At 56.8% G+C, this 57,671-nt stretch carries 49 protein-coding genes and 1 pseudogene (2 of these 50 cut by a window edge); 26 read left to right on the top strand and 24 right to left on the bottom strand.

What is annotated here, in order from left to right; all coding sequences use genetic code 11:
* Together ACUTSW_RS18345 and ACUTSW_RS18340 are read right to left on the bottom strand one after the other, a co-directional pair.
* Positions 1 to 4,026, bottom strand: partial view of an SDR family NAD(P)-dependent oxidoreductase gene (locus ACUTSW_RS18345; RefSeq protein WP_445585033.1) — the 5' portion only. 2,721 nt of this gene lie to the left of the window's left edge; only the first 4,026 of its 6,747 coding nucleotides appear in the window; it begins with the start codon at positions 4,024 to 4,026; its stop codon lies off the left edge, out of view.
* 136 nt (positions 4,027 to 4,162) lie between these two features.
* Positions 4,163 to 5,158 (bottom strand): DUF6347 domain-containing protein, encoded by a 996-nt coding sequence (locus ACUTSW_RS18340; RefSeq protein WP_063200404.1) that lies wholly within the window; start codon positions 5,156 to 5,158, stop codon positions 4,163 to 4,165.
* 648 nt (positions 5,159 to 5,806) lie between these two features.
* Between ACUTSW_RS18340 and ACUTSW_RS18335 the strand changes: the two genes are divergently transcribed.
* The 4 genes from ACUTSW_RS18335 to ACUTSW_RS18320 all read left to right on the top strand — a co-directional run bounded on the left by ACUTSW_RS18335 (position 5,807) and on the right by ACUTSW_RS18320 (position 9,378).
* Complete coding sequence (locus ACUTSW_RS18335) at positions 5,807 to 6,934, top strand: ABC transporter permease (protein WP_006328034.1); 1,128 nt, start codon at positions 5,807 to 5,809, stop codon at positions 6,932 to 6,934.
* Positions 6,935 to 6,942: 8 nt separating this feature from the next.
* A complete protein-coding gene (locus ACUTSW_RS18330) occupies positions 6,943 to 7,662 on the top strand; it encodes an ABC transporter ATP-binding protein (RefSeq protein ID WP_062868676.1) in 720 nt (239 codons plus the stop codon).
* Positions 7,659 to 8,579: an efflux RND transporter periplasmic adaptor subunit gene (locus ACUTSW_RS18325; RefSeq protein ID WP_062868677.1), complete on the top strand. Its 921-nt coding sequence runs from the start codon at positions 7,659 to 7,661 to the stop codon at positions 8,577 to 8,579. The genes ACUTSW_RS18330 and ACUTSW_RS18325 overlap by 4 nt, the downstream gene beginning before the upstream one ends.
* A 70-nt stretch (positions 8,580 to 8,649) precedes the next feature.
* The gene (locus ACUTSW_RS18320; RefSeq protein WP_445585032.1) at positions 8,650 to 9,378 is read left to right on the top strand and encodes a 4'-phosphopantetheinyl transferase family protein; all 729 of its coding nucleotides are present in this window, start codon (positions 8,650 to 8,652) and stop codon (positions 9,376 to 9,378) included.
* 69 nt (positions 9,379 to 9,447) lie between these two features.
* On the opposite strand, the gene ACUTSW_RS18315 is transcribed toward ACUTSW_RS18320, so the two are convergent.
* The 10 genes from ACUTSW_RS18315 to hypA form a co-directional block, all read right to left on the bottom strand.
* Complete coding sequence (locus tag ACUTSW_RS18315; protein WP_445585031.1) at positions 9,448 to 10,101, bottom strand: hypothetical protein; 654 nt, start codon at positions 10,099 to 10,101, stop codon at positions 9,448 to 9,450.
* A 45-nt stretch (positions 10,102 to 10,146) separates the two neighbouring features.
* Positions 10,147 to 11,520, bottom strand: a complete 1,374-nt coding sequence (locus tag ACUTSW_RS18310) for a pyridoxal phosphate-dependent decarboxylase family protein (RefSeq protein ID WP_445585030.1) — start codon at positions 11,518 to 11,520, stop codon at positions 10,147 to 10,149.
* 17 nt (positions 11,521 to 11,537) lie between these two features.
* Positions 11,538 to 12,050 (bottom strand): hypothetical protein, encoded by a 513-nt coding sequence (locus ACUTSW_RS18305; protein WP_445585029.1) that lies wholly within the window; start codon positions 12,048 to 12,050, stop codon positions 11,538 to 11,540.
* The gene (locus ACUTSW_RS18300; RefSeq protein WP_445585028.1) at positions 12,047 to 12,472 is read right to left on the bottom strand and encodes a hypothetical protein; all 426 of its coding nucleotides are present in this window, start codon (positions 12,470 to 12,472) and stop codon (positions 12,047 to 12,049) included. Before ACUTSW_RS18300 ends, ACUTSW_RS18305 begins: the two co-directional genes overlap by 4 nt.
* 213 nt (positions 12,473 to 12,685) lie before the next feature.
* On the bottom strand, positions 12,686 to 14,740 hold the full coding sequence (gene flhA / locus ACUTSW_RS18295) for a formate hydrogenlyase transcriptional activator FlhA (protein ID WP_445585027.1): 2,055 nt from the start codon (positions 14,738 to 14,740) through the stop codon (positions 12,686 to 12,688).
* A gap of 114 nt (positions 14,741 to 14,854) precedes the next feature.
* On the bottom strand, positions 14,855 to 15,871 hold the full coding sequence (hypE, locus tag ACUTSW_RS18290; RefSeq protein WP_445585026.1) for a hydrogenase expression/formation protein HypE: 1,017 nt from the start codon (positions 15,869 to 15,871) through the stop codon (positions 14,855 to 14,857).
* Positions 15,868 to 16,995 carry a hydrogenase formation protein HypD gene (gene hypD / locus ACUTSW_RS18285; protein ID WP_445585062.1) on the bottom strand — a complete coding sequence of 376 codons (1,128 nt, stop codon included), beginning with the start codon at positions 16,993 to 16,995 and terminating at the stop codon, positions 15,868 to 15,870. The genes hypE and hypD overlap by 4 nt, the downstream gene beginning before the upstream one ends.
* Positions 16,982 to 17,275 carry a HypC/HybG/HupF family hydrogenase formation chaperone gene (locus ACUTSW_RS18280; protein WP_062868686.1) on the bottom strand — a complete coding sequence of 98 codons (294 nt, stop codon included), beginning with the start codon at positions 17,273 to 17,275 and terminating at the stop codon, positions 16,982 to 16,984. Before ACUTSW_RS18280 ends, hypD begins: the two co-directional genes overlap by 14 nt.
* Positions 17,266 to 18,069, bottom strand: coding sequence for a hydrogenase nickel incorporation protein HypB (hypB, locus tag ACUTSW_RS18275; protein ID WP_445585025.1), 804 nt, complete (start codon positions 18,067 to 18,069; stop codon positions 17,266 to 17,268). The genes ACUTSW_RS18280 and hypB overlap by 10 nt, the downstream gene beginning before the upstream one ends.
* An 18-nt stretch (positions 18,070 to 18,087) precedes the next feature.
* The gene (gene hypA / locus ACUTSW_RS18270) at positions 18,088 to 18,432 is read right to left on the bottom strand and encodes a hydrogenase maturation nickel metallochaperone HypA (RefSeq protein WP_013814554.1); all 345 of its coding nucleotides are present in this window, start codon (positions 18,430 to 18,432) and stop codon (positions 18,088 to 18,090) included.
* 252 nt (positions 18,433 to 18,684) lie between these two features.
* Between hypA and hycA the strand changes: the two genes are divergently transcribed.
* The 21 genes from hycA to ACUTSW_RS18165 all read left to right on the top strand — a co-directional run bounded on the left by hycA (position 18,685) and on the right by ACUTSW_RS18165 (position 41,677).
* Positions 18,685 to 19,152 carry a formate hydrogenlyase regulator HycA gene (gene hycA / locus ACUTSW_RS18265; protein ID WP_062868689.1) on the top strand — a complete coding sequence of 156 codons (468 nt, stop codon included), beginning with the start codon at positions 18,685 to 18,687 and terminating at the stop codon, positions 19,150 to 19,152.
* Between the two features lie 89 nt (positions 19,153 to 19,241).
* On the top strand, positions 19,242 to 19,859 hold the full coding sequence (locus tag ACUTSW_RS18260; RefSeq protein ID WP_166728840.1) for a 4Fe-4S dicluster domain-containing protein: 618 nt from the start codon (positions 19,242 to 19,244) through the stop codon (positions 19,857 to 19,859).
* Positions 19,856 to 21,730, top strand: a complete 1,875-nt coding sequence (locus ACUTSW_RS18255; RefSeq protein ID WP_445585024.1) for a proton-conducting transporter transmembrane domain-containing protein — start codon at positions 19,856 to 19,858, stop codon at positions 21,728 to 21,730. The genes ACUTSW_RS18260 and ACUTSW_RS18255 overlap by 4 nt, the downstream gene beginning before the upstream one ends.
* Positions 21,731 to 21,740: 10 nt before the next feature.
* Positions 21,741 to 22,676, top strand: coding sequence for a respiratory chain complex I subunit 1 family protein (locus ACUTSW_RS18250; protein ID WP_445585023.1), 936 nt, complete (start codon positions 21,741 to 21,743; stop codon positions 22,674 to 22,676).
* A gap of 18 nt (positions 22,677 to 22,694) precedes the next feature.
* The gene (locus tag ACUTSW_RS18245) at positions 22,695 to 24,398 is read left to right on the top strand and encodes a hydrogenase large subunit (protein ID WP_445585022.1); all 1,704 of its coding nucleotides are present in this window, start codon (positions 22,695 to 22,697) and stop codon (positions 24,396 to 24,398) included.
* Between the two features lie 12 nt (positions 24,399 to 24,410).
* A complete protein-coding gene (locus ACUTSW_RS18240) occupies positions 24,411 to 24,944 on the top strand; it encodes a formate hydrogenlyase complex iron-sulfur subunit (RefSeq protein ID WP_062868693.1) in 534 nt (177 codons plus the stop codon).
* The gene (locus ACUTSW_RS18235; protein WP_445585021.1) at positions 24,941 to 25,738 is read left to right on the top strand and encodes an NADH-quinone oxidoreductase subunit B family protein; all 798 of its coding nucleotides are present in this window, start codon (positions 24,941 to 24,943) and stop codon (positions 25,736 to 25,738) included. The genes ACUTSW_RS18240 and ACUTSW_RS18235 overlap by 4 nt, the downstream gene beginning before the upstream one ends.
* Complete coding sequence (locus ACUTSW_RS18230; protein ID WP_445585020.1) at positions 25,735 to 26,148, top strand: formate hydrogenlyase maturation HycH family protein; 414 nt, start codon at positions 25,735 to 25,737, stop codon at positions 26,146 to 26,148. Before ACUTSW_RS18235 ends, ACUTSW_RS18230 begins: the two co-directional genes overlap by 4 nt.
* Positions 26,141 to 26,611, top strand: a complete 471-nt coding sequence (gene hycI, locus ACUTSW_RS18225) for a hydrogenase maturation peptidase HycI (protein ID WP_445585019.1) — start codon at positions 26,141 to 26,143, stop codon at positions 26,609 to 26,611. Before ACUTSW_RS18230 ends, hycI begins: the two co-directional genes overlap by 8 nt.
* 140 nt (positions 26,612 to 26,751) lie before the next feature.
* Entirely contained in the window at positions 26,752 to 27,294 is a 543-nt protein-coding gene (gene hydN, locus ACUTSW_RS18220) for an electron transport protein HydN (protein WP_020439812.1), read from the top strand.
* An 11-nt stretch (positions 27,295 to 27,305) separates the two neighbouring features.
* Positions 27,306 to 29,462, top strand: coding sequence for a formate dehydrogenase subunit alpha (fdhF, locus tag ACUTSW_RS18215; protein WP_445585018.1), 2,157 nt, complete (start codon positions 27,306 to 27,308; stop codon positions 29,460 to 29,462).
* A 54-nt stretch (positions 29,463 to 29,516) separates the two neighbouring features.
* Positions 29,517 to 31,835 carry a carbamoyltransferase HypF gene (hypF, locus tag ACUTSW_RS18210; RefSeq protein WP_445585017.1) on the top strand — a complete coding sequence of 773 codons (2,319 nt, stop codon included), beginning with the start codon at positions 29,517 to 29,519 and terminating at the stop codon, positions 31,833 to 31,835.
* Positions 31,822 to 32,844, top strand: coding sequence for a HoxN/HupN/NixA family nickel/cobalt transporter (locus ACUTSW_RS18205; protein ID WP_445585016.1), 1,023 nt, complete (start codon positions 31,822 to 31,824; stop codon positions 32,842 to 32,844). Before hypF ends, ACUTSW_RS18205 begins: the two co-directional genes overlap by 14 nt.
* A gap of 846 nt (positions 32,845 to 33,690) precedes the next feature.
* The gene (locus ACUTSW_RS18200) at positions 33,691 to 34,101 is read left to right on the top strand and encodes a GNAT family N-acetyltransferase (protein ID WP_445585015.1); all 411 of its coding nucleotides are present in this window, start codon (positions 33,691 to 33,693) and stop codon (positions 34,099 to 34,101) included.
* Between the two features lie 25 nt (positions 34,102 to 34,126).
* Positions 34,127 to 34,816: a helix-turn-helix transcriptional regulator gene (locus ACUTSW_RS18195; RefSeq protein WP_004948170.1), complete on the top strand. Its 690-nt coding sequence runs from the start codon at positions 34,127 to 34,129 to the stop codon at positions 34,814 to 34,816.
* Between the two features lie 20 nt (positions 34,817 to 34,836).
* Positions 34,837 to 36,138, top strand: a complete 1,302-nt coding sequence (locus ACUTSW_RS18190) for a cytosine permease (RefSeq protein ID WP_445585014.1) — start codon at positions 34,837 to 34,839, stop codon at positions 36,136 to 36,138.
* Positions 36,139 to 36,197: 59 nt separating this feature from the next.
* Positions 36,198 to 36,512 carry an NIPSNAP family protein gene (locus tag ACUTSW_RS18185; RefSeq protein ID WP_004948175.1) on the top strand — a complete coding sequence of 105 codons (315 nt, stop codon included), beginning with the start codon at positions 36,198 to 36,200 and terminating at the stop codon, positions 36,510 to 36,512.
* Between the two features lie 572 nt (positions 36,513 to 37,084).
* Positions 37,085 to 37,687, top strand: coding sequence for a helix-turn-helix domain-containing protein (locus ACUTSW_RS18180; RefSeq protein ID WP_062868706.1), 603 nt, complete (start codon positions 37,085 to 37,087; stop codon positions 37,685 to 37,687).
* The gene (locus ACUTSW_RS18175; RefSeq protein WP_063200346.1) at positions 37,688 to 38,584 is read left to right on the top strand and encodes a queuosine precursor transporter; all 897 of its coding nucleotides are present in this window, start codon (positions 37,688 to 37,690) and stop codon (positions 38,582 to 38,584) included.
* Positions 38,562 to 39,404, top strand: coding sequence for an NADPH-dependent 7-cyano-7-deazaguanine reductase QueF (queF, locus tag ACUTSW_RS18170; protein ID WP_063200343.1), 843 nt, complete (start codon positions 38,562 to 38,564; stop codon positions 39,402 to 39,404). The genes ACUTSW_RS18175 and queF overlap by 23 nt, the downstream gene beginning before the upstream one ends.
* Positions 39,405 to 39,529: 125 nt before the next feature.
* Positions 39,530 to 41,677 carry a phosphocholine-specific phospholipase C gene (locus ACUTSW_RS18165; RefSeq protein WP_445585013.1) on the top strand — a complete coding sequence of 716 codons (2,148 nt, stop codon included), beginning with the start codon at positions 39,530 to 39,532 and terminating at the stop codon, positions 41,675 to 41,677.
* 84 nt (positions 41,678 to 41,761) lie between these two features.
* Here ACUTSW_RS18165 and ACUTSW_RS18160 read toward each other — a convergent pair whose 3' ends face one another.
* The 5 genes from ACUTSW_RS18160 to ACUTSW_RS18140 form a co-directional block, all read right to left on the bottom strand.
* Positions 41,762 to 42,337: an Ail/Lom family outer membrane beta-barrel protein gene (locus tag ACUTSW_RS18160; RefSeq protein ID WP_062868714.1), complete on the bottom strand. Its 576-nt coding sequence runs from the start codon at positions 42,335 to 42,337 to the stop codon at positions 41,762 to 41,764.
* Positions 42,338 to 42,520: 183 nt separating this feature from the next.
* A complete protein-coding gene (locus ACUTSW_RS18155) occupies positions 42,521 to 42,964 on the bottom strand; it encodes a hypothetical protein (RefSeq protein ID WP_434461488.1) in 444 nt (147 codons plus the stop codon).
* Positions 42,965 to 43,200: 236 nt separating this feature from the next.
* A complete protein-coding gene (locus ACUTSW_RS18150) occupies positions 43,201 to 43,452 on the bottom strand; it encodes a hypothetical protein (protein WP_445585012.1) in 252 nt (83 codons plus the stop codon).
* Between the two features lie 133 nt (positions 43,453 to 43,585).
* Positions 43,586 to 44,245, bottom strand: coding sequence for a VENN motif pre-toxin domain-containing protein (locus ACUTSW_RS18145; RefSeq protein ID WP_445585011.1), 660 nt, complete (start codon positions 44,243 to 44,245; stop codon positions 43,586 to 43,588).
* Entirely contained in the window at positions 44,215 to 44,406 is a 192-nt protein-coding gene (locus tag ACUTSW_RS18140; protein ID WP_445585064.1) for a hypothetical protein, read from the bottom strand. Before ACUTSW_RS18140 ends, ACUTSW_RS18145 begins: the two co-directional genes overlap by 31 nt.
* An 85-nt stretch (positions 44,407 to 44,491) precedes the next feature.
* Between ACUTSW_RS18140 and ACUTSW_RS18135 the strand changes: the two are divergent.
* Positions 44,492 to 44,913: pseudogene (locus ACUTSW_RS18135) on the top strand (hypothetical protein).
* A 35-nt stretch (positions 44,914 to 44,948) separates the two neighbouring features.
* Here ACUTSW_RS18135 and ACUTSW_RS18130 read toward each other — a convergent pair.
* The 7 genes from ACUTSW_RS18130 to ACUTSW_RS18100 form a co-directional block, all read right to left on the bottom strand.
* Positions 44,949 to 45,281 (bottom strand): hypothetical protein, encoded by a 333-nt coding sequence (locus ACUTSW_RS18130; protein WP_445585010.1) that lies wholly within the window; start codon positions 45,279 to 45,281, stop codon positions 44,949 to 44,951.
* Positions 45,278 to 45,484 (bottom strand): DNA/RNA non-specific endonuclease, encoded by a 207-nt coding sequence (locus ACUTSW_RS18125; protein ID WP_445585009.1) that lies wholly within the window; start codon positions 45,482 to 45,484, stop codon positions 45,278 to 45,280. Before ACUTSW_RS18125 ends, ACUTSW_RS18130 begins: the two co-directional genes overlap by 4 nt.
* Positions 45,485 to 45,650: 166 nt before the next feature.
* The gene (locus tag ACUTSW_RS18120) at positions 45,651 to 46,097 is read right to left on the bottom strand and encodes a hypothetical protein (RefSeq protein ID WP_445585008.1); all 447 of its coding nucleotides are present in this window, start codon (positions 46,095 to 46,097) and stop codon (positions 45,651 to 45,653) included.
* Positions 46,098 to 46,750: 653 nt separating this feature from the next.
* The gene (locus ACUTSW_RS18115; RefSeq protein ID WP_434461495.1) at positions 46,751 to 47,095 is read right to left on the bottom strand and encodes a hypothetical protein; all 345 of its coding nucleotides are present in this window, start codon (positions 47,093 to 47,095) and stop codon (positions 46,751 to 46,753) included.
* A 5-nt stretch (positions 47,096 to 47,100) separates the two neighbouring features.
* A complete protein-coding gene (locus tag ACUTSW_RS18110) occupies positions 47,101 to 57,057 on the bottom strand; it encodes a hemagglutinin repeat-containing protein (RefSeq protein WP_445585007.1) in 9,957 nt (3,318 codons plus the stop codon).
* A gap of 10 nt (positions 57,058 to 57,067) precedes the next feature.
* Entirely contained in the window at positions 57,068 to 57,598 is a 531-nt protein-coding gene (locus tag ACUTSW_RS18105; protein WP_445585006.1) for a toxin-activating lysine-acyltransferase, read from the bottom strand.
* A 10-nt stretch (positions 57,599 to 57,608) separates the two neighbouring features.
* On the bottom strand, positions 57,609 to 57,671 hold the 3' portion of the coding sequence (locus ACUTSW_RS18100; RefSeq protein ID WP_445585005.1) for a ShlB/FhaC/HecB family hemolysin secretion/activation protein. Its footprint extends 1,653 nt past the window's final position; only the last 63 of its 1,716 coding nucleotides appear in the window; the start codon falls outside the window, past its right edge; it ends in the stop codon at positions 57,609 to 57,611.

Below are 57,671 nucleotides of genomic sequence, written 5' to 3'. Positions count from 1 at the left end.
TTTAGAGGACGCGGTATCCGGCGTTTCCCCCCCTTCATCCAGGCCCTGCTTGCGACGGATATCGGCAATGATTTCATCAATCATCTCTTTGAAGAACAACGACATTTTGTGAACATTGCTCAGTGCCTCGATGTCGAACGTCTCCAGGTCCTTATTTTTCGACGCGTCGTGGTAGATGCCGGCATCGGCGGAGAAGGCGTCAAACATGGCACCGAAAATTTCCAGGCGCTTGATGGAGTCAATGCCAAGATCGGCCTCCAGATCCATGTTCGCGTCTATCATGTCCTGCGGATAGCCGGTGCGATCGCTGACAATGGTGACCAGCCGCGCCGTGATTTCGGCCTCCGTAATGCTGGCAAAGCGGGAAAGCTGCGCTTCAACGTCCGGCGACATTGGGCTGGCGGTCGGTTTCGCCGCCTGCGGTGCAGGCGCTGACGGAGCTGGGGTTGGCGGTGCCTTGGCTACGGCAGGCATTTCAGGGACGGAAGGACGCGGTGCCGAGAGGCTGACCGGCGCCGCAACAGGATGAACAGGCGCTGCGACAGGCGACACGGACACTACGGCGGCCTGAGGGTAAGCCTGCACCGGCATGTTCAGCGCGCGAGGCGCAACAGGCATCGGCGCCTGGCCCGGCTGGAACAGACTTTGTTGAGTCGAGAAATAGCGCTCATGGTTGCTGTGATACAACTCCAGATTTTTATCCAGCAGTTGCACGCTTTGACCAAGGCTGGCAAGGATCGTCGGTAAGTTTTGGTGATCGCGGAAGTTTTCCAGCAGCGCGTACTGCTTATTCAGCAGCGAGTCCAGTAGCTGAATATACTCTTTTTGATTGGTCTGGAACTGCTGATGCAGTTGGCTCATCACCTGCTGAGCCTGCAGAACCCCATTCAACGGGGTGTTATCGTTACTTTCAACTCGCTGATTAATCTGTTCCATAGCTTGATCTCGCTTGTGAAGGGCTTCCGACGTGTTGGATTTGGTGGATTGAAACAGGGGTGACACCACCGCGGCAGGCAGGGGCGCTACGGCAGGCTGCGCTTTCGCCGCTGCAGTCACGGGGGCTGCGGGCAGCGCTGCACCCTGTCGCGCACGGATGAAGCTCTCGACCACTTCGGTATCACCTTCACGCAGCGCATGCTGCCGCCGACGCTGGTTTTTTTCTGACAGGTAAAAGCCGCCGTTCAGACGGCAACTCAAACGTCCGGTAAGATCATCCTGCTCTGGAGCCGGGCGCACGTAGCGATCCAGGGCGTTCAGCTTGACCCCCTCGGCCAATAACCGAGCCTGGGCACGGGCCAACTGAAGGCGATCGTCTCCCGAATCGCCGGTATTCAGTGAGATCAGCGTGTGTTCACGCCCTTTCAGGATGTCTGCCACCAGTTTTCCCAGCACCCCTTTCGGCCCGATTTCAACAAACAGCCGTCCGCCGCGCTGATAAAGGGCTTCAATGGTTTCCCGGAAACGAACCGGCATGATCATCTGCTGGGCCAGGGTTTCCGCGTATGTTGCGGTGTCGGCAGGCCAGGGTGCCGCAGATGCGCTTGAGAAAGCGGTGCAGTGCGCCGTGTCGAAGCGGATGGATGACAGACTTTCCAGGAATGGCGCGCAGGCAGCCTGCAGGAAGGGCGTATGGAACGCGGCGGAAACCGGTAAAATACGACACTGAACATCGCCGGCTTTCAGTTCGTCGTACAGCGCGTGGATGCGCGCCGTGGCGCCGCCCAAGACCACCTGGGCCGGTGAGTTGTCGTTAGCCAGCACGATATCGGGGTAGCGCACCAGCAGCTTTTCACATGCCTCAACCGTCAGGGCGGCAGCCAACATGGCACCGCCGTCGCCCTCGTTTTGCGCGACGGCCGAAGCTGCCGCCATACCGCGAGCCAGCGAGGCGCGATAAAAATCCGCATCGCAAAGCGCGCCCGCCGCCCATAGCGCGGTCACTTCGCCGTAGCTATGGCCCGCGACGAAATCGGGCGTAAAGCCGTTGGATTTCAAAATAGCGTAATAACCCGCGCTAACCGCACCAATGGCAGGTTGCGCGTTGGCGGTATCCGTTAAACGCTCCCGCTGCGCGTCGCGTTCGGCATCCGAAAATGCGGGGGCCGGATAAACAATGTCTGACAGGCCATGACCGCGCACATCAGCGGCAAATTTATCCAAGGTTTCCAGCGCCTGGCGCATCTCTGGATAATCGATGGCGACTTCACGTCCCATGTTGACATACTGCGATCCCTGCCCCGGGAAAAGCGCCACGACTTTGCCGCTCAGAGCCTTCCCTTTCGGCTGGAAATAGATGCCTTGCGGGTGCTCCCAGCCCTTGTCCTGATTATTTCGCAGCTGTTTTACGGCGGTTTGCAGCAGTTGCCCGGCATGCTCGGCCGAGGTAGCGACCAGCAACAAACGTGCCTGATGCGCTTCCAGCGTGTTGATATCCTGGGCGGCAAGATGCAGCCGCAAAGCCCGCGCGGCCGAGCCGCTACTGAAGCTCTCCAGCGCCGTTTCACAACGCTGCAAAAGCTGGTCGGCATTATCGCCGCTGAACAGCAGGGTGTAGGTCGACTCGTTCAACCGGTAAGCGCCGTGCGCATCCTGTTCGTACTCTTCGAGAATGGCGTGGAAATTAGTGCCGCCGAAACCAAAGGCGCTTAACGCTGCGCGACGCGGCGAATCGTCAAGCGGGCGCAGCCAGGGCCGTGTCTCGCTGTTGAGATAAAACGGGCTATCTTCAACGCTCAGCGCTTCCATCGGCTGCTGGACATTAATGGAAGGCGGCAGCACTTTGTGGTGTAACGCCAGCGCCACTTTAATCATCGAGGCCGCGCCCGCCGCGCAACGGGTGTGCCCGATCTGAGATTTTACGCTGCCGACGGCAATCGAATGCGCCGGCAGACGATACTCGTCAAATACCGCGCGCAGGCTCTTGAGTTCGGTGCCATCGCCAGATGCCGTGCCCGTGCCATGCGCCTCAATCAGTTGAATATCGCCAGGCAGGATACCCGCGCTGGCGTAGGCGCGCTTAAGCGCTTTGATTTGCCCCTCGTAGCGTGGAGCGAAAATACTTTTTGCCCGGCCATCGCTGGAGGCTTCAAGAGATTTGATTACCGCATAGATGCGATCGCCAGCCAGTTCGGCATCTTCAAGCCGCTTCAATACAAGCAGCCCAACGCCATCGCCGAGCATGATGCCGTCTGAGTCACGATCAAACGGACGCGAACGATTGCTTTTTGAAAGCGCGGGCGTTTTGCTGAAGCAAAGAAACGAGAAGGCCGAGTTTTCAAGATTAACGCCACCGGTTAATACCGCATCGCAGCTGCCGGAATTCAGCTCGCCTATCGCCGCCTTGATCGCCGCCAGGCTGCTGGCGCAGGCGGCGTCAACCATGTATGACGTGCCACCAAGATCAAAATAGCTGGCGATGCGTCCACAGGCGACATTCCCCAGAAAACCGGGAAAACTGTCTTCGTTCCACTCCAGGTAGAGTTCATGCGCACGGGCGATCACATCGTCGGCCACTTCCGTGGAAAGGCCGGATTTGATCATGATTTCGCGCAGATAAGGAGCCTGCTGACGCGCCGCCAGCGAGAACGAGGTATTGCCGTTGCCTCCTCCCCCCAGAATGACGCCGATACGGTCGCGATCGACCTGAGCGTCTTTTTTATCCGCCAGCCCTGCATCCTGCATCACCTGCCTTGCCATATAGAGCGAGAAAAGTTGGGCGGTGCTGATGGAGTCCATAATGGCGGGCGGGATCTTAAATGCGACAGGATCAAATTCAATCGCGGGAACGAAACCCGCTTTATAGCCGTAGGTTTTATCCGCAGCCGTCGCATCCGGATCGTAGAAATCCTCTTTCCGCCAATATGCAGCGTCGGACATTGAACTGATATCCGTTAGCGAATCACATTTATTGGTAATATTTTCCCAGAATTCATGCAGGTTAGATGCATCAGGAAAATGACTGGCCATGCCGACAATAGCAATATCGCCATGTGTTTTCTGACCATGCGTTAGATATGTCTCTGACATATATTCCTCGCGATTCAGATGAATGGACCCCATGTCCCGCCCATAATTTTCTTACGGGCACAGTACAATCACTGCCATTATTGGCAGCGTAATAAGCGCTGTTTTATTTCAATAAAGTGAATGAAGCTTTACGTTATTATTTCTTGAGTTCCTGCGTTAACAAACTGGTCCTTGCTCTTAGCAATCCCCCCAGCGCACCTACGATAGCGCTAAGCGCCGCGACCAGTGCGTCAATCAGCGTCACCTGCAGCGGCGTAAAAGATGCCCAGGAAAAAAAGCGACTAATGATGAAAATCGCGACGATAATGCAGCCACTCCATGCATGGATCAGAAAATACATCGTTCCTTCATCCAGAGTGTCATCGTCGTCGAAACGTAATAAATGGGCTCTAATATCGATGGTTGCCTGTTTTTGCGTGATATAGGCGATCCACAGGGCAATAATATAGGCGGTTCCGCCGCAGCTGAAGGCCATTTCTGCAACGTCAATATAGGCGGGAGCCTGTTCGCTTCTCGGTGAAAAATATCCCCACGACAGCAGGCCGGCAATGATTGCCGCGATCACGGCCCAGGGAAGAAAATAATTAAAGACCATAAATCTGTCGCTGGCTTCTTTGCTGGCCTCCTGCTGCGGCATGGCCAGCCGCCCGACATACCAGTCGATAATCCGATCGCCGACGATACGCAGGGTGAGGCAACACGCCGCGATAACCACCAGGCAGACCGCACCCAGCACCCAGCCCGTTAACGTTTTTCCTTCGGGTGAAAACGCTTGTAGCAACCAATAAAGCGGTGGCACGGTAATCAGCGCCAGCAGTATCGCGCAGCCGGCGATTCGCCCCCAGAGCGTTTCCCCCCAGCCCGCAGGCGATATGTCTTCAGACGTTCGGCGATGAACAGCATAATCTTCTGTTGCGTACCCTTTGAGGAGATCATAAACAACCTCACCCGAGATGGAAATAATCGCCACCAGCGGGAACAAGGCTAGGAAAATTCCTACAGAAGTAAATCCCCCCGACGGATTAACGTAAAAAAAAATACCGCCGATTATTAGACAATCCAGTGCACTGCGAATGGCGACATTCATGAAAGCCGCCCCAGACAACCTGTTATACGTAGAAATGTGCGTCATAACGAACCCAGTCCCGCCATATATAGCCAAACAAAGAAGTGTTACAAACAAGTTAAAGAATGCATATGAATTATGTGGGGAATAATATCACATCAAATTTATGAAATAACGGTATACATGCCTAAAGCTTATATTTCAACTTAACCGATAGTCAGCGTAATCTTAGAAACCAAAAAAGACTATCAACTTAAAAATTAATCACTTAGCTGGATTTAACTTGACCAAATCGTTACATAAATCTGCATTTGTTCTTTTTTTTAGAATTTACAACCCAATAAAAACAGAAAAACAGAATTTTACACCTTACAAACTTAACCATTAAAATCAAATAGATAGCGCATTTTATTGACCAACTTCAAAAATAAGACATTAGGTTCATTAAATATTCATAAAAAGGCCTTTACATAAACAAATCGCAAGTGCGATAGTCCGAGCGCTGTATTTTTTATTATCAACGCAGGCGGAAATATGGCCTGCCATTAGGCATTGCGGAGAAAATTATAGCCAATTAATTAATTAAAAATAATTAGAAGGGGAATTAATTCATTCATGCGTTAACCGAAAGACGCGCTACGCCGCCTGTCCGGTTAATTACATCACCCCATTGTTATGACACAGGCCCATTATCTGGTAAGGAATAGCCGCCCTATGTTTTCATTAGCCCGAGCTATTTTGATTTACGAGTGGCGACGGTTTTTACCGGCCGTGCTAGCCGTGGCTTTTGCAGGATTACTGGTGCTGATTCAGTTTGGATTACTGCTCGGCATGTTCAGCGCCGTCAGCGTTTATATCGATCGTTCCTCTGCCGATTTATGGGTTGGGTTTCCCGGTACGCAAAGTGTCGATCAGCCGCGCTCCATTCCTGAAAAAGTTGAAAATCAATTGCGCATGGATCCCGACGTCATCGACGTCGAACGTTATACCTGGACGCTGGCTGACTGGAAACGACCGACCGGCGGTCGCATCTCCGCCACCCTGATAGGCATCAATCCAAAAGCAGAATCCATGACATTTTCACGCCTGCTGAACCCCCAACTCAGACAGCTGCTGCGGGTGCCCGGCAATCTGCTGGTTGATGAAAGCGATCTCGACAAGCTGGGCGTGAAAGTGGGCGACTATACCGAACTGCAAGGCAAGCGGGTACATGTGGCCGGGACGGTCAGAGGGATGCGCTCCATGGGCGGCGCCAACGTCATCTCTTCACTCACCACCGCACGCACCATCGATAAGAGCCTGCTCAATAACGACGTCGACTACTTCCTGGTGAAAATAAAAGACCCGACGCAGGCTGAGGCGGTACGCGATCGGCTCCAGCCGCACGGTTCGTTTCGCCATTACCAAATCTGGACCACCGAGGAATTTTCCATTCAATCGGTCGCGTACTGGTTGTTTGAATCAGGCGCGGGCGGGGGATTCCTGTTCTCCTCCGTGCTTGGCTTTATCGTAGGCGTAGTGATCACCAGCCAGACGCTGATGGCGGCTATTGTTTCCGCACTGCGCGAATACGCCACGCTTCGCGCGCTCGGGGTATCGTCCGGATCCCTGCGCGCCGTGGTGCTGGAACAATCTTTCTGGATTGGCGTGGTGGGATTGTGCATTGCCGCACTGGTCAGCGTGCTTATCGCCGCCGGGGCTGAGCTGTTTTATGTCACCTTTACCATTCCGTTGGTTGCCGCTGCCGGCATTCTGCTGTTGGTGATGATCATTACGCTGCTCTCCGGGCTTTCTGCCCTGCGCGCGCTTAATCGTGCCGAACCCTTTACGTTACTACGCTGAGAAATACGATGAAAAAAACTGCCACAATTCTGGCCGAGCAGATTTCCCACGGCTTCACCGTGGGGAAAATCGTACAGCCGGTGATCAGGAATGTTGACCTCAGCATTTTCAATGGGGAGCTGACCCTGATTATCGGGCCATCGGGCTCCGGAAAAAGTACGCTGCTGGCGATTCTGTCGGGGCTGCTGCGCCCAGATAGCGGTCGCGTACAGGTTAATGACGCAACGCTGACGACCATGTCGCGCCATGAGCTGGAATATTTTCGGCTGATGAACTGCGGCTTCGTGTTTCAGGGCTTTAACCTGTTCGCTGCGATGACCGCGCTGGATAATGTCATCCTGCCGCTGGTCTACGGCGCGAAAGTCCCGAAAAAAGAAGCCGCCCGGCGGGCAAGCGAGGCGCTGGACATCGTTGGCCTGAGCCAGCGCAAAACCCTGCGTCCAACCGAGCTTTCCGGGGGAGAAAAGCAACGCGTGGCGATTGCGCGCGCGTTGGTAAAAGATCCGCCTTTTCTGTTTGCCGACGAACCCACCAGCGCGCTTGATAAGCACAACGGGCAGACCGTGGTGGACCTGCTGCACAATATCGCCCGCGAAAAAGGCTACACCGTGCTTGCCGTATCCCACGACAGCCGCCTGATCGATCATGCTGACCGGGTAATTACCATCGAAGATGGACACATAACCGACGACACTCGTCCTATTCCTGAGAGATCGTGCACCCTATGAAAAACGTCCTGCGTCTCTGCTTACTGGCAATGTCTCTGGCTCTGAGCCTGAGTGGCTGCGATGACACCCCTCTCGCCGCTGCCGCCACCGCCACGCCCTCCCCTTGGGCCGCCGTGGCTAAAGGCTATATCAGCATCGAAGGCGGCTTAATCAGTATCGATGCCCCCCGCCCCGGCATTATCAAAGAGATTCTGGTAGAAGAAGGCGCGGTGGTAAAAAAAGGCCAACTGCTGGCGCGCATCGAAGATAACGAAGCGCTTGATGCACTAAACATCAAGATCAAACAACAAATCGAGGCAGTGCGCGATCTGGAGTGGGCACAGCAGAAGCTGATAATAGCGACACGGGAGTTCAACCGCTTGGCAAAGCTGAATACCACGGTGATTTCCGAGCAGCAGCATGACAACGCAGCGGATCAAATGGCACTGCAACAGCGCGAGCTGGCGATGAAGAAAGCCACGCTGGAAACGGCAAACGCGGGGGTCAAAGCCGCTGAGCTGGAAGTGGAAAAATATCTGGTCGTTGCGCCGGCGGATGGCCGCATTGTCAAACGCGACGCCAAACCGGGCGAAGGCGCGTCCACGCTGAATGTGACCCGGCTGTTTATGCTGGCCCCCAATGCACCACGCATCGTACGCGCCGAGCTGGAGGACGTTTTCGTTAACGCCGTTCAGCCTGGACAGCATGCGGAGGTCACTCTGGAGAATAACGATAAGCGCATCTATAAAGCGCAGGTCTTGCGCCTGAGCGAAGTGTTTGGCGCCCGACAACCCACGGACGACCCCAATGTGAATCAGGATACGCGGGTTATTGAATGCGTACTGACCCTGGATGCGCCGCAGATTCGTATCGGGCAGCGCGTACTGGTGCGTATTTTGCCGGCGGATAAACCCGACGCGACGGCACGCGAGGGGTAACCTGATGGGGTGCCAGGCGCCGAAGGGCATCGGTTGCGATGTCCGCCTATAAACGTATTACGCTGGGCATATGTTTACTTTTGAAACGGCGTTTATCGCCTCCGCTTTTATACGCCAACAGAGCACGGGCTTTGTCACCGATGTTCCCGCCGTTACGGCATGCCTTGTGGAATTTGATGGCTGCGGTTACCACAATGCGCTGTTTGCCCAACTGTCGATCCCCTTGCCGGGCGTGCTGAGTTCGGCGGTGGCGAAACGGCGGGCCGACTATCTTTCCGGGCGTTATGCCGCGCGTCAGCTGTTGATGAATGCCGGCTGCCGCGATGCCGTTGCTGTCGGCCCCGATCGTGCGCCGGTCTGGCCAGCCGGCTGGTGCGGCAGTATTTCGCATACCGGCAAATGGGCCATCGCGGTGCTTTCTCCTCAGCGTTATCGCGTCAATCCGGGCGTTGATATTGAGCGGCTCCAGCCGGAAGTTATGCGAGAAATCGCGACGACCTTTACCACGTCCGATGAACGTGCGCTGCTGGCCAAGAGCCCGCTTCCCTACGAAACCGCGCTGCTGATCACTTTTTCCGCCAAGGAAAGTTTATTTAAAGCACTTTTCCCGCAGGTTCAGCATATGTTTGGTTTCGAAGCCGCTTGGCTATGTGAACTTAATCCGCAACAGAACGCGTTTACTTTACAACTGACCCGGAGGCTGGCCCCCAGGCTGCCCGCCGGATATCGCGTCAGAGGCCGTTACTTAGTCCGCGACAGCGAAGTCATCACCCTGATTTTGGCGCCAGCGGCGCACTGATCGGCCGTCGGCGATCCACGCATCGTTTCCGCCATCGGCCCGACAATCATCCACAGCCCTGGAAAAGGGCTATCGCACTACCAGGGGATATCGGCATAACACGCACAGCTCGCTGTCTTCAGCCAATGAAAAAGGAAAAACACCGTCTTTTTGATATTGCGTATAATGAAGGGTATTCAATTTCTTCACGGTCACGTCGCTTTCCAGAAAAGCGAGGTTATACGGGCTGGTCACCTCCGAAATACCAAATCTAAATCCCTTTTCAATGGCCGACAAACTCGCCGCCCGATAAAGGCTTCGCAAAATCCCTTGCCGCTGAAATGCCGGCAACACTGCGGTCATCCAGCAATGCAGCAGCGGTTTACTTTCGTTTTCCTCGTCAGAGTGTTGAAACTCATAAAGCGAATCAAGAAAAGTGAAGATGGTATTCAACTTTTGGCTTTCATAATCGCCGGGGATAAAGTCATTATGAAAATCCGTCAATATCCTTACCCCCACCAACCGGGATGACGTTTTTTCTATTGCCACCCAAGACAGCTGGTTTTTTATCGCGTGATGAACCAAATCCGTTACGAAAGGCCTCAACTCGTCTGACGATATGCCTATCGCCCTCCCCAGCGGTTCCTGAGCGCTAAATACCGTACACAGGCATGCAATAGTCTGTCCGGCGTGAGTCTCATCCAACACGCTATAAGCAAAACGCGCCTGAAGATCTGCTGTCATACATTGAACTCCTGTAAGGTTTAATACGGTTTCCCAACTGATGATTTATGCTTTTTCCGCCGGTGTCCTGACTGCCTCATTCATCGCCACCCGCAGGTGCGTTTTAATCTGCGGCAACCAGGCAATATGCGCCGGCTTCATCAGACATACCCGTAAACACAATACCGACTCCGCATCCCAAAATGCGCTGTCCGGCGCGATTTTATCCCGCAGCAATTTTTTAGGAACGCGTGCCAATGCCAGATGGAGATTCATTTCAGCGGCCTTGTCAAACACCCTTTGCGACAGTGCTGAACTGGCCTGGGCACTGGCGCCAGCCACATACCACAGCACAATATCCAGCGCGGGCTCCAAAACCGTCACGCAGTCCGCTTCTTCCTCCAACCACTGGAACAGTGACATGGCGGCGTCCCTGGAACATTGAAGCGCAGCAGCAAAGGTGCCGCCCGCCACCAAAGGCAGCAGTTTTTGGGTGGCCCAAAGCGCGCCGGCCGATGCGCCTGCCCGTGAGCATTCCAAACTGATCTCCCCTAAATGCAATTCATCCGAACTGAAATAGGTGTATGGCGAATCGTGCTTGTAATGTATTCCTACCCCTGGGTCCTTAAACAAGACACAGCCGCATCCATAGGGCTGCATGCCATGTTTATGCGGATCGACAACGATAGAATCCGCTTGCGCCATGGCCTCAAACGCACTCCGACTCGCCACCGACAGCCCCTCGCACAGAGAAAAATAGCCTCCATAGGCGGCATCGACGTGAATTCTGAAGTGATACTTTCTTTTTAGCGCGAGAATGGCATCCAGGGGATCAAGCGTTCCTGCGGCGGTGGTGCCTAATGTCACGACCAGGGTACCTATATTGCCTTGTTGCAACCTCGCTTCCAGCTCGACGAGATCCATCCGCCCGGCGGCATCGCAGGGGATCTTTTCAAACCCCATGCCCAACACCTGACTAATACGCTCATGGGTGTAATGCGCCAGTTCTGAAGCGGCCACCGTCGTCCCTGGACGCAGCATTTTGGCAATCCAGAGCGCTTCCAGATTGGCAAAAGTCCCGCCACTGGTCAGATGGCCAAGATGCTCGGACCAGCCAAACATGCGGGCTATTTCGGCAACCGCTTCCTTTTCCATCGCCGAGGTGGCTCTTCCACCATCAAGTGCATGATTATTAGGGTTGATATACAGGCATAAGGAATAAGCGAGACGCGCAATGGGATGAGGAGGTTTCAGCATTTGCCCCAAATAAAAGGGGTGAAAATAGGGGTAATTATCGGCCATTCTTGAAGATAGCTCACTCAATACAGCCTCCATCGGCGCCAAGGCTTCATTTTCCTTATACTCAGGCAACAGGGAGAAACTCGCCTCCAGGGCGGAAAGCTGTCTGGCCAATATGGCCAATTCCTCTTGATTAAACATGGTTTCCTTACCCCCGATCATTTAGGTTGAATAAAAGACAAACGTTTAATTTTAAACTCAGCGAGCACTTCAGCCGCAGGGTGTAAATTTGTACTTCTCAGGCTATTTTGGTTTTCCACAAAGCGCTCGCAGACAAAAATGTGGGCATCGTAGGCTTGCTGTACCGAGGCAACAAAATCATCGTATTCCTCACCAAAAAAATCCCGCATTCGTTCTTTATTCTTTTTTATGCGTGCCATGACTTTAATTAAATAAGCATGATCCATACTCCCCAACCCGCTGAACCTCTCGGGCATAGAGGGCCGGATAATGCTTTCATACTTTCCTTTCTGAAAGTCAGCGCTGTATTTCATTGCCAGCGCCGACATTCTCATCATATTGGCCGCATTTCTCAGTGAGAGAATACCCTCATGCCTGTTACCCTGCAGGAAATACGCTTCAACATTATGCAATGCCAACAAGGCCGCCTGAATAAAAAGGGTGAAAATCTTATGCCCGACCTTCCAACGGATTAACTCTGGACTCTTCATATCCGCTCCCTGACATGCTGTTCTGAAGCACTGAGGTAATCAACGCCAATTAACAGTGCTTCATGTATCCCTTGCAATAATCTTTCTTGCTCATCAATCCGCAGTGCCGTTTCAGACACCTTTATTTCCTCACTAAAAAGCAATGCACAATGAATGCCTGATGAAATATAAACATCCAAGGGCCGATCCGAGGTTCGTGTTATACCGAAGTAATCATCAAAAATACTGAAGACTTCATTACTGACCCTTTCCGCCCTCGCCACCTCGTGATTTAAAAACTTCAATATCTGTCGGCACGCAGGTTCCATATTTACCAGAAAGTTTCCCTCAATGCCCTCGAGCGCCGTGAGCAACAATCTGACATCATCCTTTAATAATATACTGTGTCTGTTGGATATTAATACACTTGGAATTGATAGCATACTTAGCGTCCCACCAATAAAATTACTCGGTAAGTTATAGGTGACGTATTATAAACTCGCCAGAGCGCCATTAAAAAAATCATCAAGCCAGAGGTGTCGGTAACGTTAATTATAAAAATACCCAGGGATAATTTCAGCGTTAATTATAAGCGTCTCATTAAATGCCGCCCTTTTTATAATAACGTGCCATTAACCCCAGAGACCTTTACCGGTTCACATACCCATTTTCTTCATCCGCGAAAGCAAAGTGGTACGTTTCAGCCCCAGCCGTTGCGCAGCGCCACGCGGCCCACCGACCACGCCGTTGGTTTCTTTCAGTACCCGCACAATCCGTTGATATTCGTCTTCACCCGCTATTGCCGGCGGTGGCGCTGCGATTGGCGCGATTGAAGGCTGCGCATATTGCAGCTCCGGCAGTTGCAGATTAAGCACCGTACCTCGCGTCAGCAATATTGCCCGTTCAATGACGTTTTCCAGTTCGCGCACGTTGCCCGGCCACGGCATTTGGCTCAGCATGCGCAGCGTTTCGGCCGGAATGCTGTCGATGGTGCGTTTCATGCGCCGTGCAATCTTGTAGGTAAGAAATTTCACCAGTTGCGGAATGTCCTCAGGTCGCTCGCGCAGCGGCGGAATGAGTATCGGGAAGACATTGAGCCGGTAATAGAGGTCGCTGCGGAATTCGCGGTCGGCGACCATTTGCTGCAGATCGCGGTTGGTGGCGGCGATCAAACGCACATCGACGGAAAGCAGCTTGTTGCCGCCAACCCGCTCAAACTCGCGCTCCTGAAGCACGCGCAGCAATTTAGGCTGCGACTCGACAGGGATTTCCCCCACCTCGTCCAAAAACAGCGTGCCTTTGTCCGCCAGCTCGAAACGCCCCATACGCTGGGTGCTGGCACCGGTAAACGCGCCCTTTTCATGGCCGAACAGGTCGCTTTCCAACAACCCGGCCGGCATCACCGCGCAGTTCATCTTCACCATCCGCTGATCGCGGCGCTCGCTCAAATTGTGAATGGCGCGGGCAATCAACTCTTTTCCGGTGCCGGTTTCGCCGAGGATCAATACCGAACAGTCGCTTTTCGCTACCATTTCCACCTGTTGCAGCACTCTGGACATCACCGTGCTGCGGCCCACGATCTCACTGAAATCCGGATTGTTGTCATTAATCTGTTCGGTGAGATACAGATTTTCATGCACCAAACTCTCTTTCAAGCGGCTGATTTCCTGATAGGCCAACGCGTTATCGACCGCAATGGCGATACGCTCGGCGATCTGCTGCAGCACCCGCAAGTTGGCGGCATTGAAGTTATCCGGCTGGCATTGCGCCAGCTTCAGCACGCCGAGGGTTTTCTGGCCGAAAATCAGCGGCAGCACGCACAGCGTCTGAATTTGCTCATGCCACAGATCAAACAGCTGCCGTTCATACTCGGCCAGCGGATCCGAGTGTTTCAGATTCAGCAGCAGCATTTCGCCGCTCTGCATCACTTTTTCCGACAGCGTGCCGGCCAGGGGTACGCTGTATTGCTGACGTTTAGCCACGTTATCTTTCAGATAATGGGTAGCGTAGATCGTCACGCGATCGTCACGATCGCCCGGCAGTACAATGCTGATGGCATCGGTTTTGAAGAAACGGTGGATCTCGCTGGAGATCTCGCCAATCAGATCGTCCAGATCCAGCTTGGACAGCACCGCATTGGTGACATCCACCAGCACGCGGAAATCATCGCGCTCATGACGTAACTGGCGCTGCTGCCGCTCGGCGGTTTCGCGCAGCTGTATCTGCTCTACCGCCAGCGCCGTCAACTCCATCAAGGGGATCAATGCGTCAAGCGCCGCTTCGTCGAACGCGTTGCCGTCGTTACGCAACAGTTCGCAACCGCCAAGCAACTGCCCGCCGGTGCGCAGCGGCATCAGGCAGTAATGGCTGAGCGGCGGATACAGCGCCAACATCGCCAACTGCGGGTAACGCTGGTGCAGATCGGCGCCGCACAGGCGCAGCGGCTGCGCATTCTCGCGTAATAACGCGATCGGCCCATTGGCCAACAGCGTTTCATCCTGATAGTTCAGCGGCTGCCCATTCCCGTCCTGCCCGTGGAAACTGACTCGCGCGCTGTTCGGGTGCAGCAACACCAGCGTCACGTCGTCCGCCAGCCGCCAGCGCCGGACGATCTGTTGCAGTTGGATCAGCACATCGCCATAGCCGCGCTGGCTGAACAACAAGCGGGTAATTTCCAGCAGTTCCTGTTTTTCTATGCTTGCATTCGACATTGACCATCACTCTGCCGGTTAAGGCATCCGGTTGCGGTAATTGAATTTTTTTATTTTTATGTGAGCTACGGCGCAAAGTTTACTGCCGACCGGCGGCCGCTTCCCCCGACCGGATCAACAAATGCGAGGTAAAGGCTCGGCATGCGGCAAATCGAGCAACCGGCTGATGCCATAGGCTCCGCGCAGCCGCACCTGTGTGGCACCGTCGGTCACCCGGCCGATCACCGCCGCATCCGCGCCCAACGGGTGCCCCTGCAACGCGGCCAATACCGCAGGAACCGCCGCCTGCGCCACCGCCAGCACCAGCTTGCCTTCATTGGCGAAGTTAATCGCGTCCAGCCCCAGGAGTTCGCAAACGCCGCGCACCGCCGGTTTCACCGGCAGACACTGCTCGTCGATGTCGATACCGAAACCGCAGGCAGCGGCGTATTCGTGCAGTATGGCGTTCACGCCGCCGCGGGTGGCGTCGCGCAATGCGTGTACGCCGTCAATCGCCCGCAATGGCGCAATCAACGGCGTCAGCACCGCACAATCGCTGGTGATGTCCATCGCCATACCAAGCTGTTCGCGCAGGTTGAGAATGGTGGCGCCGTGGTCGCCCAGGGTGCCGCTGACGATGATCGCGTCATCGGCTTGAATGCGCTGCGCCGACCACTCGATGTTCTGCGGGATCACGCCAATGCCGGCGGTGTTGATAAACAGTTTGTCGGCCGCGCCGCGCTGCACCACTTTGGTATCGCCGGTCACGATCTGAATGCCGGCCTCGCGGGCGGTTGCCGCCATCGACTCCACCACCCGCGTCAATTCCGCCAGCGGCAGCCCTTCCTCCAAAATAAAGCCGCAGGACAGGTAGCGCGGCGTCGCCCCGCTGACCGCCAGATCGTTGGCGGTGCCGCATACCGCCAGCTTGCCGATATCGCCGCCGGGGAAAAACAGCGGATCTATGACGTAGCTGTCGGTGGTAAACGCCAGCCGATCGCCCTGCCGCATTAACGACGCCAACGCGATGCGCGCCTGATCTTCACGCTGTTCCAACTGTGGGTTGGCGAAGGCGGGCAGGAAAAGCGATTCCAGCAGTTGCTGCATAGCTTTGCCGCCGCTGCCGTGTGCCAGGCTAATAACCGGATTCATGCGACGTTTTCCTCTGTTTCTCGACGATATTGATACCAGGCGGCGCAAGCGCCCTCTGAAGACACCATCAGCGCGCCAAAGGCGTTTTGCGGCGTGCAGACACCGCCGAACAGCGGGCAATCGCGCGGTTTGCAGCGGCCGGTCAGCACCGCGCCGCAGCAGGCACGCGGGTCATCTGCCGCTTGCTGCGGCTGGGGCTGAAAGCGGCGTTCGGCGTCAAAATCGGCATAGGCGGCGCTCAGGCCGATGCCGGAATCGGCAATGGTGCCCAATCCGCGCCATTCGCTGCTGCCGCCGATCGCAAACACCTCCGCCATCGCCTGCTGCGCCAGCAGGTTGCCGCTTTGCGGCACCACCCGGCGATATTGGTTTTCGGTGCGGCTGCGCCCCTCGCAGAACTGGTCAATCAGCATCATTACGCCTTGCAGAATATCCAGCGGTTCAAAGCCGGTCACCACCAGGGGTTTATGATACTCGCCGCTGATAAAGCGGTAGGGATCGGTGCCGATGATCATGCTGACATGGCCCGGCGCCAGGAAACCGTCGATGCGTACCTCCGGCTGTTGCAGCAGGCTGCGCAAGGTCGGGATCAGGCTGATGTGCTGGCAGAAGACGCTGAAGTTCTGAATGCCCTCCAAACGCGCCTGTTGCAGCGTCACCGCAGTCACCGGCATGGTGGTTTCAAAACCGAGCGCGAAGAACACCACCTGCCGCTGCGGATTGGCGCGCGCCAGTTGCAGTGCGTCCAGCGGCGAATACACCACCCGCACATCGGCACCGCGTTCCCGCGCCTGCATCAATGACCCCTGCTTGCCCGGCACCCGCAGCGCGTCGCCAAAGGTGCAAAAAATCACCGCGGGGTTGGCGGCGATTTCATGGCAGGCGTCGATACGCCCCATCGGCAATACGCACACCGGGCAACCTGGCCCATGAATAAACTCCACCTGCGGCGGCAGCAGTTTATCCAGGCCAAAACGGAAAATGGCGTGCGTATGGCCACCGCACACTTCCATCAGTTGCAATGGACGTTCGGCGCTGAACGGCAGCGTTGCCGCCCGCTGCGTAATACGCTGCAACAGCGATTTCACCAACTGCGGATCGCGGAATTCATCAACGTATTTCATCATTGCCTTCCCCCGCCATAAACAGCGCCACGTCGTTTTCCACTTCGCCCATCGCCTGTAACGCCGCCAGCATCTCAGCGGCTTCCCGTTCATCCAGCCGACTCAGGGCGAAACCGACGTGGATCAGCACCCAAGAGCCCAGCAGCGCCTCACGCGGCTGGCCGGCCTGGCACACCAATGCAATGTTGATTTCACGCCTGGCGCCGCACACCTCCGCCCACGCATGCTGCGAATGCAGTGGGTCCAGCGCGACAACTCGCCCCGGAATGCCTATGCACATCGTTGCACCGCCAGCCAGTTCAGCCACTGATCCATGCCGTCGCCGCGAGTGGCGGACAGCGTGATGATTTCAATCTGCGGGTTGACCCGCCGGGCATTGGCGATGCAGGCGTCGAGATCAAAATCCAGGTACGGCAGCAAATCGATCTTGTTCAGCAGCATCAGCCGCGCCGCCGCGAACATATGCGGATATTTCAGCGGCTTGTCCTCGCCTTCGGTCACCGACAGCACCGCCACCTTGTGCCGTTCTCCGAGATCAAACCCGGCCGGGCACACCAGGTTGCCGACGTTTTCGATAAACAGCAGGCTGTGGGGTTGCAGCGCCAGGCGGTGGGCAGCGTCATGCACCATCTGCGCGTCCAGGTGACACCCTTTGCCGGTATTGACCTGGATCGCCGCCACGCCGGTGGCGCGAATGCGTTCGGCGTCGTTGGTGGTTTGCTGATCGCCTTCTATCACCGCGCACGGCACGCTATCGCGCAGCCGCAGCAGAGTTTGCGTCAGCAAGGTGGTTTTGCCTGAACCGGGGCTGGACACCAGGTTCAGCGCCAGGATCTGTTGCGCGGCGAAATGTTCGCGATTGTGCGCCGCCAGGCGGTCATTCTTCGCCAGCACGTTGGTTTCGATTTCCAGCATGCGCAGCTGGCTGATGCCCGGCGCGTGGGTGCCGGCCGCGCCAAAGCCATAATGCAGATCGCCTTTCGGGTTCTGGCGCGGGCGGAACGGCACCCTGGTGGGCTGAACGTCACCTTCAATGGCCACTTCGCCCTCGGCGCAACCGCAAGTGCTACACATAAGCTTTCCCCTTTGTGGTTATTCAATTTCCAGGCGTTTTATTTGTATGCCGTCGTCGGCCTGCACGCGCAGGTTGTGGCCTTCGCAGTGCGGGCAGATGCGCACCTGCGGCAGCGGCAGGGTCACTTCACACTGGCAGTCATGGCACCAGCTCAGCGCCTGCTGTTGCTGTAAATGCAGCGTGCAGCCTTCGGCCAGCGTGCCGCGGCACACCATGTCGAAACAGAAATGCAGCGCCTGCGCCTCGACGCAGGAATACGCGCCCACCTCGAGCCACACGGCGGTAATTCGCCGCGCCTGCTGTTGCTGCGCATGCTGCTGCATAATTTCCAGCGCGTAATGGCAAAGCGTTATTTCGTGCATGCTGTCTCCGGTAACGGCAATAAAACGTCCAACTGAAAATACCTGTGCAAATACGGTGCCAGTCAGGCGCCGACACATTTGTCGAGTGTCGATGTCATCGACAGTAAAAACCGTCATGCAGCGTTAACTCACGCGTCAAATAATTCATCGCGCCATTGAATTTAAAGTCATTAATTAAAACAAAACCAAGCTGGCACGATTTATGCCCTATTAGCGTTACCACAGGAAATGTCGACACAGCGGGTGACACAGATGAGCACAATAAATGAACTGACCAGCCAGGCCGATTATATCTCCGGCAAAAACAACCGGTTGATGGCGCAATGGCAGCATTACCACAACACGCTGGTCAAAGCGGTAACCACCACAAAACAGAGTATTAATCATGAGTTTATCTGCGGACAGGGTCAGGACATCCGCTTTACGCTGTTCAATCACTTCACCTTGCGCATTCAATTGAGCGACGGTTTTTACAGCCGCGATATCTGCTACAGCATTAATTTGGCCGCGCCAAACGAAGAGGAGAATTTCGCCCCTTTCGCTCACGCCACGCTGGATGAAAGCGGCCTGATTGACGGCCAAATCAATAACCGTGATAAGCCCGCGGTGCTGGAGCATTACCTGAATAAAATCGCCGTTATTTACCAATGCTTATTTGATTCGTTGCATGGCGACTGCGCCATTCATGAAGAATTGAAAAAAATTATTCTGCCGGCCTGAATAACGCCGTTTTATTACTGACAGCGACTGTCGAAACGTCATTTTTACTGTCGATTTCGTCAAAAGTGACGAAACCGCAAGGAGTGTGCATGAACCGCTTTCTTATTGCGGATGCCAAATTATGCATGGGTTGCAATACCTGCATGGCCAGTTGCGCGACCGAACACCGCCTGGCCGGGTTGCAAGCCTTGCCGCGTTTACGGGTGATGCGCAATGCGCGCGATTCCGCGCCGGTGATGTGCCGCCAGTGCGAAGACGCGCCCTGCGCGCAGGTTTGCCCGGTGAACGCGATAACGCATCAGGATAACGCCATCGTGCTGAACGAAAGCCTGTGCGTCAGTTGCAAACTGTGCGGCATCGCCTGCCCCTTTGGCGCCATTGGTTTTGGCGGCAGCGTGCCGCTGGCCATTCCCGGCGATTGCCAGACCGCGCTGGCGCCGCCACCGCCCGCTCCCGCTCGCCCGGTCAGCGCGTTTCTCGATTGCCAACCGGGCGTGCGTGCGGTGGCGGTGAAATGCGATTTGTGCGCCTTCAGCCCTGACGGCCCGGCGTGCATTCGCACCTGCCCGACCAACGCCATCCGGCTGGTTGCCGACCACGACGTGCGACAGGCCAGCGAACGAAAACGCCGCAATGCGATGCAGGCGTTAGCCGCCGAGTTGCCGTTTGTCAGCCCCCCCGTCGCCCGCAAGGAGCCGAACCGATGATCACCAATTTTCTGCCCGACCCGCTGCTGTTGCTGACGCTGTCACTGAGCGGTTCTCTACTGTTGGCCGCACTGTGCTGGCTGCTGGCGATATGGCCGCGTTTTTGCGCCGGCGTTTGCGGCATCGGCACGCTGCTGGTGTCGCTGGCCGCCACTGCGGCGGCCCTGCCCTGGCTGTTCACCACGCCTCATCCTGCCCGCCTGCCGTGGCTGCACTATGCGGTGGAAATCAGCGGCCTGAATGCGCTGTTGCTGCTGGTGATCGCGCTGAGCAACCTGTTCGTGGGGCTGTACCTTTGCCATTGGCTGACGACGCTCAACGATCATAACCGCACCCGGCAGGGCAGCCTGATGCTGTTGATGCCCGCGGCGCTGAGCGCGGCCGTGATGGCGGACAATGCGCTGGCGCTGGTGCTGTTGCTGGAGTTGGCGGCGCTGTGCGGTTACTTCCTGATTGTTCGGCGGCAAGACGCCAAGAGCCAGCAGGCCGGCCACAGCCAATTTCTGCTGATGCGCTTCGGTACGCTGCTGCTGGTCGCCGCTTTTGCGTTGATCTACAGCCAGACCCACAGCCTGCAATTCAGCACCATGCGCGAGATAGCCTTGCCTTCGGCGCTGCGCAGCGGGGCATTTCTGCTGGCGCTGGCGGGGTTCGGCATTTACGCCGGCGTGATGCCGCTGCACGGCTGGGTGCCGCAAGCGCACAGTAGCGCGCCCGCCCCGGCGGCCTCGCTCTTTTCTTGCGCGCTGATGAAAGTCGGGCTGCTCGGCGTGATCAAAATCGGCATGGATCTGCTGGGCACACCGCCGCTGTGGTGGGGGTTGCTGGTGTTGCTGCTGGCGGCAGGCACCGCCTTTTTCGGCGGGCTGTATGCGTTGATGGAGCATGACCTGCGTCGGCTGCTGGCTTACCACACGCTGGAAAATATCGGCATCATCCTGCTCGGCATCGGCGGCGCAATGGTCGGCCTGGCGCTGCAATTGCCTGAACTGACCGCGCTGGCGCTGATGGGCGGCCTGTTTCATCTGTGCAATCACAGCCTGTTTAAATCGGCATTGCTGCTTGCCTCCGGCGCTGTCGAACAGCAAACCGGGCTGAAAGACATGGAAAAAATGGGCGGACTGGCGCGGCTGATGCCGTGGACCTGCATCGCATTGCTGGTCGGGCTGGTGTCGATGGCGGCGCTGCCGCCGCTCAACGGTTTCGCCAGCGAGTGGTTGATTTATCAAGGCCTGTTCCAGTTCAGCGCCGCATCGACCTTTGTCGGCCGGCTGCTTGGCCCGTTGCTGGCGGTGGCGTTGGCGATCACCGGCGCGTTGGCGGTGATGTGCGTCAGCAAAGTGTTTGGCGTGGTGTGCCTCGGTGCGCCGCGCTGTGAAGCCGCCGCCAACGCCCGGCCGGCGACGTGGCCGATGATGCTCAGCCATCTGCTGCCGGCCTTGCTGTGCCTGCTGTGCGGCATTGGCGCGCCGTGGCTGATCCCGCTGTTTGCCCGGCTGGCCGCCACCTTGACTCCGCAAGCGCCGCTCGGCGCACATCTGCTGGTTTCCCCGCCGCTGATCGCCATTTTGCTGTTGGCGATGCCGCTGCTGCCGTTGCTGATCGCTGCGATCTATCGTGGGAAACGCCAGGCGCGCCGCACGGACGGTGAAGCCTGGGCCTGCGGCTACGGCCACGAAGCCTCGATGGTGATCACCGCCACCGGCTTCGCTCAGCCGCTGCGGGTGATGTTCGCGCCGCTGTACGCCCTGCGCCAAACCTTGCAACCGGCCGCCTTACAGCGCTGGCTGCATCGCGCGCCCCTCAACGCGTTTTGCCGTGGCGTCGCCGCCATCGAGCTGGCGGTGCTGCTGGTCGTGGCGCTGGCCTAAGGAGAACCTGATGACTTACTCCGCTTTACTGATTGGCATCGTGCAGGCATTGCTGCTGCTGGCCATCGCACCGCTGTTTGCCGGCGTCAGCCGCCAGTTGCGCGCCCGCCTCCACAGCCGCCGCGGGCCGGGCGTGTTGCAGGAATACCGCGACATCGCCAAGTTGCTCAAACGTCAATCCCTCGCCCCTGCGGCTGCGGGAATCGCCTTCCGCGCCATGCCTTATCTGCTGACCGGCACACTGCTGGCCATTGCCTGCGCGCTGCCGATGCTGTTGCAGATCTCTCCGCTGCCGGCAATCGGCGATGTCATCACGCTGATTTATCTGTTCGCCGTGGTGCGCTTCGTGTTTGCCATCGCCGGGCTGGATACCGGCAGCCCCTTCACCGCCATTGGCGCCAGCCGCGAAGCGGTGCTGGGCATTCTGGTGGAGCCGATTCTGCTGCTTGGCCTGTGGGTGGCGGCGCTGGTCGCCGGTTCAACCCAACTCAGCGCCATCAGCCAGTGCGTCGCGGATTGGCCGCTGTACGCCAGCGCGCCGCTGCTGTTGGCGTTGCTGGCCTGCGGTTTCGCCACCTTTATCGAAATGGGCAAATTGCCTTTCGACATGGCGGAAGCCGAACAGGAATTGCAGGAAGGCCCGCTGACCGAATACGCGGGTGCAGCGCTCGGCATGCTCAAGTGGGGCATCAACCTGAAGCAACTGGTGGTGCTGCAACTGTTTATCGGCGTGTTCGTGCCCTGGGGCCAGGCCACTGCGTTGACCCTGCCCGCGCTGGCGGCGGCGCTGGCGTTATCGCTGTGCAAGCTGCTGCTGGCGGTGGTGGCCGTCGCCGTCGTGGAAAACAGCGTCGCACGGCTGCGCTTTTTAAAAACCGCTCGCACCACCTGGGCCGGCTTCGGCCTGGCATTTTTGGCGCTGGTTTCCTGGCTGGTCGTCAGCTAATTCACAAGTAGGAACATCATGATTACTGAACATCTGGGCCAAGATTATCTGACGGCGCTGCAACGACAATTCCCGGCAGCCGTGCTGGCGGCAGAATGGCAAACCGCCGATCAGCTCACGGTAACGGTGAAGCTGAATGCGCTGCCGGAGGTGGTGGAATGGCTGTATTACCAGCAGGGCGGCTGGCTTTCGGTGCTGTTCGGCAACGACGAACGCACGTTGTGCGGCAGCTATGCGCTGTATTACGTGCTGTCGATGGAGCAAGGGGTCAAATGCTGGATCACCGTGCGCGCCGAAGTCGACGCCCAAACGCTGGAGTTCCCGTCGGTAACGCCACGGGTGCCGGCGGCGGTGTGGGGCGAGCGCGAAGTGCGGGACATGTACGGTTTGCGCCCGGTGGGGTTGCCGGATGAACGGCGTCTGGTGCTGCCGGACGACTGGCCGGATGACCTTTACCCGCTGCGTAAAGACGCGATGGATTACCGCCAGCGGCCGGCGCCGACCACCGACGTCGAAACCTACCCCTTTGTCAGCGAAGCCGGCGCCAAGGCCAACGTGGTGCCGATTGGCCCGCTGCACATCACCTCGGACGAACCGGGCCATTTTCGCCTGTTCGTCGACGGTGAAGACATTATCGACGCCGATTACCGCCTGTTCTACGTCCATCGCGGCATGGAAAAACTGGCGGAAACGCGCATGGGTTATAACGAAGTGACCTTCCTGTCCGACCGGGTTTGCGGTATCTGCGGCTTTACCCACAGCGTGGCGTACACCAGCTCGGTGGAGAACGCCATGGGCATTCAGGTGCCGGAACGGGCGCAAATGATCCGCTCGATCCTGCTGGAGGTGGAACGGCTGCACAGCCACCTGCTCAACCTCGGTCTGGCCTGCCATTTCGTCGGTTTCGACAGCGGCTTCATGCAGTTTTTCCGCGTGCGCGAGAAATCGATGAAGATGGCGGAAATCCTCACCGGCGCGCGCAAAACCTACGGCCTGAATCTGATTGGCGGCATTCGGCGCGACATCTTGAAAGACGACATGCTGCAAACCCTGCGGCTGGCGGCAGAGATGCGCAACGAGCTCAAGGATCTGGTGGATATTCTGCTCAGCACGCCGAATACCGAGCAGCGCAGCGTCGGCGTCGGCCGGCTTGATCCGCAGATCGCGCGCGATTACAGCAACGTCGGGCCGATGCTGCGCGGCAGCGGCCACCGCCGGGATACCCGTCTCGATCATCCGTTCGCCGGTTACGCCAAGCTGCCGGTGGAACTGTGCGTCGAAACCGGCTGCGACGTGTATTCGCGCCTGAAGGTGCGCATTCACGAAGTGTTCAACTCGCTCGGCATCATCGAATTCGGCCTGCAATGCCTGCCCGCCGGGCCGCTGGCGGTGGAAGGCTTTACCTATATGCCGCACAAGTTCGCGCTGGGCTTTGCCGAAGCGCCGCGCGGCGACGACATTCACTGGAGCATGACCGGCAACAATCAGAAACTGTTCCGCTGGCGCTGCCGCGCCGCCACCTACGCCAACTGGCCGACGCTGCGCTTTATGCTGCGCGGCAATACCGTTTCCGACGCCCCGCTGATCATCGGCAGCCTCGATCCCTGCTATTCCTGCACCGACCGCATGACCATCGTCGATATCCGCAAACGCAAGTCTGTCGTGGTGCCGTACAAGGAAATCGAGCGCTACGGCATCGAGCGGAAAAACGCACCGTTTTAAGGGGACGACACCATGCTGAAACTGATTAAAAAAGTGCTGAAAACCGGCAACGCCACGGTGGCCTACCCGGCGCAGCCGCTGGCGGTGGACGCCAATTTTCGCGGCAAGCCGGAGTATACCCCGCAGCAATGCATCGCCTGCGGCGCCTGCGCCAACGCCTGCCCGTCCAACGCGCTGACCATGGAAACCGATGTCGAAAACGGCGTGATCCGTTGGCAGTTCTTTTTGGGCCGCTGCATTTTCTGCGCCCGCTGCGAAGAAGTCTGCCCGACGACCGCCCTTCGCCTGTCGAACCAGTTCGAACTGGCGGTGTGGCGCAAAGAAGATCTGCTCGAAAGCGCCGATTTCGCCCTCTGCCACTGCCGCCAATGCGGCAAGGCTTATGCCCCGCAGAAAGAAATCGATTACGCCCTGGCGCTGCTCGAACTCGGCGAGCAGCGCCGCGAACAGTTCGAAACCTGCCCCGCCTGCAAACAGCTGCAAAGCCTGACCCAGGCCGACCGTATCGACGTCGGCCGCCATTTGACCCGGGAGGTCGCCCAATGAACCAGACGCTGATTGGCCCGCGCGACGCCAACGGGCAGCCGGTGCCGATAACTCTCGACGACAGCATCGCCCAGCTAAAAACCACCTTGCTGAAAGACATCCGCCGCTCCGCCTATGTCTATCGCGTTGACTGCGGCGGCTGCAACGGCTGCGAGATCGAGATTTTCGCCGCTATTTCGCCGCTGTTCGACGCCGAACGCTTCGGCATTAAAGTGGTACCCTCGCCGCGCCATGCCGACATTTTGCTGTTCACCGGTGCGGTCACCCGAGCGATGCGCATCCCGGCGATCCGCGCCTGGCAGGCCTCGCCGGATCCGAAAATCTGCATTTCCTACGGCGCCTGCGGCAACAGCGGCGGCATTTTCCACGACTTGTACTGCGTGTGGGGCGGTACCGACCGCATCGTACCGGTTGACGTGTATATCCCCGGCTGCCCGCCGACGCCCGCCGCCACGATTTACGGCTTCGCCATGGCGCTCGGCCTGCTCGAACAGAAAATCCACCGCCAACAGCACGATGAAACCGAGGGCGAGGCCACCGCGCTGCTGCACCCGCAACTGCCGCAGCCGCTGCGCGTGGCGGTGGATCGCGAAGCACGGCGCCTGGCCGGGTATCGCTACGGCCGGCAAATCGCCGATCACTTCCTGCAACTGCTGGCCGCCACCGACACGCAAACGGCGGAACAGCGCGTGGCGGCGTATTTGCAACGGCAAGACGACCCGCGCCTGACGGAGATCGTCGGTCATCTGTTGGCCCTTTATCAGCGCGTACAGCGCGGGGAGTTACGGCTATGAGCGCGGTCTGCCACGTGACGTTTTATTCCCTCAGCCGCAAGTTCGTGCAGGAAAAGAAAGCGCCCCCCAAGGCGCAGGAAGTGATCTATTACAGCCTGGCGATCGGCCATCACCTGGGGGTGATCGACTGTCTGGAGGCCAGGCTCGATTGCCCGCTGGCGGCGTTTCGCGACTGGATTGCGCACCTGCCGGCCGAGGGTGCCGCCAGGCGCAAACTGGCCGGCGTCGAACGCTTTGGCGAAATCTGCATCGACAGCAGCCACACCCATTTGCTGGCCAGCGCGCTGAGCCGCGCCGCCGGGCAAATGACGCCGCAGCAACAAGGCTGGAGCCAACGGTTAATCGCCCTGTTGCAGTCCATCGAAAACGAACCGGCGATTTATCTGATGGTCAGGAGGCACCATGGATAGCGTTTTGTTATGTGTCGGCAATTGCCTGATGGGCGACGACGGCGCCGGCCCGCTGCTGGCGGAACTGTGCCAGGCCGCCCCGCCCGCCGGCTGGACGGTGATCGACGGCGGCGCGGCGCCGGAGAATGACATTCACGCCATTCGCCAACTGCGGCCGCAGCGGTTGGTGATCGTCGACGCCACCGACATGGGGCTGGCACCGGGCGAAACCCGGGTGATAGATCCGGCGGATATCGCCGAAATGTTCATCATGACCACCCACAACATGCCGCTCAGCTTCCTGATCGACCAACTGCGCGCCGACATACCGGACATTACCTTCATCGGCATTCAACCGGAGGTGGTGGCGTTTTACTACCCCATTGGCCCGGCGGTGCAGCAGGCGGTGAAAACCCTGCATCAGCGCCTGGGTCACTGGCAGGCCCACGGCGGCTATTCGACATTAACCGTGACGACGGCCTGACATCGTCATCGTCATTTTTGTCGGCTCGCTCGCCACCAAAAACATAACCTTTTGTTTTTATTGAAATTAGTGGATTGGCACGCTTTATGTATAGACCTTGTCATACCGCCACCGCCAACCCCGTAAACCAGGAGTTCCTGATGAACCGGTTCATCATCGCCGATCCGAAGAAATGCATCGGCTGCCGTACCTGCGAAATCGCCTGCGTCATGGCGCACAGCGCCACCCAGGACATTTCGGCGTTGACCGCCGCCACCTTCGCCCCACGGCTACACGTGATTAAAGGCGTTAACGTCAGTACCGCCGTGTTATGCCGCCAGTGCGAAGACGCGCCCTGCGCCAACGTCTGCCCCAACGGCGCCATCAGCCGCCAAAACGGCATGGTGCTGGTGATGCAGGAACGCTGCATCGGCTGCAAAACCTGCGTGGTGGCCTGCCCCTACGGCGCCATGGAGGTGATCACCCGCCCGGTGATCCGCCAGAACGGCGCGCAACTGACGGCCATCAGCGACAAAGCCGAAGCCCACAAATGCGATTTGTGCACCGGTCGCGCCGCCGGCCCGGCCTGTATGGAAACCTGCCCCACCAAAGCGCTGCACTGCGTTGACCGCAATTTGTTGCAGGAAATGAACGCCGAGAAACGCCGCCGTGCCGCGCTCGACAACCTGTCGTCTCTGTTTTAGGAGCTGAACCAATGAAAAAAATCACGACCGTCTGCCCTTACTGTGGCGCAGGCTGCAAAATGAAACTGGTGGTGGATAACGGCAAAATCCTTCGCGCAGAAGCCGCCGACGGCGCAACCAATCAGGGCGAGCTGTGCCTGAAGGGTTACTACGGCTGGGACTTCCTCAACGATACCAAGCTGCTGACGCCGCGCCTGACGCAACCGCTGATCCGCCGTGAAAAAGGCGGCAAGTTTGAAGCGGTCAGTTGGGACGAAGCCATCCGCTATACCGCGCAGCGGCTGAAAGCCATCAAGCAGCAACACGGCGCACGCGCCATTATGCACACCGGCTCCTCACGCGGTACCGGCAACGAAACCAACTATGTGATGCAGAAATTCGCCCGCGCGGTGATCGGCAACAATAACGTCGACTGCTGCGCCCGCGTCTGTCACGGCCCGTCGGTCGCCGGTTTGCAAGCCACGCTGGGCAACGGCGCGATGAGCAACTCGATCGGCGATATCGAAAACTCCAAATGTTTACTGATTATCGGCTACAACTGCGCCGACTCGCACCCGATCGTCGCCCGCCGGGTCTTGAAAGCCAAAGAGAAAGGCGCGCAAATCGTGGTCTGCGATCCGCGCCGTATTGAAACCGCGCGCATCGCCGATCAGCATCTGCAAATCAACAACGGCTGCAATATGGCGCTGGTTAACGCCTTCGGCCACGTGCTGATCGAAGAAAACCTGTATGACCGCGATTATGTGGCGAAATACACCGAAGGCTTCGACGCCTATCGCCAGCAAGTGGCCGATTACGCGCCGGAAACGGTGGAACAGCTGACCGGCGTCAGCGCCCAGCAAATCCGTCAGGCGATGCGCACCTACGCCAGCGCCCCTTCCGCCACCATCATGTGGGGCATGGGCGTCACCCAGTTCGGCCAGGCGGTGGATGTGGTCAAAGGGCTGGCCAGCCTGGCGCTGTTGACCGGTAACCTCGGGCGCGCCAACGTCGGCGTCGGCCCGGTGCGCGGTCAGAACAACGTCCAGGGCGCCTGCGACATGGGCGTGCTGCCAAACGAATTCCCCGGCTATCAATCCGTTACCGATCCCGCCGTCCGCGCCAAATTCGCTGCCGCTTGGGGCATTGACGCCGCCGGTATGGATCCGGATATCGGTTATCGCATCACCGAAGTGCCGCACCTGGTGCACGAAGGCAAAGTGAAAGCCTATTACATCATGGGGGAAGATCCGTTACAGACCGAAGCCGATCTCAGCCTGGTGCGCAGCGCGTTCGATGCGCTTGAGTTTATCGTGGTGCAAGACATCTTCATGACCAAAACCGCCGAACAAGCGGACGTGATCCTGCCATCCACCTCCTGGGGCGAGCACGGCGGCGTGTTCTCGTGCGCCGATCGCGGTTTCCAGCGTTTCGAAAAAGCCATCGAACCGCAATACAACGTCAAGCGCGACTGGGAAATCATCAGCCTGCTGGCGACCGAACTGGGCTATCCGATGCATTACGAAGACAACCAGCAAATCTGGGATGAAATGCGCGAGCTGTGCCCGCTGTTTTACGGCGCGACCTACGAAAAAATGGGCGAGCTCGGCCACATTCAATGGCCTTGCACCACGCTCGACAGCCCAGGCACGCCGTATTTGTATCAGGGCAATCAATTCACCACCCCGTCCGGCAAGGGGCAACTGTTCGCCACCACCTGGCGCGCCCCGGCTGAAGTGCCGGACGCCGCTTATCCGCTGGTGCTGTGTACGGTGCGTGAAGTCGGCCACTACTCCTGCCGCTCGATGACCGGTAACTGCGCCGCCTTGCAAACCCTGGCGGACGAACCGGGCTTCGTGCAAATCAACCCGCAAGACGCCGTCGCCCTGGGCATTGGCGATCAGCAACTGGTGTGGGTCGCCTCGCGGCGCGGCAAGGTGATCTCCCGCGCCAACTACAACGAGCGCATTAACCTGGGCGCGGTGTACATGACCTATCAGTGGTGGATTGGCGCCTGCAATGAATTGACGCAGGAAAACCTCGATCCGATATCCAAAACACCGGAAACCAAGTACTGCGCGGTCAAGCTGGAAGCGATTGGCGATCAAAACTGGGCGGAAAACTACGCCAGCCAAAGCTACAGCGACATGAAAGCCCGCCTGCGCAGGGCGGTGGAAGACGTGATGTGACCGTTAGCCAAACCGGGACGAACCTGTTCGTCCCCTACTTATCGGGTGGGTAAGATGTTCAAATCGCCGTCAGGATTATTGCTTCGCATCAGCGGCAAGGTGCAGGGGGTGGGATTCCGCCCCTTTGTCTGGCAACTGGCGCAGCGCCTCGGCCTGCGTGGCGAAGTCTGGAACGACAGCGCCGGGGTCGAAATTCGGCTGGTACAACCGGTGGATATCGATATATTCCTGCATATGCTGCAGCGCCAGGCGCCGGCGTTGGCCCGGATTGACAATATCGGCCTGCGTCCCTTCACCTGGTTGCAGCCGCCGCAGGACTTTGCCATTCGCCGCAGCCGGCAAAGCCAAATGGACACGCAAGTCATTCCCGACGCCGCAACCTGCCCCGACTGCCTGCGTGAAATGAACGATCCGCACGATCGCCGTTACCGCTATCCCTTCATTAACTGCACGCATTGCGGCCCGCGCTTCACCCTGATTCGCTATATGCCTTACGACCGCCCGGCGACCAGCATGGCGCCGTTCGCACTGTGCCCGCACTGCGCCTGGGAATACCACTCGCCACAGGACCGGCGCTTTCATGCCCAGCCGGTGGCCTGCAGCCAATGCGGGCCGCAGCTTTTCAGCTGCCACGCCGACGGCAAAGCCATCAACCTGGCGGGTATGGCGCTGCAACAGGCGGCGGCGCTGTTATGCGCCGGCGAAATCGTCGCCATCAAGGGCATTGGCGGTTTCCATCTGGCCTGTGACGCCACCGATCAGCACGCAGTGATGCGCCTGCGCAACCGTAAACGGCGGCCGGGAAAACCCCTGGCGGTGATGTTGCCGGATGTCAGTTGGCTGGCGCGCTGCACCGGCAACCACTCGCTGGCGCAGCTGAGCGAAACGCTGCTTTCCCCGGCGGCGCCGATCGTCCTGGTACCGCAGCGGCCCCACTCCGCGCTGTGCGATGCCGTTGCACCGCATCTCGACGAAATCGGCGTAATGCTGCCGTCCACCCCCTTGCATCATCTCCTGATGCAAGCAGTGCGACGCCCGCTGGTGATGACCTCCGGCAACGCCGCCGGGCGCGCACCGGCGTTAACCAACGAACAGGCGCTGCAGGATCTGGCCGGCATTGCCGATCTGTGGCTGATGCATAACCGCGAGATCCTGCAACGCGCCGATGATTCGCTGTTGCGACAGCAACCGCAGGGCACCGAGATGCTACGCCGTTCTCGCGGTTACGCGCCGGATGCCCTGCCGCTGCCGCCCGGTTTCCCGGTTCAACCGCCGCTGCTGGCGGTCGGTGGCGACAATAAAAATACCTTCTGCCTGGTGCGCGGCGACAAAGCGATCCTCAGCCAGCATGTCGGCAATCTGGCGCAGGAAGACGTTCAACAACAGTGGCAACACGCTATCGCCCATTTCCTGACGCTGTATCACTGCCGGCCGCAGCGCATCGCCACCGATGCGCACCCGGGTTACGCCAGCCGCCGCTGGGCGCAATGTCAATCTGTGCCGTTGACCGAGGTGCTGCATCATCACGCGCATGTGGCGGCCTGCCTGGCGGAGCACCAGTGGCCGCTCGACGGCGGCGCGGTCATCGGGTTGGCGCTGGACGGCCTGGGATACGGCGAAAACGGCCAGCTGTGGGGCGGCGAATGCTTGCGGGTGGACTACCGCCACTGCCGCTCGCTCGGCGGGTTGCCGGCGGTGGCGCTGCCGGGCGGCGATCGCGCCGCGCAAGAGCCGTGGCGCAACCTGTTGGCGCACTGCGCGCGCTTTGTCGACGGTTGGCAACGGCTGCCGGAAACGCAGTTTTTGCTGCAACAACCGTGGCAACCGCTGCTGAAAGCGATCGACGCCGGCATCAACGCCCCGCAGGCGTCGTCGTGCGGTCGGTTGTTTGACGCCGCCGCCGCCGCGCTAGGCTGCGCGCCCTTGCAACTCAGTTGGGAAGGCGAAGCGGCCTGCCGGCTGGAGGCGCTGGCACATCAGGCAACCCATTGCCGCCACCCGCTGCACCTGCCGCTCAAAGACAATTTGCTCGATCTCGCCGCCTTCTGGCCGCAATGGCTTGGCTGGCGCACACCGCCGGCCGAGCGCGCCTGGGCATTTCACGACGCGCTGGCGCAAGGATTCGCCGCCCTGGCCCAACATTTTGCCGCGCAGTACGGCATCAAACAGGTGGCGCTGAGCGGCGGCGTGCTGCACAACCGCCTGCTGCGCCAACGGTTGGTGCATCATCTGGCGCCGCTGCAGGTTCTGCTTCCACAACGCATCCCCGCAGGCGACGGCGGGCTGGCATTCGGCCAGGCGATGGTCGCCTGTGCGCAACAATCCCCGCTTTCTTCTTCTCTTTCTGACAGGACGCAACATGAATTACCCTGAGTTCTTCCAAAAAAATACCCGCGCCTTCTGGCTGCTGTTGGCGTTGATCGCCGTTAACCTGCTGGCCTGGGCTGCGGCCTTTGCCGCATTTCATCAGCACCCGGCGTTGATGGCCGCCGCGCTGCTGGCTTACAGCTACGGCTTGCGCCACGCGGTGGATGCCGACCACATCGCCGCTATCGATAACGTGACGCGCAAATTGATGCAACAGGGCCAACGGCCGGTTTCCGTCGGCGCATTTTTCTCGCTCGGGCATTCGAGCATCGTGATTCTGGCCTGCGCGGCCATCGCCGCCACCTCGCTGGCATTCGGCAGCCGCATCGGCTGGCTGCATGACTACGGCTCCACCCTCGGCACGCTGATTTCTTCGCTGTTCCTGCTGGCGATGGCGGTCCTTAACGGGCTGATTCTGCGCGATGTTTATCGCACCTTCCGCCGGGTGAAAAGGGGCGAAAAACTGACGGAGAGTGCCCTGGCGCACCAGCACGGTGGCCTGATGACGCGGCTGTTCCGCGTGACCTTCAATACCGTGAATAAAAGCTGGCATATGTATCTGGTGGGATTTTTGTTTGGGCTGGGGTTCGATACCGCCACCGAAGTTGGCCTGCTGGGCATTTCCGCCGCCGGGGCCGGCTCAGGCATGTCCGTCTGGTCGATCATGATCTTCCCGTTGCTGTTCGCCAGCGGTATGGCGTTGGTGGATTCGCTGGATAATTTCGTCATGATTGGCGCTTACGGCTGGGCGTTCAACCAACCGGTGCGCAAGCTGTATTACAACATGACCATCACCGCCACCAGCGTGGCGATTGCGGTGCTGATTGGCGGCCTGGAAGGATTGGGGCTGCTGGCCGAAAAATTGAACCTGCACGGTGCCCTTTGGGATGGCATCGCGCTGCTCAATGACAACATGGGCAGCGTCGGCTACGCCGCTATTGCGCTGTTTATCTTGTTCTGGGTGCTGTCGGCGGTCAATTACCGGCGTAAAAACTATGACGCACTGGCGGTTTAATCATTGTTTATATCTTGATTGTCAGGCGTCTATTTTTGCGAATACAACGAGGTTATACCCCAAATAATTGGAGTTGCATCTCGGCGACAAGGCCGTTCATCCCCGGGAGCTTGGTAAACCAAGTGACTGGGGTGCTCGTCTTCGCCTGTAAACTTGCCGGCAAAGCGAAAAAACCTCCTTTTTATCATGTCAAAGGAGGTGTTCCAGAGCAGAACCAATATCACGAAGCTTGCGATGACAAGCGGTGCACATCTTAATAAATAACCCCATATAATAAAAATGCAATATTGCGTTCTGATCATGCAGAAATTCACCTTTTAAAGAATAAAGTTATTTTTTTAAAGATGAGTTGCCGGGTATTTATATAAACGCAAACAATAAAAGTCATAAACCGTATTGAAAGCGTAAGGAATACGTAAATCTTATATTTATGGAAAATAATAAGGCCGATAAGCATAAGCGTGATTCTGTTGCGCATTAACTGACGGCAGCAACGTCTGAATATTTAACTTTGAGCGGGATAATGTAAAACAACGGAAGATAGCGGCTCCCCTTTGGCAAGTTGGCTTGCTCTATCGGTGGAGCCTTGAACTGCAGATCGACGTTCCTGGTGAGGCCCTGGTGAAGCGCAATAGGAATAGGTTACTGAGGCAGGGCCTATCGCTATTTATGCGTGTATTACGCTATTGTTGGCCCTGTCACGTTCAATATAACCGCAGGTATGCCTGACGGGAACGGGTGAAAAGCACCCTTGTAATACATTATGAAAAATGATAGTTAAGCTAGTTGGGCGGATTTCATTTAATTTCAACGCAAATTATTACTAAGGGAAAGTATATTACTGCCATGAATATCAATGTGACGGACCAGCCAAACCCACAGGACGAAGAGTACGTTATCGACAGCCTTTGGGCCCACAACGAAAATTATCAACCCGTAGACATCCACCCGCTGTTTCTGACCGTTACCGATGACGCCGGTAAAATCGTCGCCGGATTGGTGGCCAGAACCTGGTGGGGCGGCCTTGAAGTGCAATATCTCTGGGTCAGCGATGCTCATCGCAAAAGCGGTTATGGCCGCCAATTGATGGAAAAAGCGGAAGAAGAGGCCCGTAAACGAGAGTGCCACATGGCTTATGTCGATACGTTCGACTTCCAGGCCAGGGGCTTTTACGAAAAATTGGGTTATCAGGTCTACGGCAATTTAGGCGGCTATGCCAAAAAGCATACGCGCCATTACCTGGCGAAAGAAATTTAACCCAATTCTAATCGGTGAGGTCAGAATGGATTCGCCCGATAAAAATAATGAATTTTATTTGAAGGGTCTTATTGCCATGATGGAGCACTTGAGTGATCCCTGGGGCATTAAGGATCTGGAATCCCGTCATATCTATATGAACCATGCCGCCTACCTCTATACCAATACGCCGTTGAGTTTCGATATCGCCGGAAAACGGGACGACGAGTTTCCCGCCGACTGGGCCGACTGCGCAGACGACTTTATAGAACACGACAAGATGACGGAAATGTCGCGGGATCGGGTTGCCGTAATAGAAACGCATTATTGGTACGGAAAAGACAGCCTGACACCCTTTATCAGCGAAAAACTGCCCATTTACAATGATAAAAAACAGGTATTCGGGGTGATGTGGAATGCCAAACCGCTTAACACGCTATCCCCGCTAAAATACATCAACCAGCAGAAACCCAGCGTGCTGACCACCGAAGTGAACAGTAGTATTTTCACCCAAGCCGAGCTCGACGTTATATTTTTAATGCTGCAAAGACTGTCGGTGAAAGAGATCGCCAAAATATATAACATCAGCACTAAAACGATAGAAAATAGAATATATAACATCTATCAGAAATCTGACGTCCATACACAGCAGCAGTTTGAGGAGTTCTGCAAATATGCGCGTCTGGACAGCTATATTCCCGATCGCCTGATAGCAAAAGGCATCCAGTTTATCTGAACAGCAAGGAATACCTTATCGTGATCAAGATTGAAGACTACCCGTTAACGCGGGTACCGCAGGATAAAAGAGTCTCCTTTTTAAGCGTGGCCATCGTGCATATGGGCATGCTGACCGCGCTGGACCAGTTTATGCTTGGGGCGGTGCTCGGCCACTCCATGACGCTGTTCGATGCGTTCATCGCCATTTTCATCGGCAGCCTGATCTTTGGCGTAGTGACCTACGGCCTTGGGCTGGCGGGCATGCGCGAAGGGATCTCCGGCAGCCTGCTGGCCCGCTGGTGCGGTTTCGGCCGCCTGGGCTCGGTGTTGATCGGGGTGGTGGTGGCCATTAGCCTGCTGGGCTGGTTTGGCATACAAAACGCCATCTTCGCCAAATCGCTGGATTTCGCCCTGGGCAATAAACTGGGCTTTGGCCTGGCCGCCGGCCTGTCCGGCACCCTGTTGACGATTCTGGTGGCGTTTGGCTTCAAGGCATTGCGCATTGCCGCCCGCATTGCGGTGCCGATGTTCATCATGCTGGTGGCCTATATTTCCATCACCGTCCTCTCCGGCCATAACCTGCAGGAGATCATCCAGTTGGTGCCGCCGGGAGAGCCGCTGACCATCAGCGCCGGCATCACCATCGTGGTCGGCGGCGCCATCGTGGCGAGCCTGATGACCCCCGATCTGACCCGTTATTCCAAAAACGGCAAGCATGTGTTTGGCGTGACCATTTTCACCATCGTCGCCGGTGAGTTCGTGGTCAATGGCCTGGCGATCCTGATCGCCAAAACGCTAGGCACGGCGGATGTGGTGACCATCATGTCTCAGGCCGCCGGCGGCGCAGGCCTGCTGGTCGTGGTGTTCTCCACCTTGAGGGTTAACGATCTCAACCTGTATTCGTCCTCGCTCGGCATCGTCAACGCCGTCGAAGGCATGACCGGCAAAAGGCTCAAGTACACCGCCACCACGCTGGTGATCGGCGTACTGGGCACCACGCTTTCCGTGCTGGGGATCCTGGACCGCTTCGTCGATTTCCTGACGGTGCTGGGTGTAGTGTTCCCGCCGATTATCGGCATCATGCTGGTGGATTATTATCTGCTGCGCACCCACCGCAAAATTCTGGATGAGAGCCGACAGGCAGGCAAATTGCCCGACCAAACGCCGACCATTGGCTGGGCGGCGATTATCGCCAGTATTGTGGGCGGCATCGTTGGGCTGGTTACCGAGTGGGGCGTGCCAACAATCAATTCACTGTTGGTCGCCAGTCTCTTATATTGGGTATTCAAATTGGCGCTAGGCCGTTATCAGAAGCCGGTACCCTCACAAAAACTGACGTAATCCGGTCTGCCCGAATCATACCAACACTCCCCGCTTGCGGGGAGTGAGGAGAACCCCGAATGATCACCTGCACCCTAAGATATGTTTTAGACCCGTATAAAATCGCCGAATTTGAGCAATACGCCCGTTTATGGATCCCCCTGGTCAATCGCATGGGCGGCACGCACCACGGTTATTTTTTGCCGTCGGAAGGCGCCAATAACATCGCGCTGGCATTATTCAGTTTTCCCAGCCTGGCCGCCTACGAGGAATACCGCATAAAAATGGCCGCAGATGCAGAGTGCTGCGCTGCCTATGAGTTGGAAAAACGCAATCGCAGCATCATCAGTTATGAACGGAGCTTTATGCGTCCGGTTCTTTCCGGGCAGGACTGAGCGAAGAGAAAAATGAGGCGGGGTTCGGCTTTAATGAATGGCCTGAGGCAATAAAATAGATATCGGTCGGCTGGGCAGCCGACTGGCATCTGGAGTTACGGTAGGTTTAAAATTGCGGTTTTAAAGCTGGAGACGTGATTGGAATTCCCTGGTGCCAGTTGCTAAAACATCCTTTATTACCCAGAGAACGGAAACGCCTCCCCTCTGAGTTTTTTATTATAGAAGCCGTTAATGACCGTTTTTTTAACTGTTTTGATCATCAAGAAACACTTCAGTATGGGTGAACAGTAGCCCACCCAAACCACTCTGGTCAACATAAAAGTGGACATAAAAGTCACTTTTGTGTCCACTTTTTAAAAACATCAACATAACAAATTGATTTAAATATAATTATTTATATTACCCATCCTGCTAATCATGATTAAAGCATCAATTAGGTGAATGAGTTCATTTTATAGTATCTATTTTTAAAGGGGAATCAGGCGCTTATCACCGTAAGGAATGCGGCCGTTGTAGACAATGTCGGTGTGTAGGATATAGTACTGCCTGCAACAATATTGTAAGGAATGCTTATGAAGACCACCAACGCTCAGCGCAAAATCAACATCATTAAAAATATAGAATATCTGATGCGTACCCGGGGCGAAACCAAGGCATCCTTCTCTAACCGCACCGGCCTGACGCGCACTACTCTCTATAAAATCTTGGATGGCCGGGTCAACAATGTGCAACAGGCCACCGTTAACCGGATCTCAGATTTCTTTGGCGTTTCCTGCGAAGAGATCGAGGACTATGATCTGGAAAAACTGGAGCGGCTCAACGAGACACTTTCCACCGAAGGGAATAAAAACCCTTCCGCTATCCCCGTCATTCCCCAGTCCCGCTATTTATCGGTGGCCGCCTGGAAGGTCGGGCAGTTGGTCACAGCCTTCCCTTTGACTTATTTCTTCGGTGACGAGTCAAATATGGTAGCAATGAAAATAGAAACCGAAATAAAAGGTTCATTTATCCCAGGCGAGGTCATTATTATAAAACGCCCGCCGGTGCTGGTTTGCGATTCGCCTTTATTGTATCACTCGGGAAAAAATGGCTTCTTTGTGGTTAACGACAAAGAAGATAACGGCATGGAGGATACCGTGCGATTTCTGGGTTATATCGTTGGAGAAAGGCTATAAATGGAATCTAATCAAAAATTCAAACTGCTGGGTTTTACTCATCATGGCACTCTGGCTGCCAATGTCATGGTCTTAGCCACCGGTAAAACCATTACCATGGGGCTCAATGAACTGGCCGACAGCGACATATCGGAAGATCTGAGCCGCCATGAGTTGCAAGCGCTCTATCGCAAAATCTACGGCAATAACCAACAGCAAACCGCCTATGAGCTCAGCGATCGTCATGAACGATCCTGGTATGCCTATCTGATCATTACCGTGGCGCTCAGCGTGATTTATATCTTCTCAACCCTGTGTGGCGTCAAACCGATTCAAATCCCCGCATTGAACCTGATCACGCCTCCGGCAATATTCATTTACCCCCTCACCTTTATCCTGGTGGATATTCTGAACGAGTTTTACGGACTGCGACTGGCCAGACGCACCATTATCATCTCGTTTATGGCCAACCTGATTTTTGTACTGGGCGTCTGGGCGACCACGCTGGTGCCGAGCATTCCGCAGTGGGAATTCAGCAAGACTTATGACGGCATCGTCCACAGCATCATGGCAGTGTTGGTAGCCTCATCCGCGGCCTATTTGATCTCCGAGAACGTCAATTCCTACCTGTTGTGCAAAATCAAGGAACTGACCAACTCCCGTTACCTGTTTGTGCGGGTGATCACCAGCACCGTGGTCGCCTCGGCCATCGACAGCGTGGTGTTCTGTACCCTGGCGTTCTACAACGTCCTGAGCTGGGATATCATCAAAACCATGATCCTGTCACAGTTCCTGATCAAGGTAGTCTACGCCCTGGTCGGTGTTGGGCCGATTTACGCCGCCCGCAGCCTGTTTAACCGCTATATCAATACCGATCTTGCAAGGAGCAATAAATATGCATATCAACAAACAAGATAAAATCACCCATCTTGGCGCCAACTCCGATTACCCGGACCAGTATGCTCCCGAGTTGCTCGAAGCCCTGCCACGCGCAAGAGGTCGGGATCTGATCGGCGTAGATGAACAGAACCTGCCGTTCCACGGCTTTGATCTGTGGACCGCCTTCGAGCTGTCCTGGCTCAATGCCAAAGGCAAGCCGGTGGTCGGCATTGGCGAATTCACCTTGCCCTATTCCTCAGCCCACCTGATCGAGTCCAAATCATTCAAGCTGTATCTCAACAGCTTTAACCAGACGCGCTTCGACAGCGTGGAACAGGTCAGCGCCGCGATGCAAAAAGATCTGTCGCAGGCCGCCAACGGCCAAGTCGGGGTGAAGCTGTATCCGGGGTTAGAGGGTTATTCATCGCAGATCGACCACCTGCCGGGCATCAATATTGACGACCTGGATATTGCCGTGGATGACTTCGACTTCAAACCGGAATATCTGCACGGTGCCGCCAGCGAACAGGCGGAAATCGTGACGGAGACGTTGTCCTCCAATCTGCTGAAATCCAACTGTCTGGTCACCAACCAGCCGGATTGGGGTAGCGTGGTGATCCATTATCAGGGCAGGAAAATCGATCGTGAGTGCCTGCTGCGCTACCTGATCTCCTTCCGCCAGCATAATGAGTTCCACGAGCAGTGCGTCGAACGCATTTTCAACGACATCAAGCAACACTGCCGGCCGGAAAAACTCAGCGTATTCGCTCGCTACACCCGTCGTGGCGGTCTGGACATCAACCCGTTCCGCAGTGATTTCGAAACGGCACCAACCCTGGGCCGGTTGATCAGACAATAAACGCCAGCCCTGTAATGCCCTCACCCGGGGGCATTATTTCCCCCATTCATCTCCTTGTTATTTTTGGCCATTACCGTCGTTAACAACTATCTTCAAACCACACCGCTAATGGGAGTTAACGACGCATGCCCCATTTTTCACGCAGACAGTTACTGCAGGCTGCCGCCATCGGATCGGCATTTTCACTGCTGCCCGCATCGATTCGCAAGGCGTTGGCCATACCGGCCAATAACCGCACCGGCACGATAAAGGATGTCGAGCATGTGGTGATCCTGATGCAGGAAAACCGTGCCTTCGACCACTACTTCGGCACCCTGCCCGGCGTGCGCGGCTTTAGCGATCGCATCACCATTCCTCTGCCGGAAGGCCGCCACGTCTGGCAACAGCAGGGCGCCGAGCGGCTGGTGTTGCCTTACCATCTGGACAGCAAACGCGGCAACGCCCAGCGCGTCGAGGGCACGCCGCATTCCTGGGTGGATGAGCAGTCGGCCTGGGACCATGGCCGGATGAATGCCTGGCCCACTTATAAAACGCCGACCTCGATGGGCTATTACCGCCGTCACGAACTGCCGTTCCAATTTGCCCTGGCGGAAACCTTTACCCTGTGCGATGCCTATCATTGCTCAATCCACGCCGGCACCAACACCAACCGCCTGTTCCACTGGACCGGCACCAACGGCCCGTCGGCGGCCAACGTCGCCGTGGTGGTTAACGAGTGGGATAGCCCCGGCCCGGTCGGCGTCGGCTACGACTGGAAAACCTATCCGGAACGGCTGGAGGAGAGCGGCGTCAGCTGGAAGGTTTACCAATTCCTGCCGGATAACTTCACCGATAACCCGCTGGCGGGCTTTCGCCAGTACCGCGCCGCCAGCGTTAAAGTGGGCAACCCGGCGCAACCGCCGAAAGACTTCACCGCCTTTGTGCCCTACCGCGACGAGTTGAACGACAGCGCGCCGTTGTACAAAGGCAACGGCAATACCCTGCCGGCCGCCGACGGTAACGATCTGGAAGCGATGCTGGCCGGTTTTCGCGCCGACGTGCAGCAAGGCAAACTGCCGCAGGTGAGCTGGATAATCGCCCCGGCGGCCTACTCGGAGCACCCCGGGCCTTCCAGCCCGGTGCAGGGTGGCTGGTTTACCCAGGAGATCCTGAATGCGCTGACCGACAACCCCGAGGTATGGAGCAAAACCGTGTTGCTGGTAAATTACGACGAAAACGACGGTTTCTTCGATCACATGCCTTCCCCTTCGGCGCCTTCGCTGCGGGAAGACGGCAGCTTCGCCGGCAAATCTACGGTGCCGTTCGACACCGAGATATTCCAGCATGTCGCTCCGCCCGGCTCGCAGGAGCAACCGCCGCCGGATGGCCGCATCTATGGCCCCGGGCCACGCGTGCCGATGCTGATCCTGTCGCCCTGGAGCCGCGGCGGCTGGGTCAATTCGCAGGTATTCGACCACACCTCGGTACTGCAATTTCTGGAAAAACGTTTTCAGGTGCATGAACCTAACATCAGCGCCTGGCGCCGCGCGGTATGCGGCGATCTCACCTCGGCATTCAACTTTGTCGATCCCAACGGGGAAACCTTGCCCAAGCTGCCGACCACCACCCGTCACGCCGCCGACCGCCTGCGCATGCACCAGGAACGACTGCCGCAGGTGCCGTTGCCGCCGCCAGGCAGCCAGCAGTTACCGCATCAGCAGCGGCTGGCGCGCCCTTCCCGGGCGCTGCCTTATCAGTTGCATGTCGAAGCCGGCGCCTATCCCGAACAAAAACGGCTGACGCTCAATCTGTTGAATACCGGTGAGCAGGGTGCGGTGTTTCACGTTTACGATCAGCGGCATCTGGACCAGATCCCGCGTCGTTACACCGTCGAGGCCGGCAAAGCTGTCAGCGATGACTGGCAAACAGCGGACGAATACCACCTCTGGCTGCTGGGGCCCAACGGTTTCCACCGTGAGCTACGCGGCACCTTGCAACGGCCGCAGCCGGAAGTGCGTTTGGTTCCACATGACGGCAGCCTGGAACTGGCGCTCAATAACCCCGGCGACCAGGCAGTAACCGTCACTATCGCCCGCTGCCCTTATACGCAAAACGGCCCGTGGCGCATTGAACTGCCGGCGGGCGAAAACCATCGGCAGGCCTTCGATACCCTGTCCAGCGGCGGCTGGTACGATCTGGTGCTAGAGAGCGCACACGGCTGGCAGCGGCGGCTGGCAGGCCGCCTGGAAACCGGCCGGGATAGCGTCAGCGATCCGCTGATGGGCAAAGCCTGAGATATTTGTAGCGAGCGGTTTATCGAAAAATGGGGGTAAAAGTTGTCGGCCCCCGCAATGGGGAGGCCGACAGCGCTCAACTCATCAGAAACGATAGCCAACGCCGATATTGAAGCCGTTGATCGAGAAGTTCCGGCCATTGACATCCAGTCTGGAGCCTTCGTAGCCGACATCAAACGCCAGATTCTCCATTGGGTTTACCTGGAAACCGACGCCATACATAAAGGACGTTTTCTTCTGGCTGCCTCTCTCTTCGCCCATATACTCGTAAGTGTTGTAGGCGTAGTTATTCCAGGATGACGTGTAATCGACCTTATTATAATTCAAACCCAAAAGACCATAGACGCTGATATATTGGTTAATACGGTACGCCGGGCCAACCGACAAGGAATAATATTTGACTTCCGCATGGTTATCGATCCTGTCGCGATATATATAGTAAGATTCGCTCTTATCGCCGCTCATATAAGTAAAGGAGCTGATCACGCTGATCGGTGAATCCCACTCGTAACGGTATTTTAGGTTAACGCCGTTGATATTTTTGAAATTCTGCACCTTGCTTTGCGCATAACCGGCAGTGAGGGTGCTTTGCCCGGCATGGGCCGCAGCGCTGAGGCCCAGAGTGGAAATAACCATGCTGGCGATAACTAACGTCTTCATCGAATCATCCTTAATAGTAAGTAGAACAAATACAGTGCCAACTCATATGAACCCATGAGTTATTTATGACATGAATATTTTATTGGAATTTATAAACCCAATAGCTAGTAAACAAGAATAAATAATAACTGACATGAGATAAAAATAAATAAGTCGAACTCGTAAGTTGCGAACCAGCACGCATTAATAGTAATTCCTGCCGCCCAGTAACCCGGTCTTGTAATGGCACTCTTTATCTTCTTTTCCCCAAGACCTTGTCGCATGGTTACCCGCTGTCAAATCAATAATGCTTACATACGCATTGACTGGGTAAATATCATAGTCGTGGCCGACCTCAGGGATGAAACTGGAGGAACGGGTGGCGATAATTTGATTGTATTGCGATCTAAACGTCTCTTCTTTATAGGTGATGCTGACATGTTGATTCGCTTTGATTTTATACTCTATCGCATCCATGCCCTGCATTTCAGGCGACGGCGGCAACATACCCGGTAATTTTTTATTGTAGGTAGACTTTATACCGATAACGTTAACCCCGGCGGTTAACGTCCTGGCATCGGCAAGTTTGTAACACTCTCCTGATTTTTCATAAACCTCCAGCGTTAACGGCGGCAGGTAGTTTTTCACTCTGATCCTGGCGGAATCTGTACCCGTATAATCTCCCATAGATTTTGTTAAGCTCACTGAACAGCCTGAGACAGCGCCGAAGGAGAGGGTAACAGCCAGTATTTTTATCAATCGCTTTACAAGCATAATTAATCTCAATATTTAAACTAAAAATGTATTTTAAGTTGGGCTGAATAAAATCACTATTCAAAAAACGGCATTCAGCCCGATTAAAAATTAACACAACACCTTAATAATTATACCTTTTTGTCTTTACGCGACCGATACCAATCTAAAAGCTTAAATAAAATAGCCGCCAACGATATTGTACTTCCTCCGACAAAGCCGAAAAACACAGCTCTTAAGACCTGATCAAAAGGAAATTTAAACTCCCCACTAGTGAAAAACGACACCGTTGAAATAACAGCACCAATTAATAGCAAGAAGGCAATGCAAAATACCCAACTATAGATAAATAGCTTGATGTATTTAATAAGCGACCCCATCATTTTTTACTCCCCTTTTCATCAACAGGCTTTGAAACATCCTTTATAAAGCCGCTAGTAAACTCGGACGACATACCGCCGATGAAATCATACACATACCCAGGAACCTTATCGTCCCCAAGGATCTTAGTAACGCCTACAGGCGCATACTTACCAAATCCACCCCCGGCAAGCGCACCGCCTGCAGCAGCACCAACCGACACAGGATCAGCTCCATCAGTAACATTGCAATACCGATATTGGCTGGGATACCTCTTCCCGGAGCCAACCCCCCCGTTACTGCCGCCGCTGTAGTGCCCCAATAATCATAAGTTTTGTTTTCATTTCCCGGTTGATTCATGTCGTACCATTGATATGCTGCATTCGCTCCGCCGCTCAATATAGAGCTGACCGCTACCTTACCTATGGATGCCGCAGGCCCCATATAAATAGCTCCCGCTATCAGCACACCATCTTTGTAGCCATTAACAATCACTTTAGTGATATTCGCACCTTCAGGTAAATCTCCTTTCGCATACTTATTCAACGCAGAACTGATTTCTGCCGAGCTTTTACCGTCTTTCACCATTTGTTCTGCCAAAGTAGAGGCGCCCTGACCGTAGCTCATCATCCCTGGCGGCAAGCTAAACTGGTCATTGTTCTCGGAGGTATTCTTACCCGATTGCCCGCCAGCCACCGCTCCCGCCGTATCACCGCTGGCCAGACCGCCGGCCAAACCACCTGCAAGCGTAGCCAATGCAGAAACCGTCTGGCGCTGCTCTTCACTCATTTTGCTGAAGTCGCTGGTGCCGAACATGGCCTCGGCAATCGCTTTGGTTCCCAATGCCGCTGTCGCAGCACCCGCAGCTCCTGCACGCTGTCGTAGTTGCTGTGCATTTTGTCTTTGCTCAGGCTGATGCTGCCGGAGCCGATGCCCACACCCAACGTGCCGCCCTGGCTCTCGTTCTTGCCGTCCATTTACCACCGGCCAGAGGATCGAGGTGATCACAGAACCGGGACGGTTGATCATCCGCATCGTACCCACCACGGAAGGAACCGCCCTATGAACATTACCTTTACCCCAGAACCTATCCCGGAACTGACAGTCTCTGGCGTTGAGCTGGCCGAGCTGGGTTTTGGACTCGGTGAACCGTTGCAGCTCACGCTGTGGCCGGACGGGCTGTGGATCACTACCGTTACCGACGATGCTATCTGGGAAGCACTGTGTGACAAATCTGCCTGGAGCAGATTTGAACGCTGCTTGCAGCGGCCCCGACAGGGGCGAGGCTCATGGATGAGCCGAGTATACCCAGCCAGCACCGCACGGATCTGGGGGCGGACTGGGTCAGGCAGAACGGCGAGCTGGTTATTGGTGGCGACTGGCTCACCGAGTCCGGTATCACCGATGCGGCACAACTGGAAGTCACCGCCGCTGCCGGTGTGATCCGGTTGCAGCGGCGGGAAGAGGGAGGTTTTAGGGCGTAGATGTGAAGATCCCGACGCAAGGCCGGGATCTTTTGTTAATCATCGTATTGCACTTTTATATTTATTTTTTCTTCGGGAACATCCACCGTTATTTCACACTTTGACCAGGCTGGCATCCCATTAGTCAGGTTATTGTCTATAAAAAAATTTTTTAACTCAATTAAAGCATCCGTTAAATCGGCTATAGCTCTACCATCTGGATCGAACCAGCCTAGATCTCCGTTTTCATCCAGATAGTCGAACTCATATTTACTCCCATCATTCTCAGGGAATACTTCAGCTCTGACGATCAGCTTTCTAGCATTATCTGGCCCACAACTAAACAATATTTTTCCTATTTTTTGATATATCTCCTGATGTTGCATCATTTACCTCCAGGAGTATTTTTAAAGTCAATATTCACAGGCCTACCATTGTCTATCGAATACTTAACGATAAACCTATCTGGTCGAGTACTATCTCCCGAGTATATCGGCTGGATATTCACGTCGACTTTTTTACCATCTTTCAAAGCATTAGCCCAAGTGTTCTCCATCTGTTTCCAGACGCCCTTATTCAGATTACCGTCCATCGGAACAAGATTGAGCTTCTCACCAGGGCCATTGAAAATACTGGCAATTAAGTACCCCCATCATCACCTGGAGATCACCGCCGCACTTGGAGTGATCCAGTTACGACGGCGAGAAGCGGGATTTTTTGGCTTAACAACAAGTACCTTGGCCTAAGCTGGTGCTTGATTACTCTTGTGCCATTAAAGATATTTTACTTAATGCACCACTTTGGTTGAACTCAAGGTGTAGCGCATATTCATTTTCATCGTACTTGATCCATCTATTCATGTAGCCTAAGAGCATATCGGCCTTCTCCCCCCCCCCGCTTGATGAAGGCGGGCCTAAAACATCAATGATTTCGTTCTCACTTCTGTCCGATGCTGATTTTACAGGCAACTCCCCATTATACTTAGAGAAATTCTCACTTGGTTCTATGAAAAAACTAATTTGATCTATTTTTTCATTTTCCAGTAAGAATAACACTCCTGAATGAATAAAAGAGTAGTAATGCCTAATACCTAACATATCAGGCTCAACTATCGGCAGTTCATTCATGACCTGAGGCAATGAGATAAAGCTTCGGTCAAGCTGAGAACAACCAAGAATTTTTATAAATTCATTCCAACCTAGCATTATTTAATCACCCTCGATTGACGATTACGCTCAATGATCTGATTTATAGCGTCATCAACTAGTTTTGGATCGTAGCCTCGTTCTAACAAGTTGCCTCTTAAAGAGGCTGTATCTCGGCACACCGCCCCACAAAGATCTATCGCATCTTGCTGAACCTGCGCTGGGGTATTTTTACCTTTATAGGTTAGGCCAGCAGCATGAACGTCTTTATATAACCATGAGGAACCCAATATGGCACTAAATGGCTTCACAACTATGCAACACATTCAGCGCGTAGCCTGATCCTACTTATCACCACCGTTAAAATGGGGGGATTATCAGATCTGGTGATCAGAACTAAGCTGAACCTAAAAAGGCAAAACCCGATTCAGGTGAAAAAAAGTCGGGATTATTGTTTTTAGCCGGTATAGCGGAACTCGATACCTAACTTCATGCGTCCCACATCTAATGCCAATTCACCACCGTAACATGCTGACCGACCATTGGTCAGCTTGTTCTCAATGTAGTAGGTACGGAGTTCGACTAACAGTTCTGTCAGATCTCTCATCGCTCCCCCTTCAGGGAACGACTCAGCTCTAGCCATGATCTTCTTCGCATCTTCCGGCCCTGCATTTATCAGGAGTTGACCAGTTTTCTGATAGTTCTCTTGCTTATTACTCGCAATCCTTCCCCTGATTATATCTTGGATCCAACACAACTAATGGTTCAGCCTCTTCCTCCCAGACTTTCTTCTCTCGTAATTGCCATTCCGTCGGTGTATCCCAAGAGGAAATGCACTGACGAATTGCTCTAATTACCATATTAAACTCATGGTTATCTAGCTCGACAAAATGGATTTGGTCAAGCGGAAGCATTTCCATTATTTTCTCATGGAGTTTGGGATGTTTTTTTTCCAATGCATCATCAATAAGTAACTCCAATGCATCCGAAGCGCCACGATTCAATGTCACATGTAAACTTTTATCCGTAGTGTAACCGAAGAAAACTGTAGACCCCATAATACTTACCTCATAATAATAATTTTTGATTGCTGCGACTCAGGTAGTTTTTTTACAAAGTCTAAGAACACTTTTTGATTACCCGGTGTCAGCACACTAAAGTCCACAGGAACAATATCTGCCTTACCTAAATGGTCAAGAATTTGTTGTTGCCCTGCTGGAATTTTCCCCTCAATTGGAGAAGTGGTCATATTTTTCTCATAGAACTTATTTAGACCATCAATTTCTTTCTGCGAAAGGTTTTTCGTCGTATACATCAAATCAACAGTTTTTCCAGCCTGTGGTCCGCTGGTAATAACAAAATCAGCACTTTTCTGCCCGGCTACTGAATCAGGTAAGCGCTCCATTGAGCCTAAAACCGTCTCCATTCTCGCTGCAGCTGCTGCCTCTGCAGGATTAAGTTTACCATTACCCATTGTATCGACCGTATTGAGGCGCTTTTGCCCTTCAATTGGAGTGGCATTGATATTAATCTCATAAATACCATCACTATTTTTTAGCAATGATGCATCTTTCAACACTATCTTATCAACTTTCCCAATAACCTTAGCTGCAACCTTCTCCGTCAGTACCACACCGCCCTTGGCCAGCCCAGCACCACCGGCAGCCAAAGATGCAATATCAGTAAGCAGTTTACCGCCTTCGATACCCGAGTTAAACGAGCCACTCGCACCTGCTTTTTGATACTCAGCTTCCATCTTGTCGATGCGCTCAATATACGACTGTTTTACCGCATCAGACACATTACCGAGTACATCTCCACTGTTGAAAAGCTGTTTCAAAGCATCATAGGTTTCTACTGGGCTTAAGCCCATTTTCACAATGCCTTCTACCGTTTCGTACAGTGAAACAGGCACCCCTGCAACCATCCCCGCCGCAAAGCTACCATCTTGGCCCGCATCTATCGCAGCCCATTTAGCCTGAGTACCCGCTTTACAGACCAGCGTGCCACACTCCGCCAACTCTTTATCTTTTTGAATTTTTTGGGCATCACTCAGATAATTGTTCTCAACCGCGTTCTTGCCGCTTTGCGCCCCCGCGACCGCATCCCCGGTGCCATCACCCACCAGCCCGCCTGCCAGTCCTGCCGCCAGCGTCCCCAGCGCGCTAAGCGTCTGTTTTTGGTCTTCCGTCAGGTTTTCAGGTTTCACATCCGGATAAAGCTCGCCCGCAATGTAGCGCGCCATCAGTTCTCCGCTGGCCGCTCCGGCGGCTCCCGCCAGGGCGCTGTTACCGCTGGCTTTGGCCGCTACCGCCCCCCACACCGCATGTGCCATCGCGTTCGCGGCAACGTTGGTGCTGCCATCCGCGTTGGTCGTCATCGCCTTGATGACCCCGGCCGCATAAGGGCTCAGCCCCCCGGCCATCGCCTGCGCAAGATTGTTGCCCGCCAGCCCCTGAATCGCCGCCGTGGCCGCCTGCATGCCCTGCTGGACGCTGCTGCCGGTGCCCCACTGCTTCTGTGTCGCTTTGTAGCTGTCTGTCGCGTGCAGCTTCTCGTTGTAGGCTTTCCACTGCTCTTTCGTTGCATCCTTACCCGGCTCTTTGATCCCGTTTTTCTCAAGCTCTGCCTTGCCTGCATTGATGGAGCGGATATCCCCCTCGGTCCGCGCAATGTCCATCGCCTGATTGCCGATCTCGCCGATCAGCTGCGCCTGTTGCAGCCGTTTCTGCTCTTTCTCCTTGTCGAAGATCGGGCTTAACGTCTGGTTGGCGTGCTCGACGTCGCGGCTCAGATCGCTGACGTTCTGCGTCTGTTTGTCCTGATCGCGGATGACGATAGTGCCGTCGCTCACCGCAGCGTGGGTGGTGGAGCTGTCGTGCCCGCTGTTGTTGGCCCCCACCAGAAGGCCGTTGGCCATATTGCCGGCGAACTGGCTGCCGATGCTGCCGCCGGAGCTGATGCCCACGCTCTGGTGCTCTACCTCGAAGTCCGCCTGATTGTGGATGTCCTTAAAGCCCAGCGTGCCGGTGTCGAGCTTGTTTTTATCCGCCGTGGCGGTGCTGCCTATCACCGCGCCGTTAAGCTGGGTGTGTTCGCCCACCGTCACGTCAAAACCGCCCTTGCCGGCAAAGATGCCCGTCTGCTCCTGCACGCTGTCGTAGTTGCTGTGCATTTTGTCTTTGCTCAGGCTGATGCTGCCCGAGCCGGTCATGGAGCCAAAGGTAAAGCTGCCGCCCGCGCTGGCGTTCTGCTGTTTGGAATCGTAACGGTCGCTGTCCTGCTGACTCTCCAGCAGCAGGTTGCGGCCCACGTCGGCTTTCACCGACTCGCCGGTGACCTGCGCGCCGATCAGATTGGTGTCGCGCCCGCTGGTGATGTTGACCTGATTACCGGCATTGACCGTGGTTTCGGTGTAACTGGTGCCGTTGCCTTTCTCGTTGCCCTTGCCTTTGTTGACGCTGGCCGAAATGCTCAGCCCGATGCCGCCGGAGCCGACGCCGATGCCCACGCCCAGCGTGCCGCCCTGGCTTTCGTTCTTGCCGTCCAGATACTGGGTATTTTTGGCAGAAAGCAGGTTCACGTCGCGGTTGGCGTTCAGGGTGACGTCCTTGCCCGCCTGCAACTGGCTGCCCTGCACCAGAATGTCGCCGTCCTGGCCCTTCACGCCGTTGCCGCCGGCGGTGATGCTCAGGTTGTTGCCCGCCGTCAGGCTGCTGCCCTGGGCGGTGCTCTGCCCGCTGTTCTGGGTCGAGGTGGAAGACTGGGTGCCGTAGGAAATGCTGATCCCCACCATGTTGTCATTGGCCGGATCGCTGCCCTGTGCCTGCGCCAACCGAGCCGCCTGTACCGCCTGCACGCCGCTCAGCGCCGCTTTGGTACCCTGCAAGGCCGCCAGACGGCTGTCGTCGGTGGATTTTGCCTGTTGCGAGGTTTCCACGGCGGTGTTCAGCGCGCTGCCGACGGTGCCGGAAAGCGCCAGCGTCAGCCCGGATTTTTTCTGCTCGACCTTGTGGGTCTGGCTGTTTTCATCCTGCGCCTGTGTCACCGCCACATTCTTGCCGCTCAGCGCCATGTCCTTGCCGGCCACCAGCTCGGAGCCGGTCACCGCCAGATTGTTGCCCGCACCCAGCGTGACGTTGCCGTTCACGCTGCCGACGGTGCTGCCCTGGTTGGTCACCCCCTGCGCGGTGTCGGTGGTTTTCAGGCTTTCGGTGCCGTAGCTGATGCCGATGCCGCCGCTGCTCATCAGGCCGGATTTTTTCTCCTGCTTGAGGTGCAACTCGCTGTTGCGCTCGGTGGCGCCGGTGACGGTCAGATCATGGCCCGCCAGCAGCTTCACGTCCTGGGTGCCGGCCACGCTGCTGCCCTGCACGCGCAGATCGTTGCCCGCCAGCACCTTGATGCTGTCGCCGCTCAGGGTGCTGCTCTGCAGGGTCTGGCGATCCAGGGTGTCGCGGGTGGTGGTGGTGGTTTTCGACATCAGGCCGTTGCCGCCGGTCACCTTGTGGCGCTCGTCCAGATCCTGGGTGTTTTCGCCGTTGAGGATGTTGACGTCATGGCCGGCATTCAGGTTCAGCGCCTCGCCGGCGGAAATCGTCGCCGCATGAGCAGTGATATCGTTGCCCGCATTGAGGGTCACCGCGCCTTTGCCGACCACTTCGCTGCCCACCTGTTGGCTGTTGCCCTGTTTCAGGCTGTTGTCGCCGTTCCAGATCAGGTTGTCGCGGCTGGCGGTGGTCACCGCGTTCAGGTTGAGATCGCGCCCGGCGCTCAGCAGCGTTTGGCCGTTCTCACCGCTGTTGACCACCTGCGCCGCATCCAGTTTGATGTCGCGCCCGGCTTGCAGCATCAGTTTGCCGTCGGCGCCCTGCACGTACATGCCCGCCACACTGTCGATGTTGGTGCGCTCGAAACTGTTGGCGCCGTTCACGCTTTGCGCCGAACGGGTGGTGCTGATGGCATTGATGTCGCGCCCGGCGCTGGCCAGCAGCGAGTTGTTGCCCTGGATCACGCCGCCGATATTGTTGATATCGGTGCGGGCGGTCAGGCCAACGTCGGCCCCCTGAATGCTGCCCGCCATATTGGTGATGTTGGCAGCGCTCAGTTTCACCACTTCGCGCCCGGCGATATGGCCGCTGTTAAACAGGCCGTCGCCGAGGTTGAGGTTAAGGTTGCGCCCGGCGATCAGCGCGCCGGAGCCGTCCAGATCGCCCGGTTGCATGCGGGCATACACCTGCGGCACCAGTACATTTTGCTGGCTGCCGTCCGGCAGCGTGACCTTGGCGTTCACCAGCCAGACGATGTCTTTGGTCAACAGCCCCATTTGTTCCGGCGTCAGCGCCACGCCGACCTTGAGGTTATATTGCCGGCTGAAGGCCAGCCCCTGATCCATCAGCGCCTTGAACTGCTCTTCGTCGTTGTTGTACCCGTCCAGATAGCGCTGGCCGGTCAGATTGATCACCTGTTCGCGGATCAACCGCTGCTCGTAGTAGCCATCCCCCAGACGTTTCAGCACGTTGTCCTGGTTGTTGGTGGCTTTCGCGATCATGTAATCCGAGCCCAGCCAGGATTTTTGGTTGGTGAAGCGCGGATCGGTTTCCACCAGATACTGGCCGCCCGGCGCCGGATTGGTCTTGAACAGGCTGTTGTCCGGCAGGCGGGTGTCCGGCCCGACGATGCGCACCACGCTGTTCGCCGCGTCGCCCTGCTGGGCGTTCACTTTGTTGGCCACTTCAAACTGCTGGCCCGGTTGCAGGGCCGCCGCCTGAATCACCGGCAGTTCGCCGCCGCCGATGGTCTGCATCCCGGCAGAAATATCGCTGCCGGTGACCCCCGCATTCACCCCGCCGGCCTGGCCGATGGTAGCGTCTGTGCCTTGCGGCGTCAGCGGTGCAATGGCGACCGGGTTACCCGCCACCTGCCCGTGGTCGATCAGTTGGCTCGGTTTCAGCGCGATGGTCTGGATGGTGGTCGGCGGCGTGTAGGCCGTGGTGTTATGCCCCTGTTTGTCAGTGCCTTTTTTCTTGATGCGGTAGTAGCTGGTCACTTCCCCGACGTCGGTGGTCAGCCGCTGGCCCGCCACCGCCACGTTATCCACGCTACCGGCGTTAATCGCCAGCGTGCCGCCGGCCACCACCTGGCTCTTATCGTTCAGCAAATGCCCTGCGTTGATCGCCATATCGCCACCGGCGATGATTTTGGCCGGATCGCTTTCCTTAATCTGGGTTTCCTGCACCGTCCGGTTATAGTCGTACTGATTAAATCTGTCGTTGCCGTGCCCGGTTTTACCTGGGGTGTTCAGGTTCAGCAGCGAGTCTGACGAATTGCGGTCAACGAAGACGCCTTGTTCTCCCGCCTTCCAGCGCACCGGATCGCCGGACTGCTGATACTCGGTGACTTTTTCGTTGGAAACGGTGACCAACTCGGTACTGAAACGATCGTTGATGTTGTTGATCAGCGCGGCGGACAGCGCCATGCTGCCCGCGGACTCAATGGTCGAACTGTGGTTGTTAAGGGTGCCTGCCTGGCCGCTTGCCAGATGGTTGGCGTCAAGCTGGCCGCCAATCGCCATATCGCCACCGCTGTAAATCAACCCGTGATCGTAGTTGTTCAGCGTCTGGGTGCCGATATCCACCCGCTCGCGCCCGGCCAGCGTAGCGGCGGTGCCGTTTTCCGCCAGATTGTTGAAGGTCGCGGTCTGCACGCCGATGGCGTCGCCATAAATACGGCCGGTGCCGATGTTGTTCAGCGTGTTGGCCGTCAGCAGGGTGTGCTTGCCGTCGATCAGGCCGTAGTTGGTCAGGGTGCCGTTCACCGTCAACCAATCCTGCCCGGCGTTGATCTCGCCGCCGGCGGCGTTAAACAGGTTATTGGCATGCAGATCCAGCTTCGCACCCGCCAGCAGCTTGCCGCTGTTGGTGACATCGCCCGGCGTGGTGAAGTTGAAATTGCCGTTGGCGATCATCTCGCCGCTGTTATTGATGCCCTGAGCGCTGACCAGATTGATATCGCCCAGCGACAACAGCTGCCCGTCACCGCCGATCGCATTGGCGTTAATCTCCAGCAGCTTGCCGGCTTTGAGCGTGCCGCCGCTGTTCAGCAGGTTGAGCGCCGTGCCCTTCAATTGCAGGGTGTCGGCCGCAGCCAGTTGGCCGCCGCTGTTATCCAGGGTACCGTCGTTGGTGATGGCCAACTGTCGGTCAGCCAAAATGCTGCCGCCACGGTTGCTCAGCGTGCCGGTGTTCAGCGTTACCCTCTGGCCTTCCAGCCCTTTATTGTCCGCCAGCGTGGCGTCGTTGGTGAACTGCAAGGCGTTGAGCGTCACGGTAGCGCCGCTGCGGATCAGCCCCAGGGTGTTATCGATAATCCCCTGCGCGCTGCCCAGCAACAAATTGCCGACCGCCTGAATCTGCCCGTTGCGGTTATCCAGCCCGGTGTTGTTCAGCGTTACCGCCTGCTCGCCGATGATCCGCCCGCCGTTGCTGTTGTCCAGTTTGAGCGCCGCCAGCATGAAATCGCCCTTGGCCCCCAGCGTACCGCCCTGGTTATTGATATCGCCGCCGTTGAGTTGCAGCTTGCCCAGGCTGTGGAGGGTACCGTTTTGGTTATCCAGCTGCTGGCCGCGAGTATCCAGCAGCATGTCGCCGCCAGCCTGCACCAGCCCGCTCTGATTGTTCAGGCCGCCCACGCCGGTGGTGAGCGTCAACGCCTGCTGCGCCACCAGCTTGCCGCCACCGTTCAGCACCGTATCAGCGTCAAGTTGCAGATTTTTGCCGGCAATCACCGCCCCCTGGCCGTTATCGAACAGGCCGGTAGACAGGCTCATCGCGCCCTGGCTGGTAATGCCGCCTTTCTCGCCGCTGTTGGCGTTGGTCAGCCGATCGACCGCCAGATCCAGGCGATCGCCGCTCTGGATCAACCCGCCGTCGTTGTTGTTGAGGTTATTGCCGTGCAGCTCCAGCGCCGTTTGGGCCGCCAGTTGGCCGCCCCGGTTTTCCAGCATGCCGAAGTTGATCTTCGCCGCATCGGCGCTGACCAGCGTCCCCTGATTATTCAGCACAGACCCGCTGTCCAGCTGCAATTTTTTGCCTGCGCCTATCACTCCCAGATTGCTGTTATCCAGCAGTTCTTTGGCGTTCAGCGCCATGTCCTGGCCGGATTTTATCGCCCCGCCCTGGTTATTGATCACCCCGGCGGTCGCCGACAGCTGTTTTTCGGAAGCCAGCGTGCCGTGGCGGTTATCCAGTTGGCTGCCACGCAGTTGCAGGTCGCCCGAGCTGGCGATAAAGCCGTTTTGGTTATCCACCTCACCGCCGGCAATGTTCAGTTTGCCCAGGCTGCTGATGCCGCCATTTTTGCCGCTGTCGCGGTTGGTCAATACCTGGCCGTGGGTATCGATAGTCGCGTCGCCGCCGGCCTGCAACAAGCCGCCGTCGTTGGTCAATGCCAGGCTGTCGATGTTCAACTGCTGCTTGCCAACCAGCGTACCTTTGCTGTTATCCAGCCGGCCGGTGAACAGTTCGGTGGCACCGCCCCCCACCAGCATGCCCTGGCTATTGTCCAGCGCGCCGCTGTGGATCGACAGCGCCCCCTGGCTGAGAATGCCGCCGGTTTCGCCACTCAGGCGGTTGCTCAACGCGGCGCCCTGGGTGTCGAGGCTCATGTCGCCGGCGGATTGCAGCAGGCCGCCGTCATTGGTCAGCGCCCCGCCGTTCAGGCGCAGATCGCCCGCAGCGGCGATAGCGCCCTGTTGGTTGTTCAACGCGCCCTTGGCGAGCGCCAGGGAAATGGCGCCGCCAACCACTTGCCCACCCTGGTTTTCCAGCCCGGTGCCGCTCAGTTGCAGCCCTTGTTTGGCCTCGATACGGCCGCTGCGGTTATCCAGCGCCTGACGGGTCGCCACCTCGCTGTTGCCGGTAGCGGCGGAAACCAGGCCCTTGCGGTTATCCAGTTTATCCGCCTGTAAGCGCGTATTGCCGCTCGCAGCCAGCTGGCCCTGCTGGTTGTCGAGGGTGCCGCCAATCTGCGCATTCAGGTTGCCGTCCTGCGCGGCGATCACTTTGCCGTTTTGGTTGTTCAGCTGTGCGGCGTTCAAGGCCACATTGCCGTTGGCCGCCAGTTGGCCGCCCTGATTGTCGATACCCTTACGGGTGCTGAGGCGCATGTCGCCGTTGCCGCTCTGCACCAGTTGGCCGTTGCGGTTGGACAGGCTGCCGGCATCCATAGCGATCTGCTGTGCCGAGGTAGTGCCGCCATCCAGCACGTAATCGCCGCCCTGCATCGAGAGCTGCCCGTTGGACAACAGCTTGCCGTTATCCCCTTGCAGCCGGCCGGTATTCACCGCCAGCCTGCCCTTGCCGGCATGGATAATCTGCCCGCTCTGGTTGTCGATCGCCCCGGCGTTCAGCGTCAGGTTGTTGCCGTTGCTGGCGATGCGGCCGCCGCCGTTATCCAGTTTGCCCTGCTGATTCAGGGCCAGATCCTCTTCGCCGAGCTGGGCGATCTCGCCCTTGCGGTTAGAGAGATCCTGGGCATTCAGCGCCAGTTTGTCCGCCGTCAGCTTGCCGCCGTCGTTGTTCAGCCGTTTGCCGGTGTCGGCAACCAGTTGCTGCGCCGCCTCAACCTGCGCGTTGGCCGCCGTCAGGTCGCTCTGCCCGGCGTTCAGCGTTACATTGGCGCCGGCGGTGCGGCTGCCGCTGATGTCCATGCCTTGCCCGCTGGCACGCAGGTTACCCGCCGCCAGGTTCTGGCCCTGCGCGGTCAGTTTGCCGCTGGCGGTCAACGCCAGTTCGCCGCTGCCGCCCAGTTTGCCGTCCTGCTGCACGCCTGCCGCCAGGGTGCTGCCTTTGCTGCTGTTCAGGCTGGCGGCCTGAACCTGCACATTGTTGCGCGCGGCGATGGAACCGCTGTTTTGCACCTCGCCCTCGCTGGTGACGGTGGCATTGCCCGCAGCGAACAGCGAACCGCGGTTGCTGATGCCCTGCTTCGAAGCCATCGCCATATCGCCGCCGCCGCTGATCGCGCCGCTGTTTTCGATGCGGCCGTCGGCGGTCACCACCACGCTGCCGGCCTGCGCGCCGATATTACCGGCATTGCGCACCCCGACGCCGGTTTCAGTGCCGATCATGCGGATTTTGCCGGCGTACATGCCGCCCAGCTTGGCCACATCCACCGCCAGTTGCGGGCGGGTGGCCGGATCGTCGCTCTGTTTTTCGATCTGCTGATGTGCCGCATCCACCTTGTTGCGCCCGGTGGTGACTTTCAAATCGTTGGCCCACAGCCCGGCGTTGATCTTCGTCGAACGGGCAATGATCTCGGTGTAATCCTGACGCGAACTGTCCATGCCGGCGCCTTCCACCACCACTTCGCCGCGCTCGACGTTAAACCCGGTCAGATTGCCGTTGTTCATCTGCGCCTGGCCGGTGGTCAGCGTGGCGCGGTTGGCGTTGATAAAGCCGCAGCCATTACAGGTAATGCCGGAAGGGTTGGCGATCACCACCTGTGCGCGCTGGCCGGCGACCTCGATGTACCCGTTCAGGCGGCTGGGATCGCGGGAGTTGACCTCGTTGAGGATCACCTTGGCTTCGCCTTTCGCCAGCCACGGGTTGCCATCGACCCAACCGCCCTGCTGGGTCTGGGTCATTTTGTGCGAGTTGTTGAGGATTGCGCCCTGTTTGTCGACGTCGAACTGGCTGTAGGTGTTGCGGGAAACCCCACCGGCGCTCGGGGTCTGAATATTGACCTGCGGCGTACCGTTGGCGCTGTTGACGATGGTCGGCTGCTGGCCGCCCGGCGCATTGCCGTCAGCGACAATGGCCGCCTGCACCGGCTGGATAGCGCCCAATGCCAATAACAGGCTGAAGCTGACGGCGCTCATCTTGCCGATACACTGGCTCAGGGTATGGCCCAGGCCAGGCGAGCGTGCAGACCCGGCGCGGCCGGAGCGGGCGATATCCGCCACCACCATCAGCATGCCACGCGCTTTGTTGAAAACGATACGGTACAGGTTCTTGTTCATGGCAATGTCCTTATTGAATGTCCGACGGCTCGACGGCTAACGGGTGGTTCGCCCACCATTGCTGCGCTTGCTGGTGGCTGACCTGCGCGCCTTTAAAGTTCACGACGCGCTTGCCGCGCTGCGCCCCCCGGTGGTACAGCGCCCGCATGCAAAGGTGCGGGAAAATATCCCGGGCGATCAGGTTACGCATTTCCCGCGTGTGGCCGAACGGGGCGATCCAGTCGCAGAACCACAGGCGATCGCCGCTGTTCCAGTCATTTTCCTGCATGTTTATCGCCGGTTGCGTTAGATAACGCGCCTCGGATTCTTGATTCATCCAGGCCCAACTGAGGAAAAACACCGGCTGATTTTGGTACGACGCCAGCACATATTGCTGCCGCTTGATGATCGGCAACAGCAGCGTCGGCAGGGTGTGCAACGGCGCATCGCGGTGCATCGGCGAATGCATCCACAGCCATACCGCCGCCCCGAAGGCTTCCGCCTCGCCGTCATCGCCGCCGAGGATCAGCGGCGCCCGAATATCGTAATCACCTATGCGCATCGTCGTTCCCTCAGTAGTTCCAGCTCAGGTTAAAGCCCAGCGTCACCGGGCTGGTGCTGAAGCCGTCCGGTTT

The organism is Serratia sp. TSA_198.1, from assembly GCF_052686505.1.
The sequence above is the reverse complement of the archived record's forward strand: the minus strand, read 5'-3'. Positions and strand labels throughout refer to the sequence as shown.

Excerpts from the sequence above, each read along its gene's own strand:
- ACUTSW_RS18340 (WP_063200404.1), bottom strand. The coding sequence starts at position 5,158 with ATGACGCACATTTCTACGTATAACAGGTTGTCTGGGGCGGCTTTCATG.
- ACUTSW_RS18335 (WP_006328034.1), top strand. The coding sequence starts at position 5,807 with ATGTTTTCATTAGCCCGAGCTATTTTGATTTACGAGTGGCGACGGTTT.
- ACUTSW_RS18330 (WP_062868676.1), top strand. The coding sequence starts at position 6,943 with ATGAAAAAAACTGCCACAATTCTGGCCGAGCAGATTTCCCACGGCTTC.
- ACUTSW_RS18325 (WP_062868677.1), top strand. The coding sequence starts at position 7,659 with ATGAAAAACGTCCTGCGTCTCTGCTTACTGGCAATGTCTCTGGCTCTG.
- ACUTSW_RS18320 (WP_445585032.1), top strand. The coding sequence starts at position 8,650 with ATGTTTACTTTTGAAACGGCGTTTATCGCCTCCGCTTTTATACGCCAA.
- ACUTSW_RS18315 (WP_445585031.1), bottom strand. The coding sequence starts at position 10,101 with ATGACAGCAGATCTTCAGGCGCGTTTTGCTTATAGCGTGTTGGATGAG.
- ACUTSW_RS18310 (WP_445585030.1), bottom strand. The coding sequence starts at position 11,520 with ATGTTTAATCAAGAGGAATTGGCCATATTGGCCAGACAGCTTTCCGCC.
- ACUTSW_RS18305 (WP_445585029.1), bottom strand. The coding sequence starts at position 12,050 with ATGAAGAGTCCAGAGTTAATCCGTTGGAAGGTCGGGCATAAGATTTTC.
- ACUTSW_RS18300 (WP_445585028.1), bottom strand. The coding sequence starts at position 12,472 with ATGCTATCAATTCCAAGTGTATTAATATCCAACAGACACAGTATATTA.
- flhA (WP_445585027.1), bottom strand. The coding sequence starts at position 14,740 with ATGTCGAATGCAAGCATAGAAAAACAGGAACTGCTGGAAATTACCCGC.
- hypE (WP_445585026.1), bottom strand. The coding sequence starts at position 15,871 with ATGAATCCGGTTATTAGCCTGGCACACGGCAGCGGCGGCAAAGCTATG.
- hypD (WP_445585062.1), bottom strand. The coding sequence starts at position 16,995 with ATGAAATACGTTGATGAATTCCGCGATCCGCAGTTGGTGAAATCGCTG.
- ACUTSW_RS18280 (WP_062868686.1), bottom strand. The coding sequence starts at position 17,275 with ATGTGCATAGGCATTCCGGGGCGAGTTGTCGCGCTGGACCCACTGCAT.
- hypB (WP_445585025.1), bottom strand. The coding sequence starts at position 18,069 with ATGTGTAGCACTTGCGGTTGCGCCGAGGGCGAAGTGGCCATTGAAGGT.
- hypA (WP_013814554.1), bottom strand. The coding sequence starts at position 18,432 with ATGCACGAAATAACGCTTTGCCATTACGCGCTGGAAATTATGCAGCAG.
- hycA (WP_062868689.1), top strand. The coding sequence starts at position 18,685 with ATGAGCACAATAAATGAACTGACCAGCCAGGCCGATTATATCTCCGGC.
- ACUTSW_RS18260 (WP_166728840.1), top strand. The coding sequence starts at position 19,242 with ATGAACCGCTTTCTTATTGCGGATGCCAAATTATGCATGGGTTGCAAT.
- ACUTSW_RS18255 (WP_445585024.1), top strand. The coding sequence starts at position 19,856 with ATGATCACCAATTTTCTGCCCGACCCGCTGCTGTTGCTGACGCTGTCA.
- ACUTSW_RS18250 (WP_445585023.1), top strand. The coding sequence starts at position 21,741 with ATGACTTACTCCGCTTTACTGATTGGCATCGTGCAGGCATTGCTGCTG.
- ACUTSW_RS18245 (WP_445585022.1), top strand. The coding sequence starts at position 22,695 with ATGATTACTGAACATCTGGGCCAAGATTATCTGACGGCGCTGCAACGA.
- ACUTSW_RS18240 (WP_062868693.1), top strand. The coding sequence starts at position 24,411 with ATGCTGAAACTGATTAAAAAAGTGCTGAAAACCGGCAACGCCACGGTG.
- ACUTSW_RS18235 (WP_445585021.1), top strand. The coding sequence starts at position 24,941 with ATGAACCAGACGCTGATTGGCCCGCGCGACGCCAACGGGCAGCCGGTG.
- ACUTSW_RS18230 (WP_445585020.1), top strand. The coding sequence starts at position 25,735 with ATGAGCGCGGTCTGCCACGTGACGTTTTATTCCCTCAGCCGCAAGTTC.
- hycI (WP_445585019.1), top strand. The coding sequence starts at position 26,141 with ATGGATAGCGTTTTGTTATGTGTCGGCAATTGCCTGATGGGCGACGAC.
- hydN (WP_020439812.1), top strand. The coding sequence starts at position 26,752 with ATGAACCGGTTCATCATCGCCGATCCGAAGAAATGCATCGGCTGCCGT.
- fdhF (WP_445585018.1), top strand. The coding sequence starts at position 27,306 with ATGAAAAAAATCACGACCGTCTGCCCTTACTGTGGCGCAGGCTGCAAA.
- hypF (WP_445585017.1), top strand. The coding sequence starts at position 29,517 with ATGTTCAAATCGCCGTCAGGATTATTGCTTCGCATCAGCGGCAAGGTG.
- ACUTSW_RS18205 (WP_445585016.1), top strand. The coding sequence starts at position 31,822 with ATGAATTACCCTGAGTTCTTCCAAAAAAATACCCGCGCCTTCTGGCTG.
- ACUTSW_RS18200 (WP_445585015.1), top strand. The coding sequence starts at position 33,691 with ATGAATATCAATGTGACGGACCAGCCAAACCCACAGGACGAAGAGTAC.
- ACUTSW_RS18195 (WP_004948170.1), top strand. The coding sequence starts at position 34,127 with ATGGATTCGCCCGATAAAAATAATGAATTTTATTTGAAGGGTCTTATT.
- ACUTSW_RS18185 (WP_004948175.1), top strand. The coding sequence starts at position 36,198 with ATGATCACCTGCACCCTAAGATATGTTTTAGACCCGTATAAAATCGCC.
- ACUTSW_RS18180 (WP_062868706.1), top strand. The coding sequence starts at position 37,085 with ATGAAGACCACCAACGCTCAGCGCAAAATCAACATCATTAAAAATATA.
- ACUTSW_RS18175 (WP_063200346.1), top strand. The coding sequence starts at position 37,688 with ATGGAATCTAATCAAAAATTCAAACTGCTGGGTTTTACTCATCATGGC.
- queF (WP_063200343.1), top strand. The coding sequence starts at position 38,562 with ATGCATATCAACAAACAAGATAAAATCACCCATCTTGGCGCCAACTCC.
- ACUTSW_RS18165 (WP_445585013.1), top strand. The coding sequence starts at position 39,530 with ATGCCCCATTTTTCACGCAGACAGTTACTGCAGGCTGCCGCCATCGGA.
- ACUTSW_RS18160 (WP_062868714.1), bottom strand. The coding sequence starts at position 42,337 with ATGAAGACGTTAGTTATCGCCAGCATGGTTATTTCCACTCTGGGCCTC.
- ACUTSW_RS18150 (WP_445585012.1), bottom strand. The coding sequence starts at position 43,452 with ATGATGGGGTCGCTTATTAAATACATCAAGCTATTTATCTATAGTTGG.
- ACUTSW_RS18145 (WP_445585011.1), bottom strand. The coding sequence starts at position 44,245 with ATGTTCGGCACCAGCGACTTCAGCAAAATGAGTGAAGAGCAGCGCCAG.
- ACUTSW_RS18140 (WP_445585064.1), bottom strand. The coding sequence starts at position 44,406 with ATGGACGGCAAGAACGAGAGCCAGGGCGGCACGTTGGGTGTGGGCATC.
- ACUTSW_RS18130 (WP_445585010.1), bottom strand. The coding sequence starts at position 45,281 with ATGATGCAACATCAGGAGATATATCAAAAAATAGGAAAAATATTGTTT.
- ACUTSW_RS18125 (WP_445585009.1), bottom strand. The coding sequence starts at position 45,484 with ATGGACGGTAATCTGAATAAGGGCGTCTGGAAACAGATGGAGAACACT.
- ACUTSW_RS18120 (WP_445585008.1), bottom strand. The coding sequence starts at position 46,097 with ATGCTAGGTTGGAATGAATTTATAAAAATTCTTGGTTGTTCTCAGCTT.
- ACUTSW_RS18115 (WP_434461495.1), bottom strand. The coding sequence starts at position 47,095 with ATGGGGTCTACAGTTTTCTTCGGTTACACTACGGATAAAAGTTTACAT.
- ACUTSW_RS18110 (WP_445585007.1), bottom strand. The coding sequence starts at position 57,057 with ATGAACAAGAACCTGTACCGTATCGTTTTCAACAAAGCGCGTGGCATG.
- ACUTSW_RS18105 (WP_445585006.1), bottom strand. The coding sequence starts at position 57,598 with ATGCGCATAGGTGATTACGATATTCGGGCGCCGCTGATCCTCGGCGGC.